Raw genomic sequence first — 57,134 nt, 5'->3', positions numbered from 1 at the left:
GCTTCCTCGTCGCCGAGTTCGACGGCGTCTGGCACTTCCTGGTCCAGGCCAAGACCGAACCGGGCAACGTCAACACCGTCCACCTCGCACCGACCGTCCAGGCCACCCGGTCCAACCTGATGGGCGTCCACCAGGGGCGCGGCCCGCACCACGCCGAGCACTTCGTCGCGCCGCCCGCCGGCCGGGTGCTCGTCGACAGCCTGCAGTCCGAGCGGGGTTCCTGGTTCCTGCGCAAGCGCAACCGGCACATGGTCGTCGTCGCCGACCCGCGTGACGTCGCCGTGCACGAGGACTTCCGCTGGCTCACCCTCGGTCAGATCCGCCGGCTGCTGCGCCGCGACAACCTCGTGTCCATGGAGGCGAGTTCCGTCCTCGCCTGCCTGTCGTACGAGGTGGGGGAGGAGGCCGCCCGGGACGCCTACGGCGCCGCCCTGCTGCGCTCGCTCGCCCCCGCCGCCCCCACCGTGCACGCGACCCCCGCACTCGTCGGCGCGGTCAACGAGATCAAGGCCCGCACCCGTGTCGAGCAGCAGAGCATCCCGCTGGCCGAGGTCGGCGGGGGCTGGCGGCGGGCCGACGGCGCCCTCGGCCGGGCCGACGGGCGGTACTTCGGGATCGTCGGCGCCGAGGTGTGGGCGGCCAGCCGCGAAGTCGGCCACTGGGCGCAGCCGTTGCTGGTCCCGGCGGCGGGCGGCATCTGCGCCCTGCTGACCAGGGTCGTCGACGGCGTGCTCCACGTGCTGCTGCACGCCCGCAGCGAGGCCGGACTGCTCGACGTCGTGGAGCTGTGTCCCACCGTGCAGTGCACCCCCTCCAACCACCGGCACCGGCCCGAGCGCCAACGCCCCCGTTTCCTGCGCGAGGTGCTCGGCGCACCGCCCTCCCGTGTGCGGTACGACGTGATGGTCTCGGAGGAGGGCGCCCGCTTCGACCGGGCCGAGAACCGCTACCTCGTCGTCGAGGCACCGGACGACCTCGATGACGTACCCGACGACTACGTGTGGGTCTCCCTGGCGCAGGCCGGTGAACTCCTCGGCCGCGGCTACTTCCTGAACATGCAGGCGCGCACGCTGCTGGCCGCCCTGCACGCCATCTGGTGACCCCCGGCCCCCGGGCCTGAAGAACCAGCCGACCCGCCGACCCCTCCCCGCGGAAGGACCGACCACCGCCATGCGCGCACTCTTCGTCACCTGGGCCGCTCCCGGGCACCTCTTCCCCATGGTGCCGCTGGCCTGGGCCCTCACGGCCGCGGGCCACGACGTGCGGATCGCGGCGCCCCCCGCCTGCACCGAGGCGATCGTGGCGGCCGGCCTGCCGGCCGTCGCCGTGGGACGGCCCGTCGACCTCAAGTCGGCCGGGAACAGGGACGACTTCAGGGCCTGGTACGAGGGGACCTGGCCGGCCGGCTGGGCGACCCGCCCGGAGCTGCTGAACGACGCCCAGGCGCGCACCCTGCGCGCCGCGACCACCCGGCAGACGCTCGTCGCCGACGCCATGCTGGACGACCTCGTCGCGTTCACCGGCACCTGGCGGCCCGACCTCGTCGTGCACGACCCGCTGTGCCTGGCCGGACCGGTGATCGCCGCGGTGTGCGGGGTGCCGAGCCTCGCCCACGGCTGGGAGGTCGGTACGGTCACCGGCACCGACCGCGACCCGCGCACCGGCGACCAACTCCCCGCGTACCTCGGCCTGTTCGAGAAGTACGGGGCCGAGCCGCGGGCCGCCACCGCCACCCTGATCGACCCCGCGCCGCCCAGCACCTCGCTCGGCGACTCGCTGCCGGTGCGCCGCGTCCCGATCCGCCACGTCCCCTACAACGGGCCCGGCGCCGTACCCCCGGCCCCCGCCGGACCGCGCACCGCACCCCGCATCGTCTTCACCACCGGAGTCGCCCTCGGCCGCACCGACACCGGCGCCGTCACCCGGGCCCTCGCCGACATGCTGGAGACGACCCGCGGCCTGGACGCCGACCTCGTCCTCGCCGTCGGCGCCGGCCAGCGGGAGCTGCTGCCCCCGCTGCCGGAGCGGGTCCGGGTCGCCGAGGCCGTACCGATGCACCTGCTGCTCGCCCGGGCGGACGCGGTCGTGCACCACGGCGGCGCCGGGACCGCCCTGGCCGCCGTGCACGCCGGTATCCCGCAACTGGTGCTGCCGCGCTCACCGATCTACTCCGAGACCGGGCACCGTATCGCCGCGAGCGGCGCGGGCACCGTCCTCGTCGGCGACCACCAGCACCCCGCGACGGCGGCCCCGGCACTGGCCGCGCTGCTCGGCGACGGCCCGCACCGCACCGCGCTCACGGCACTGCGCGCGGAGCTGGACACCCTGCCCAGCCCCGCCGAGGTGGCCCTCCACATCGAGGAGTTGCTGCCCCTCCCCGCCGCCGTATGACGACCCTTCCTCCTCCTCCGCACCGAAAGACAGGTCCCGGCATGACCGCCACCTCGTATCTGATCGCCGCCGCGGGCATCCCCAACTACGGTGACGAGGTCATCGTCGCGGGCTGGCTGCGGCACCTCGCCCGCACCGCCCCCGACCGTGACGTCGTCCTCGACTGCGTGCACCCCGAGCGGGCCCGGCAGACGCTCGGCGGGCTGCACCCGCGGGTGACGTTCACCGACACCCTGTGGCGGCTCTCCCGCGCCCCCGGCCGCCCCGGCCCGGCCGAGGCGGTGGCGCGTGTCGAACGCGCCGTACTCGCCCCCGACGCCGAACAGGACCCGGGGCTCAGGCGGTTGCTCACCGCCGACGTCGTCCATCTGCTCGGCGGCGGCTACGTCAACGGGCTGTGCCCCCAGCACCTCGGGCTCGTCGCCGGCGCCGGCGCGGCCGTACGCCGCTCGGGCGGGCGCGCCGCGCTCACCGGGCTCGGCCTGTGGCCCGCGTTCGACGACGACGGCAGCGCGCTGCGCCGCGCCGTGGAACCGTTCACCGTGCTCGACGTGCGCGACGAGGTGTCCCTGCGGGGCCTGGACCGCCCCGACGCCCGGTGCACCGGCGACGACCTCTTCCTCGACCTCGGGCCGCACCTGTACCGGCCGCGGGAGGAGGAGCTGCCGCCGGTGATGGTCTGCGCGCAGACCGTGGAACTCCTCGACTTCGCCGTCAAGGCCGTGGAGGCGTGGGGCGAGTCCGGCGGTGGCGGCGAACGGATCGGCATCGTCGAGTGCGACCCCGGCGACGACCACGAGGTGTTCGCCGAGGCCGTCCGGCGCTGGCCCGCCGCCCGCGCCTACAGCGCGGAGTCGCTGCTCGCGGACGGGTTCCCGGCCACCGCCGGACAGGCCTGGATCACCTCGCGCTTCCACCCGCACCTGGTCGCCGCCGCGGCCGGCGCCGCCGGCATCGCCCTCGACCACGGGCCCGCCGGGTACTACGCGGTCAAGCACCGCTCCCTCGTCGACGGCGGCTCGGGCTGGCGGATCAGCGGGGGCACGGACCTGCCCGAGAGGCCCGAGGGCACGGGCTTCTCCCGGGCCCGCCAGGAGGAGCTGCGCACCGTCAAGCAGCGCATCGCCGAGGAGATCCACTCGTGACAGCCGTGTCCGACGAGGCTTCGGTGACGGGTACGGCCGACGCGGGGGCCGAGCTGGAGCGGCGGCTCGGGGATCCGTGGGACCCGGCGGGGCCGTACGGGTTCCGGGCGCTGCTGGAGGCGGAGGAGCGGTCGGAACTCCTCCCGGCCGCCGAGGAGGTGCTCAGCGCGTCCGGGTTCGGCGCGCACCTGGTGCCGGCCGCCCTCGGCGGGCGCCTGACCCGGGCCGACGAACTGGCGCGGGCCGTGCGGCCCGTCTTCCGCCGCGACCTGGCGCTCGGATTCGGCTACGGCATCACGTCCCTGTTCGCCGCGTCCGCCGTGTGGGCGGCGGGGTCGCAGGAGCAGCGCGCCCACCTGGCCGGCCTGCTGTGCGGCGGCGGCCGCGTGGCCATCGTGCACCACAACCTGGCCCACGGCAGCGCCGTCCTGCGCGGCGAACTCTCCGCGCGGCGAAGGAGGTCGGGCGGATACGCCCTCAGCGGACGCAAGGACATGGTGATCAACGCCGAGCGGGCCGACGCCCTCGTCGTCTACGCCCGCACCGCCGACGCCCCGGCCCCCGGCCGCGGCACCCACTCCGTGCTCCTCGTCGACCCCGCCGCACTGCCCGAGAGTGCCGCGCGCCGGCTGCCGCGCAAGCTCACGGGGGGCATGCGCGGTTGCCACTTCTCGGGCTTCGACTTCGACGACTGCACCGTCCCGGACGGCGCCCTGGTCGGTGCGGAGGGCGACGGCGTCCGGCTCGCGCTGCGCACCTTCCAGCTCAACCGGGCCCTGATCCCGGCCGCCGCTATCGCCTCCGTCGACACCACGCTGCGCGGCGCCGTACGAGCCCAACTGGGGCGCGGCAACGGCGACTTCGGGCGGCACGGGCCGCTGCTCGCCGGTGTCTTCGCGGACCTGCTGGCCTGCGACGCGCTCGCCTCGGCGGCCCTGCGCTCCCTGCACCTGCTCCCCGGCAGCGCCCACCTGGCCGCCGCCGCGGCCAAGTACCTGGTACCCGAGCTGCTGCGGGACGACGTCGAGGCGCTCACCACCGTGCTCGCCGCCGACAGCGCGGACCCGGCGCTGCCGCTCACCCGGGCGCTCTCCGCCAAGCTGCTGCGGGACCTGCCGGCCGCCGGGCTCGGTCACGCGGGCACCGCTGCCTGCCAGGCCGTCATCGCACCCCAGCTCCCGCTGCTCGCCCGGGCGTCCTGGTTCCGCGCGGCCGAGCCGCCCGACGCCGTCCTGCGGCCCCACGGCGACCTGCCCCCGCTCGACCTCGGCGCGCTCGCCGTGGCCGGCGGCGACGACTTCCTCGCCGCCGCCCTGAACGCCACCGCCGGGCGGCTGCGCGACCGCCGCGACCAGGGGTCGTACGAGCGCGCACTCGCCGCGTACGCGCGCGGCTTCACCGGCGAGCTGTGGGCCCTGCACGACCGCTGCGCCACCCTGCCGCTCGGCGCCCGGCCCGACCTGAGCAGCCCCGAGTGGTGCGCGCTCGTCGACCGGTACGCGCTGCTCTCGGCGGCCGGAGCGGTACTCGCCCTGTGGGAACGCTGCCGTGACGACGGCACGTTCACCGGGGATCCGGCCTGGGTCCTGCTCGCCCTGAGCAGGCTCGCGGCCCGTCTCGGACTCGACCTGCCGGACCCACCGGAAGGTTGCGCGGCCCGGGTGCTGGCGGAGGTGGTGGCGCGGCTCCGTGCGGGGACCGGCTACGACCTGCACCGCACGCCCCTGGCGGAAGGAGAGGACCTGCCATGACCCACACCCTGACCCCCACCATGACGGACCCGGCGACGGACCCGGCGGCCGGCACCGCCCCACCGGCCCTCGCGGTCGGCGAGCCCCTGTACGTCCCCGGCATCGAAGGCCCGTGGGCCCCCGTGCGGCAGGCCCTGCGCTGGCACGGGCACGCGGTGGTGCACGGGCACTGGCAGCGCTGGCTGCCCGCCGCGCTCGCCGACCCCGAGCTGCGCAACCTGCTCGGCGGCCGCGACTGGGAGCGGTTCAGCGGGCTGACCGACCCCACGGCCCGCTCCCGGTTCGCCGCGTCCCGGCTGCTGGTGCGGCACGCGGTCGGCGCGGCGCTGAGCGTCGACCCGGGGTCCGTCGAGCTGAGCTACAAACCGGGCGGCCGGCCCTACATCCGGGGCTGCGGCCAGATCGAGCTGAGCCTGAGCCACACCCGGGACCTGATCGTCGTCGCTCTCAGCGGCCGCGGCCGGATCGGCGTCGACACCGAACTGTCCGACCGGCGCATCCGCTACGCCGCCGTCGAGCGCAGCCTGTGCAGCCCCGCCGAACGCACCCGGCTCGCCCGCCTGGACGAGGCCGCGCGCAACCGGGAACTGCTGCGCATCTGGACCCTCAAGGAGGCCTACACCAAGGCGCTCGGGCAGGGCATGCGGCTCGGCTTCCACCAGTTCGGCTTCGGCGCCGACGGGGAACTGTGCGGTCCCGACGGCCGGCCGTCCAGCCACGGCGAGTGGGGCTTCGGCACGCACTGGCTGCCCGACGGCTATCTGGTCAGCGTGGCCCGCCAGGACGCGGGGCTCGGCGACAGCGGCGGCGTGGACGGTGCCGACACCGGCGTCGCGACGATGCTCGACGAAGGCTTCATGGGCGAGATCGTCGAACTGCTCGGCCCGGCGGGCGACCGGCCGGGCGGCCGGACGGACGGCCGGCGGACCGACCAGGGGGCGGCCCCGGCCCGAGATGGCGGACCGGCGCGCACGCAGGTGCATAATCGGACCTCTGAACGCCGTCCACATGGCCGAGAATGATTGCTCGGTCGTCGCGCGCCGAGTGGGGGACTCGACTTGATCCGCATTCTCATCGCCGAAGACATGCATATGCTGCGCCGCGCCCTGGTCTCGCTCCTCGAACTGGAGGACGACCTGGACGTCGTGGCCGAGCTGGCCTCCGGCGCGGAGATCGTGCCGACGGCGCAGAAGCTGCGGCCGGATGTCGCCGTCCTGGACATCGACCTGCCCGGCACCGACGGCATCACCGCCGCCGAGGCCCTGCACGCGACCGTGCCCGAGTGCAGGGTGCTGATCCTCACCAGCCTGGGCCGCCCGGGCAACCTGCGCCGGGCGCTGTCCGCGCACGCCTCCGGTTTCATGCTCAAGGACGCCGAGCCGGACCAGCTGTGCGAGGCGGTGCGCAAGGTGGCGGCCGGAGAGCGGGTGATCGACCCGCAGCTCGCCCTGTCCGCCCTGGACGCGGGCGTCTCGCCGCTCACCGAGCGGGAGGCCGAGGTGCTGCGGCTCGCCGCCGAGGGCGAGGAGCCCGCGCAGATCGCGCACAAGCTGTACCTGTCGGCGGGCACGGTCCGCAACTACCTGACGACCGTGGTCACCAAGCTGGGTGCCCGCAACCGCGTCGACGCGATCCGCATCGCCCGGGACTCCGGCTGGCTGTGACCTCACGCCGCGACCACCTCCCGGCCGAGGTCCGGGGCCAGGTCGAGGCCGAGGTCGTCGGCGTCGTCCCGGGCGGGTGCGTGCTGCGCGTCGTGCGGCACCCGCGCCGTCAGGGTGAACGTTCCGCCCCGGTGGGCGACCTCCAGGGTGCCGCGGAGCCGGTGCAGCCGGGTGGTCAGGTTGCCGATCCCGGAGCCCGCGTCGTCGGGCCGTGGATCCCCCGTGGCCGCACCGTCGTTGGCCACGCACAGCACGACCGTGCCGGCTCCGGCGTCCACCGTGGAGATCCGGCACTCCTGCGGCTGGCTGTGCCGCAGCGCGTTCGTCAGGGCCTCGCGCAGCACGGTCGCCAGCACCGTGTCGGCGGCGGGGCTGAGCGGGGCCGTGTGGCCGAGGTCGAGGACCGCGCGGATCCCGGCGGCCGTCAGCAGCGACACCGCCGAACAGGCCTCGTCGGCCAGTGACATGGGGCGGTATCCCCGGGCGACCGTCCGTACGTCCGCGAGCGCCTGCCGGCTGGTGGTCAGCACGTCCCCGATCTCCGCGCGCGCCTGCTCCGGGCGGCGCAGGGCGAGCCGCTTCGCCAGTTCGCACTTCAGCGTGATGGTCGACAGGCTGTAGCCCAGCAGGTCGTGCAGATCCCGGGCGAAACGCAGCCGCTCGCTGACCACGGCGAGCCTGGCCTGCTCCGCCCGGGTGCGGTGCGCCTCCTCGACCAGGTCGCGCAGGCGGGAGAGGCCGTAGACGACGAGGCCGGTCATGGCGGTCATGAAGAGCTGGTAGGAGAACTGGGCGATGTCCGTGAGGCCGAGGTGGTAAAGGGCCACCTGGTTGCTGACAACGATTCCCGCGTACGTCAGCCAGGACAGGGGCCGGGGGAGGACCAGCAGGGCGGTGCCCGCGGCCATACCGGAGGAGTCCTCCCAGTCGGCTCCGAGGAAGGCGAGCGGGACGAAGGCGAGCAGCAGTTGGGCGACGAGAACGGCGCGCCGGAGTGTGCTGGCAGGGGGTGCTGTGGAGAAGGTCTGCCAGGCTTGGAACAACACGCCGGCCGTGATGAGAGCGGTGGCGGCCGCGAGGCGACCGCCGGTCACGCCGTTGGAGGATGTGTTGGTAAATCCTTGAAGGAAGTAGGCGGCGAGGATAGCGATGGTCAGGGCCTTGGCAATCCGCACGGCGGGCACGGTGGCGCGAGTTCCGCTCCGGGGACCGGTGTTCACCGGTTGCTCCACGAGATCGGCTTCGGGGACGGCGGGGACGCGGACGACGAGATGGAACCAGTCGTCTCGGCGACGTGTGACGAGGGTGCCGGAGAGACGCTCGACGCGGTCCGCCAGGGAGGCGAGCGCACCGGCGTCGTTGCGGTGATGGTCCGTCTGGTCCCGCACTCCGTCATTGAGGACCTTGAGCGTCACGGTGCCGCCGCCGTCCGACACGGCCAGGGAGACGGTGCAACGTTCCGCGTTGCTGTGCCGCAGCACGTTGGTGAGCCCCTCACGCAGCACCCCGGCCAGCACGGTCTCGGTCGCCGGCGCGAGCCTCGGGAGTTCGGCCAGGCGCAGGGTCGTAGCGATGCCGTCCGCGGTGAGCACCGACCGCGCCGACTCCAGGACCTCGGTCAACGACAGGGGCCGGTAGCTGCGCGCCACGGAACGGACGTCCGCGAGGGCCTTGCGGCTGGTGGCGAGCACCTCGGCGATTTCGTCGCGGGCCTGCTCGGTGCGAGTCGGCAGGAGGCGTGCGGCTAGCTCGGACTTGAGAGTGATCGTGGAAAGGCTGATGCCGAGCAGGTCGTCCAGATCGCGGGCGAAACACAGGCGTTCGGCGGCGACCGCCTGACGGGAGAGTTCGAGGCGGGCGCGATGGACCTCTGAGATGAGATGGGAGTAGCGGGAGAATCCGTACAGAATGGTGACGTTGAGGGCCACTTCCACCAGTCCGTACCAGAAGTCGTAGCCGTCACCCAGGAGGACGGACGCCCCTTCCATGCCGGCGATGGCCACAATGCTCACCGGCCATGCCACGGCGGGCGGCAGTGTCAGCAGGGCCGATGCGGCGAAGAGTTGCGGCATGCCGAGGAACGCCTGACCGAACACGAGCATCGGCGCGAACGAGAGCACGGCCTGCGCGGCCAGCGTCAGGTAGCGAGCTCTGTACGGCAGGGGAAACAGATCGGGGAACGAATGGGACAGTTGGAGGCAGAAGAGCAGGGCGAAACAAGCTCCCGCAAGCAGCAGGTGGCCGGCCGGAGGATGCTCGTCGACCACGAACGCCATGTCGATGGCGCAGAAGCCGAAGGCGATCGCGACGGTACCGGCCATCGAGAGGCGCATCGGCGCGTCCTCGTGCACCGCCCGGATCAGGTTCGCGCCCCTACTGCCCTTGGACACACTCCTCAACGTTCCCCCCGCTTGTGTTCTGCGAGCGGAATGGTCACTCCGCCCAGGCCGTGCCAGCCTAGCTGGGCGCTTTGCTGAGTTGAATTACTCGAATAGGCCTTGACCTGTGGTTTAGTTTCACAAGACAGAAACTTTGCTGCATGCAAATAGGCCACCGCGGCGCGTGCCGCGGCGGAGGTGGGCATGGCGTCGCGGTGGCGGAGCCCGTCGAGTAAGGCCAGGGCACGGGGGCCGTGGAACTGCGCGCGGTAGCGCGACGCCGCCGACTCCAAGGATGCGCCGTAGGAGCGCCTGAGCACTGTGCCGACCAGTCTGAGCACCTGCCCGGGCGCCGGCTCCAGCGGGCGCGGGGCGAGCCTCGCTCCCTGGCGAACGGGAACGAAGGAGAGCAGCGGCCTACCGCCCGCATCGAGAGTGCGCACGGTCAGACCGCCCAATGTCTCCAGATCCTGCACGAGTTGGCGGGCCGTGGCGCCGGGAGCGTCCTCCGGGGTGTCGTACGCCGGGAAGTCGGGCACCACGTTGCGCAGGGTGACCGCGCCGAGCTGCATCCGCCGCACCGCTTCGCGCAGCGGCCTGCTGGGCTCCTCGACGCGCAGACTCCGCCCCGCCCGGCTCAGGACCAGGGGATCGCCTGGACCGGTGCCGAGGTCGACCTCGACGTCCTCCAGCAGGGACCAGTACTCGGCGAGTTGCGGAGCGCCGAGGCTGCTGATGCTCATGGTGACCTCCTTCCCGGGCGCGGGGTGGGCAGTGGACGGGTGCGGGGTTGCGGTCAGAGGAACAAGGATCAGAGGAACAAGGGATACGGGTTGAGGCCGTCGTAGGGGGTCGGCTCGGTGAGCAGCCCGCGGGCCACCGGCGCGTCGAAGAGCCGGCCGGGGGCGAAGCGCGGCCAGTGCGGGCGCAGGCCCGGCACCACCACCTTCACCACCGGCAGGCCCACGTCCGGCCGGGTCTGGTCGAGCACGAGCATCTCCAGGCCCTGGCCGCCGAGCAGGTCGCGCAGCGCCTCCACGTCGTCGAGCAGGTCGGTACGGGAGACGTAGGCGTGGGTGCCGGGGGTGGTGGCCGGGCGGGCCGGATCCGCGGTGACGTAGGGCTGGTTCTCGGTGGTCGCGGTGTGCAGCCAGTCCAGGGTGAGCGGGTCGCGTACGTCGTAGCCGGAGCCGTCGGGAGCGGCGAGGGCCACCGGGGGCAGCAGCTGGTTCAGCTCGGTCAGCGCGCGCCGCAGCGCGACGCGCGGGTCGAGGTGGGCGCCGAAGCCGAACATCAGGTCCTGCGCGGGCTTGTCGGTGCGCCGCGAGACCGCCGCGAACACCGGGACGCCCAGGTCACTGGTCAGATCGAGGGCCCACACCTCGCGGTACAACGAGGCGTGTACAGTGCGCAGTTGCTTCGTCCAGTCGTCCGCGAACGCGTCCAGGTCGACGCCGGGCAGACGCAACCGGTTGTACCACCACTGCGCCACCGCGTCGCGCTCGATCAGCTCCAGCGTGCCCTGGAGCACGGCGTCCTCCAGGGTGCCGCCGGCGGCGGCGCCGTTGGAGGTGCCCATGCAGTAGGCGGCGCCCTCGCGCTGCGGGACGTCGTAGTAGAGGAACGCGGTCGGCAGCAGCTTGTGCCGGTGCTCGGTCAGCGACCACACCGGCGTCCAGTCGATCTCGGCGTCGTCGGGCAGCGGGTCGCAGATCTGGTGCGCGGGGGAGTGGGCCGCGTTCCACTCGGCCCGGCCGGCGAACTGCCGCCGGTCGTAGAGCTGTACGGCGTCCGGGTGGATCGCGTCGGCGGCGAGCGAGCGATAACTGCCGTGCACGGTCGGCTCGTCACCCTGGAAGTAGCCGGAGCAGCGTTCCAGTGCCTCCGCCAGGGCGCCCGTGCGGGCCTGCAGAGCGGTGGTGCCCTTGCCGCCGCAGGTGGCGCGCAGTCCCGTCCGCAGTCCGGCGGCGCCGTTCGGCGAGGCGACCGGGTTGAGGCCCGCGTGGAAGGAGTTGAGGAAGGCGGGGCCGCGCGAGTCCTGCCGTATGTCCCTGACGAGTCCCGTCACCTCGTCCACGAGGTGGCCGTAGCGGGCCTGGAGCTGGTCCGGGGTGAGGGCACGGTGGCCACCGCCCGTCGTGTCCGTCTTCGTACGGCGTCGCAGTCGCAGCGGCGCCTTCACTCGTGCCGCGACCAGGCCGGGGTCGCCGCACGACGCGCACTGCGGACGGCGCGGCACCGGGTGGTGCGCGGACTCCATCGTCAGCGTGTTCAGGACCCACAGCGAGCGCTGCCCGGGATGCCGGTACCCCGCGAGCCACTTGACGGCTTCCAGAGCGGCCAGGCCGAGGCCCGACCGGCTCGCCGCGGGCAGCGCGCAGTGGGGCCGGGGCAGCGGGCCGGTACGACCCAGCGCCCGCTGGATGTGCGCCTCGATCTGCCGGCCGCGCCAGAGCCGGTCCGCGAGACAGGACCAGCAGGCGCGCTCAGATACTCCGAGAAAGGGTCCCACATGGACTTCGGTGCCGTGGGCCAGCACCGGGAGCCAGGGGCGCCCGGCCGCGCGGTGCTCCTCGTCGACGGCGCGCAGCGCCGGATCGAGGTAGTCGTCGCACAGGACGACGCTGAGGTCGGCCTCGACGGCGTCCGAGTCGGTCAGGGTCAGACCCGCGTCCGTGAGAGCCGGACGCAGCGTGCTGCGTGCCTGCTCCGGGCCGGAGGTGCCCACGGCGAGGGCGCGCACGGTGGCCGTGGCGCGTGCGTGCGCGGCCTGTGCGCCGTCCAGGTCGGCCGCTGCCCAGTACGCCAACTCACCGTTGTCGCCATGGGTGTCGGCTGGGACCCGGCTCGTGACGAGGCCGGCCGCGCGGAGCCGGCCGATGACATCCCGGGTCCGTTCGGCGCCGAGGGTGCCGTCTGCCTGGCGGACCAGTTCGGCCATGTTCCGCGTCCCGTCCAGGAGCGGGGCGAGCCGGGCGATGTGCTGCCCGTGCAGCGCCGTAGCCCGTGAGCCGGCGAGGACGTAGACGGCCTCGCCGGGCACGTGTTCCACGTGCAGATGCGGGCGGAAGCCCAGCAGCGCCGTGTCACTTCCCCCTGTTGCCATGATCAGGCGGCCATCGGGCAGTCGGCCTGCAGAGCCGAAGGCAGGGCACTCACCGAGCAGGTCCAGGCGATGTCCATCGTGCCGCCGCCGATTTCCGAGAGCGTTCCGAGCTCCTCTATCAGCAGATCGTCGTAGGCCGAACCCATCGCAGACTGAAACGTGTTCATCGCTGTCCCCCATCGAGTGATGCAGCTGTGTAAGCCAGCGCCGCGTTCCCCGCGGCGACTGACTCGATCCTGTCGACCCGGCCCACCCGGCGGCCAGTGCCGCCGTCACAAGGCGCACATGAAATATTCACGCTTCGAAGCGGGGAAACCTCACCCCCGGTTCGGGATGACCGCACTGTCGAAACGGCGCAGGTCAGGGGAGTCTCGGTGATGCAGTGGCCCCGGACCGAACCGCTCGGTCCGCCCGGCAGCCCGCCGGCCCACTGCGTAACGGGAGGAACCGATGGACATCAAGCTCTTGGGGCCGCTCAGCGCACATCTGGGCGGGGTCTCGATCGTGCCGAGCGCGGGCAAGCCCCGGCAGATCCTCGCGCTGCTCGCCGGCTGCGCGGGCCAGGTGCTGCCGGTGCCCACGCTGATGGAGGAGATCTGGGGCGCCGACATGCCGCGCAGCGCGTCGACCACCCTGCAGACGTACATCCTGCAGCTGCGCCGCAAGCTCACCGAGGCACTCGGCCCCGACGCCGACCGGACGGCCAAGGACATCCTGGCCACCGAGTACGGCGGCTACACCCTGCGCGTCGACCCCGAGTCCGTCGATGTGCACGCCTACGACCAGCTGGTGTCCCGCAGCCGCAGTGCCGCCGACCGGGGTGACGCGGCGGCCGTCGCGGACCTGTGCCAGCGGGCGCTCGCCCTGTGGCGCGGACCCGCCCTGGTCGACGTCAAGGTGGGGCCGATGCTGGAGGTGGAGCTGGTCCGGCTGGAGGAGAGCCGGCTGGCCACGCTGGAGCGGCGCATCGACGCGGAGCTGGCACTCGGCCGGCACAGCGCCCTGGTCGCCGAGCTGCGGGCGCTGATCGCCCGGCACCCGCTGCACGAGGGGCTGCACGCGCAGTGCATGCTCGCGCTGCACCGCTCGGGCCGCCGGGGCCAGGCCCTCGACGTCTTCCAGGCCCTGCGCGGCCACCTCGTCGACGAACTGGGCGTGGACCCCTCGGACCGGCTGCAGCGGTTGCACCGGGCGGTGCTCAACGGAGACCCGGCCCTCGACCTGGCCGACCGGGAGGAGTGGCACGCCCCTTTCCGGGAGCGGCTCGCGGTCTGACCCTGGGCCGGACCCTCCGGGCGGTGTCCGCCGACGGTCGGCGCTCCGGCCGGTGTCGGCTGTTGGCCGGTCCCTCCGCCCGGCGTCGGGCGGAGGTTGCGCGCCCCGGCCGGTCCCGCGCGGCGGCCGGGTGCCCCGGTCGGGGTTCGGTGGTGGCCGGGTGTCTCGGTCGGGTGCGTCGGCCGACGGTCAGGGGGCGGTGTCCAGTGGCGCCGTGGCCGGTCTCGATCACGGATCGAGTGGCCGCGGCGATGGTTGCCCCATCAACGGCAGCGTTCCGCCCCGTCCAGCGGCGGGCGCGCCAACAGGACTGTGTCCGTGGGGAGTTCACTGTGACCGTGACCGTGACAGAAGCAGCGCCATCGGCAGCACCGACAGGTGCGGGAAAGGCGCCCCGGATCATCGACCTGTCCCAGGCGGTCGACGCCGCGGCCTGGGAGCCGGACCCGATCGTGCACGACGTGATGACGCCCGCCGAGGGCGCCCGGCACATGGCCGACGAGATGAAGCTGCACTTCGGCCTCGACTTCGACCCGGCCGACCTGCCCGGCGGTGAGCTGCTCTCCCTGGACACGCTCACCCTCACCAGCCACACCGGGACGCACGTCGACGCCCCCTCGCACTACGGCTCGCGCGGTGACTACGGCACCCCCCGGCACATCGACGCCATGCCGCTCGACTGGTTCCACCGGCCCGGCCTGCTGCTCGACGTGCGGGACGTGGGCACCGGAGTGATCGGCAGGGAGCGCGTCGAGCGCGCCCTCGACGAGGCGGGCCGTACGCCCGACCCGCTCGACATCGTCATCCTGCGCACCGGCGCCGACCGGCACGCGGGCACCGCACGCTACTTCACCGACTTCGCGGGCCTCGACGGCCCCGCCACCGACTACCTGCTCGACCTCGGCGTCCGGGTCATCGGCACCGACGCCTGGAGCCTGGACGCTCCCTTCGGTGACATGATCCGGCGGTTCCAGGAGAGCGGTGACCGCTCCGTCCTGTGGCCCGCCCACTTCGCCGGGCGGCGCCGCGAGTACTGCCAGATAGAGCGGCTGACCAACCTGGACGCCCTGCCGGGGCCGAGCGGGTTCACCGTCACCTGCTTCCCCGTGAAGATCGCGGGCGCCGGGGCCGGCTGGACCCGGGCCGTCGCCCTGGTGGACGCATGACCGGCGAGGCGCGCACCCCCTGGCTGGTCTGCTTCCACCACGCGGGCGCCGGCATCTCCTGCTTCGCCCCCTGGCAGGGTGTCGTCGGCGACGCGGCCGAGGTCGTCCCCGTGCTGCTGCCCGGCCGCGAGGCCCGCATCCGCGAGGCCCGCATCACCGACCCGGTCGAACTCGTCGCCGAACTCGAGGGGTTGCTCGGCCCGCTGCTGGAGGACCGGCCGTATCTGCTGTACGGGCACAGCCTCGGCGGCCTCGTCGCCTACACCTTCGCGCGGTCCAGGGAACGCGCCGGGCTGCCCGGCCCCGCCCTGGTCGCCGTCGGTGCCGTACAGCCGCCGCACCTGCGCTCCCCGGTGCTGCGCTCGGCGGAGCTGTCCGACAGGGAACTGCTGGGTGTCCTCGTGGCCTACGGGACGCTGCCACCGCAGGCCGCCGCGGGCGGCCACGTGTGGGAGCGGCGGGTGCTGCCCGCGCTCCGCGACGACCTGCGGCTGGCCGCCGCGCTGTGCGAGACGGAACAGACCCCCCTACGGGCTCCGTTGCTGGCGCTCGCCGCTCGCAACGACCCGATCTCGCCGCTCGTCGGCATGGCCGAGTGGGCCGACTACGCGCCCGCCGGGTTCGGGCTGCGCACGGTCGCCGGCGACCACTTCTTCGTACGGGGCAAGGAGGCGCCGCGCATGCTGGCGGCGGCTGCGCTCGGCCTGCACCAGGCCGACGGCCCGCACCGGGCGGACGGCACCCGCCAGGCGGACGGCACCCACCAGGCCGACGTCCTCCAAGCAGCCGTCCTCCGGCCCGGGTTGAGCCGGGCGCGAGAGACGGACGGCACAGTCGGGACAGCGGTGAACGGTCCCACCGCGGCCGTCCTGCCCAGACAGCGGACCGAAGAACTCAAGTGGACGAGCGAGAGGTGACAGGGCGATGCAGCTGACCAGGAAGCGTGACCGGGCCGTGCGGTCCGGGGTGCGGCGATGGGCCGGGAGGCAGCGATGACGCGGCGCGTGGTCATCACCGGCATCGGTGTGGTGGCGCCCGGCGGGGTGGGCACCAAGGAGTTCTGGTCCCTGCTGACCGAGGGCCGTACCGCGACCCGGGCCATCTCCCTGTTCGACGCCGCGCAGTTCCGGTCCAGGATCGCCGCCGAGGCCGACTTCGACCCGTGGGCGGCCGGGCTGAGCGCCCGGGAGATCCGCCGCATGGACCGGGCCGCCCAGTTCGCGGTGGTCAGTGCCCGCGAGGCGCTCGCCGACAGCGGCATCGACCTGTCCGGCGCCGACCCGGTGCGCACCGGTGTCACCATCGGCAGCGCGGTCGGCGCCACGACGGGCCTGGACACCGAGTACCGCGTCGTCAGCGGCGACGGCGCCGACTGGCAGGTCGACCACCGGTACGCCGTCCCGCACCTGTTCGACTACTACGTCCCGGCGTCCTTCGCCAAGGAGGTCGCCTGGACCGCCGGCGCCCAGGGACCCACCGCCGTCGTCTCCACCGGCTGCACCTCCGGCCTCGACGCCGTCGGGCACGCCGTGGAACTCATTCGCGAGGGCAGCGCCGACACGATGATCGCGGGCGCCACCGAGGCCCCGATCTCCCCGATCTCCGTCGCCTGCTTCGACGCCATCAAGGCGACCTCGCCGCGCAACGACGACCCGGAGCACGCCTCCCGCCCCTTCGACGCCAGCCGCAACGGCTTCGTCCTCGGCGAGGGCAGTGCCGTCTTCGTCCTGGAGGAGCGCGAGCAGGCCCTCGCCCGCGGCGCCCACATCTACGCGGAGATCTCCGGGTTCGCCTCGCGCAGCAACGCCTACCACATGACAGGGCTGCGCCCCGACGGCAAGGAGATGGCGGAGGCGATCCGCGTCGCCCTCGACGAGGCCCGCCTGGACGCCACCGCCGTCGACTACATCAACGCGCACGGCTCCGGCACCAAGCAGAACGACCGGCACGAGACCGCCGCGTTCAAGCGCAGCCTCGGCGAGCACGCCTATCGCACGCCGGTCAGCTCCATCAAGTCGATGATCGGGCACTCGCTCGGCGCCATCGGCTCCCTGGAGATCGCGGCCTGCGCCCTCGCCATCGAGCACGGCGTGCTGCCGCCCACCGCCAACCTGCACGACCCCGACCCCGAGTGCGACCTGGACTACATCCCGCTGACCGCCCGCGAGCAGCGCACCGACACCGTGCTGACGGTGGGCAGCGGCTTCGGCGGCTTCCAGAGCGCGATGGTGCTCACCAGCCCGGAACGGAAGGCAGCATGAGTACGTCAACGGACCTCCTGGAGCGGCCCGTCGAGGCCCCGGTCACCGGCTCCGTGTTCACCGGCATCGGTGTCGTCGCCCCCAACGGGCTCGGAACCGAGGCCTGGTGGGCGGCCACCCTCGCCGGGCAGAGCGGCATCGGGCCGGTCACCCGGTTCGACGCCTCCGGCTACCCCGCGACCCTGGCCGGCGAGGTGCCCGGCTTCGAGGCCGCCGAGCACATCCCGTCCCGGCTGATGCCGCAGACCGACCACATGACACGGCTCGCCCTGACCGCCGCGCAGGAGGCCATCGACGACGCCGGCATCACCCCGGAGGAACTCCCCGAGTTCGCCGCGGGCGTGGTCACCGCCAGCTCGGCGGGCGGCTTCGAGTTCGGGCAGCGCGAGCTGGAGGCGCTGTGGAGCAAGGGCGGCAAGTACGTCTCCGCCTACCAGTCCTTCGCCTGGTTCTACGCCGTCAACAGCGGCCAGATCTCCATCCGGCACGGCATGCGCGGCCCGAGCGGCGTCCTCGTCACCGAACAGGCCGGTGGCCTCGACGCCATCGGCCAGGCGCGGCGGCAGATCCGCAAGGGCAGCGGCCTCATCGTCACCGGCGGCGTCGACGGCGCGATCTGCCCCTGGGGCTGGACCGCCCAGCTGGCCGGCGGCCGGCTCAGCACCGGCACCGACCCCGCCGACGCCTACGTCCCCTTCGACGAGCGGGCCGGCGGCCACGTACCCGGTGAGGGAGGCGCCCTGCTCGTCCTGGAGGAGGAGCGCGCGGCCCGCGAGCGCGGCACCCGGGTGTACGGGCGGCTCGCCGGATACGCCGCCACGTTCGACCCGGCACCCGGCAGCGGTGCCCCGTCCACCCTGCGCCGCGCCATCGAACTCGCCCTCGCCGACGCCGGACTGGCGCCCGAGGACATCGACGTCGTGTTCGCCGACGCGGCCGGGGTGCCCGAGCTGGACCGTGCGGAGGCCGAGGCGCTCGGCGCCGTCTTCTGCTCCGAGGCGGTACCGGTCACCGCGCCCAAGACCATGACGGGCCGGCTCGCCGCGGGCGGCGCCTCGCTCGACGTGGCCGCCGCGCTGCTCGCCCTGCGTGACGGCGTGATCCCGCCCACCGTGGGCACGACCCGTACGGCCGACGGCATCCGCCTCGACCTGGTCACCGAGGCCAGGCACCAGCCCCTGCGCAACGCCCTGGTGGTGGCGCGCGGGCAGGGCGGGTTCAACGCGGCGCTGGTCGTCTCGGCCGCCTGACGCCCGCCGCGCCTCCCGCAGCCCATGTCACCGACCCCACGCCCGCCCCACGACCCCACGCCCCCACGCCCCTCACGACCCCACGAGAACGCGAAGAAAGGCACTGCCATGACGCTGAACGAACTGACCGCCCTGCTCCGCGAGTGCGCCGGCGAGGCCGAGGGCGTCGACCTCGACGGCGACGTCCTCGACGTCCCCCTCGCGGTACTCGGCTACGACTCGCTCGCCGTGCTCCAGACCACCGGTCACATCGAGCGCGAGTACGACATACAGCTCTCCGACGACACCCTCGCCGAGGCGGACACCCCGCGTCTGCTGCTGGAGTACATCAACGAGAGCCTGGCCGGCAGTCGCGCGCAGATCGCCGCCTGACGCCCGCGACGACCGGCCCCCCACACGGCGCCCCGGCACGACAGCCTCCCCCGCTGACCGTGCCGGGGCGCCGTCCCCCTTTTCCAGTTCGCCCCCCTTTTCCGTTCGTCACCCTTTTCCCTCCCTACGACAGACTTCGGAGACGGAGCCCGCATGCGCGTCCTGCTCGTGGTGACCCCCGTGAACAGTCATCTGCTGCCCATCGTGCCGCTGGCCTGGGCGCTGTCCGCCGCGGGCCACCAGGTCCTGCTGTGCGGCGAGCCCGTCGCCGTGGCGACCGCGCGGGCGGCCGGCCTGCACGCCGTCGAGGTCGACGCCCCGGCGCCCGCCCCGGCGCCCGCCCCCGCGCCGCCCCGGCCCGCCCCGGCGCCCGGACCGGCGGCCGCCCCGGCTCCCACGCCCGGTGCCGGCTGGCAGCCGGACTGGGACAAGCTGGCGGCGAACTGGCAGCGCCGGGTGGGCCGTGTCATCGACGGCTACCTGGCGCTGGCCCGCGACTTCCGGCCCGACGTGGTGGTGTCCGACCCCCTGGAGTTCTCCGGGCCGATCGTCGCGGGCGCGCTCGGTGTGCCGTGCGTGGTGCACCGCTGGGGCCCCGACCTGCTGACGACCCAGGCCCGTGAGCCTGCCCGCCGGGCGCTGAAGTCCCTGGCGGAGCAGGCGGGTTCACTCGGCGGGCTGCCCGACCCCGCCCTGTTGCTCGACCCCTGCCCGCCGAGCCTTCTCGCCCCCGGCACGGACCCCGGCCGGCCGGTGCGCTTCGTGCCGTACAACGGGCCCGGCGGCTACCCCGGCCGACGGGCCACCGGGGCCGAGCGCACCGTCTGCGTCTCCTACAGCACCCGGACGGTCGAGGAGTGCGGACTCGACGGGATCGCCGCACTCGCCGAGGCGTTCGACGGGCTCGACGACGTGCGTGCCCTCCTCACCCTGGCACCCGAGCACGCGGCCGCCCTCGGTCCGGTACCCGCGAACGTGGAGGTCGTGGATCCGGCTCCGCTGTCCCTGCTCCTCGACGGCTGCACGGCCCTGGTCCACCACGGCGGCGCCGGCACCGGCCTCACCGCCCTCGTACGGGGCCTGCCCCAGCTGGTCCTGCCGCAGGCCCTGCCCGCCCTCGACGTCTACGGGGAGAGGCTCGCCGCGCGCGGGGCGGGGGTACGGGTCGCCCTGGACGGACAGTCGGACCCCGGCTTGCTGCGGGAAGCGGTGGTGGCCCTGCTGGGTGATCCGGGGTTCGCGTCGGCCGCGCGGGAGGTGTCGGCCGAGATCGCGTCGATGCCGTTGCCGGCACACGTCGTTTCCCGGATCGAGGAGGTGGCGTCGGGCTGAGCCCACGCCCCCGTACGGGGCGGGCACGTGTGGGACGTACCCGGGGTCGGATGCCGCCCTGCCCGCCCCGCCGCCCCGCTCCACCGCCCAAGGCGGCGGTGCGGGGGTCCGTCATGGCGAGAGGGCCACCGGAGTGGATCCGGTGGCCCTCTCGCGGGGACGCGGTGGCGCTACGCCAGGTCGTCCCGGGAGATCAGGCGGTGGCGGACCAGCCAGCGGCCGTCCTCGCGGACCAGCTCGTCCTCGCAGGTCGTGGAGGCCTTGATGAACGGGGCCTGGCCCCGGGGCGTCTCGATGACGAGCGCGTAGGAGCGGGCCCGCACCGTGTCGCCGCGCGCCTCGTCGACCGCGACCATGCCCATCCAGTGCCGGCGCTGGATGCCGTCACGCTCGTACTGGGCGACGACCTGGCCGGCGACGGCGGCGATCGTGTCCCGGCCGACGGTCGGCTCCGGCTTGGCGTTGGCGGCGAAGACACCGTCCTCGGTGAACGTCGCCGCCCACTCCTCGACCCGCCCGGAGTCGAGCAGCTGCATCTGCTGCGCGTAGAACTGCTGCACCTGCTGGTACAGCTCGGCGAAGCCGGCGCCCTGCGCATACTCCGTCTCCGTCACGGTCATGGCGGTCCCTCCTGATGGGCCTCGGGTGTCACCACCGACTCTGGGCCGCTGACCTCGCGCCCCGCTCGACACGGGGCGGAGCACCACCGCTCGCCGCGCCTTCCAGTGCCGCTCCATCACATCCCGAGTACGGCCCTGCACCGTGACGCCGTCCGGTCCGGACCGGCACCAGCCACACCACCAGCGTTAGGGGAGCGCCCGAGATGGCGAACAACCAGCAGAAAGTCGCCCTGGTCACCGGGGCCACCAGCGGAATCGGCCTGGCGGCCGCCCGGGCGCTCGGCGCCGCGGGGCACGCGGTGTTCGTGTGCGCGCGCACCGCGGAGAGCGTCGAGCTGACGGTCAAGGAACTGCGCGCCGAGGGCTACGAGGCGAACGGCACCGCCACCGACGTACGCGACCCCGAGTCCGTGCGGGCGCTGGTGGCCGCGGCGGTCGGGACGTACGGGCGGATCGACGTCCTCGTCAACAACGCCGGCCGCTCGGGCGGCGGCGTCACCGCCGACCTCGACGACGAGCTGTGGGACGACGTGATCGCCACCAACCTCACCTCCGTCTTCCTGGTGACCCGCGCGTTCCTGCGCGAGAGCGGCGTGCGCGAGCGCGGCTGGGGCCGCGTCATCAACGTCGCCTCCACCGCCGGCAAGCAGGGCGTCGTCCTCGGCGCCCCGTACTCCGCCTCCAAGCACGGCGTCGTCGGCTTCACCAAGGCGCTCGGCAACGAGCTGGCGCCGACCGGCATCACCGTCAACGCGGTCTGCCCCGGCTACGTCGAGACGCCGATGGCCCAGCGCGTCCGCCAGGGCTACGCGGCCGCCTACGACACCAGCGAGGACGCGATCCTGCAGAAGTTCCAGGCGAAGATCCCGCTCGGCCGCTACTCCACCCCGGAGGAGGTCGCGGGGCTGATCGGCTACCTCGCCACCGACACCGCCGCCTCCATCACCGCGCAGGCCCTCAACGTCTGCGGCGGCCTCGGCAACTTCTGACCCCCGCTCTCCTCCCACCCGTAACCCGATCCACGCTTTGGAGGCGTTCGCCATGGCAGTCCCGGTCCAGCAGCCGGTGAGGTACGAGACCACGCACGCGGTAGAGGTGGCCGCCGACGCGGAGGCGGTGTACGCGGTCGTCGCCGATGCCCGCTCCTGGCCCCTGCGGTTCCTCCCCAACGTCCACGTGGAGCACCTGGAGGAGTCCGAGGGCTTCGAGCGCATCCGCATCTGGGCCACCGCCAACGGCGCGGTGAAGTCCTGGACCTCGGTGCGCACCCTCGACCCGGAGGCGTTGCGCGTCACCTTCCGCCAGGAGGTGTCCACGCCGCCGGTGGCCGCGATGGGCGGCGAGTGGATCGTCACCCCCCTCGGCCCCGGGCGCTCGCACCTGGAGCTCAAGCACGACTTCAGCGCCGTCGACGACGCCCCCGGACACGTCGAGTGGATACGCACCGCCCTCGACCGCAACAGCGGCCACGAACTGGACAACATCCGCCAGGTCGCCGAACTCGGCGAACAGCTCGGTGAGCTGGAGTTCTCCTTCACCGACACCGTGCACGTCGAGGGCGACGGCGCCGACGTCTTCGACTTCCTGAACCGCGCCGACCTGTGGCCGGAGCGCCTGCCGCACGTCGCCGCCCTCGACCTCACCGAGGACGAGCCGGGCGTGCAGGTGATGCGCATGGACACCAGCACCAAGGACGGCTCCGTGCACACCACCGAGTCGATCCGGGTCTGCTTCGCCGCCGACCGCATCGTCTACAAGCAGACCACCGTGCCGCTGCTGATGACCGCCCACACCGGAGCCTGGACGATCAAGGAGTCCGGCACCGGCGTCGACGTCTCCTCGCGGCACGACGTGCGGCTGCGCACCGACACCATCGAGCGGATCCTCGGCGCGGGCGCCACCGTCGCGGACGCCCGCGCCTACGTCCACAAGGCGCTCAGCACCAACAGCACCGCCACCATGAACCTCGCCCGCGCCCATGCGGAGGCACGCCGTGGCTGAGCCGGAACTCACCGTGCCCACCCGGGTCGACGGGCTGCTCGCCGAGAGCGCCCGGCAGTACCCCGAGCGGACCGCGCTGATCGCCGAGGGCACCGCGACCACGTTCGGCGCCCTGGAAGAGCGCACCGGGGCCGTCGCCGCCGCGCTGCGCGAGCTGCTGCCGCGGCCCGGCGAGCGGATCGCCGTCGCCGCCGCCCTGCACCCGGACTTCCCGGTCGCCTACTACGCGACGATGCGCGCCGGTCATGTGGCGGCCGTCGTCAACCCGCTGCTGCGCGAGGAGGGCCTCCTCCACGTGCTCGGCATGTGCGAGGCGCGGGTGGCGTTCGTCGACGCCGCGCTGTACGGGCGGATCGGTGCCCTCCGCGACCGCCTGCCGCACCTGGAGCGCGTCGTCCTCATCGGCGACGCGTCCCCCACCGACCCGGCCGACACCACCCTGGAGGCGCTGGCCGCCGCGGGGCGCGCCGCCACCGCGCCCGCCGGCACCCCGTACGAGGGCGGCGGCGACGACATCGCCTGCCTGCACTTCACCAGCGGCACCACCGGACTGCCCAAGGCGGTTCAGCTCACCCACCGCAACCTGACGGTGAACGCCGCGCAGATCGCGTACGCGCACCGGCTCGACGCGGCCTCGGTCACCCTCAACCACCTGCCGACGTACCACCCGATGCACCTCAACTCGGCCGTCCACGCGGGCGCCCCGCAGATCCTCTTCGCGGGCCCCGACCCGGCCGGGGCACTGGCCGCCGCCGACCGCCACGGCGCCACCCACTACTACAGCCTCCCCGTCCGCCTGGCCCGGCTCGCGGACGCCGCCGAGCCCGCCGTGCGCGTCCCGCGGTCCCTGCGCCACGTCGCCTCCGGCGGCTCCGCGCTGCCCCCGCACGCGGCGGCCCGGCTCAGTGAACGGCTCGGTGTGCCCGTCTTCCAGGGCTACGGCCTCGCCGAGACCTCCCCGCTCACCCACAGCGACGACGCCTTCGCCCCGGTGCACGGCAGCGTCGGCCGCCCCGTCCCCGGCACCGAGTGCCGGATCGTCGACGTCGAGACGCGCGCCGTCCTGGCGCCCGGCGAGGCCGGCGAGGTGGAGGTGCGCGGACCGCAGGTGATGGCCGGCTACCTGGGCGGCGGCGGGGTGGGCGCGGACGGCTGGTTCGCCACCGGCGACGTCGGCCGCGTCGACACCGACGGACGGCTGTTCCTCGTCGACCGCCTCAAGGACGTCTTCAAGTGCGACAACTTCCTCGTCGCACCCTCCGACGTGGAACGCGCCCTGCTCGACCACCCCGCGGTCGCCGAGGCCGTCGTCGTCGACCTGCCGCACCCGTACTCCTCGGCGGTCGCGGGCGCGCTGCTCGTGCTGGCCGACCCGGCGGCGACGCCCGAGGCCGTCCTCGCCGACGTCAACCCCCGGCTCCCGTACTACCAGCGGGTGCAGGACGCCGTCGCCGTCCCCGCGATCCCACGCAACGGCAACGGCAAGATCCAGCGCCGCGACCTGCGCGCCCGGCTCCTCGACCTGACGCGGGGCACGGCCGAGCAGGCTCCCCGGTCCACCTCCCACGGAAAGGCTCCCGCCATGGCCCCCGAGTTCACCGTCGTCAACACCTTCACCCTCAAGGACCCCGCCGACGCGGCCCACTTCGAGGAGCACTTCGGCTCCCACGTCCAGTGGATGCGCGCCCAGGGCGGCTTCCGCTCCCACCAGGCCGTGCGCGACCAGGACACCCCGGGCACCTACGTCAACGTCGGCTGGTGGGCGACCCCGGAGGACTTCAAGGCCGTACTCGGCTCGGAGACCTTCCAGGCGCACGCCGCCGAGTTCCACCGGATCGTCGACGTCGAGGCCGACCCCTCCATGGGTGTCCTCCGGGTCGCCGAGGCCGAGGGCGGCCAGGCCCTGTACGTCACCGTCGCCGACGTCACCGGCGACGCCGGCGCCTTCGAGGCCGCCTACCGCGCCTTCGCCGAAGCCGCCCGCGCCCTCGACGGCTTCGCCTGGCTCGACCTGGCCCGCTCCCTGCCCCGTCCCGGCCGCTACACCGCCATCGGCAGCTGGCGCGACGCGGACGCCGCCCGGCGCGCCCACGAGCTGCCCGAGTACACGGCCCTGGCCGCGCTCGCCACCTCGCACACGGTGACGGCCGCCCCCGTCATCGGCACCCGATGAACACGTCCGAGGCGGCCGGGACGGGCGGGGCCGCCGCCGACACGCCGGACACCGACGTCTGCGTCGTCGGCGGCGGCCCCGCCGGGCTGGTCCTCACCCTGCTGCTGCTCGCATCGGGGGCGCGGGTCACCCTGGTCGAGCGTTCCCGCGCGCACCACCGGGAGTTCCGCGGCGAGATCCTCCAGCCGGGCGCCATGCGCCTGCTCGACGACCTCGGCGTGCTCGCCGGGGCGCGGGCCCGCGGCTGCCACGAGCACGACCGGTTCCGGCTCCTTGAGGGCGAACGTGTCCTGCTCGACATCGACTACCGCACCCTGCCCGCCCCCTACGACCACCTTCTGAGCATCCCGCAGCCGCACCTCCTGGACGAACTCGTCCTGCACTGCGCCAAGTTCGACACCTTCACCCACCTTGAAGGGCACCGGGCGAGCGCCCTGCGGCACGGCCCCGGCGGCGAGATCACCGGGGTGTTCGCCGACGGCCCCGAGGGGCGGCGCGAGATACGCGCGCACGTCACCGTCGCCGCCGACGGCCGGTTCTCCAAGCTGCGCCGGCTCGCCGGCATCGAGGCCGGCCGCAGCGACGTGTTCGACCTGGACGTGCTGTGGTTCAAACTGTCCGTCCCGGACCGTGCGTCCGGCCGCCGGGACGTCCGCGTCTTCCGGCACGGCGCGAGCCCCGTCCTCGCCTACGACTCCTACCCGGACAAGGTGCAGATCGGCTGGACCCTCCCGCACGGCGGCTACGCCGACCTCGCGGCCCGGGGCGTCGAGCACCTCAAGGAACAACTGGCCGCCGCGGCACCGCCGTACGCGGAAGCGATCCGCGAACAGATCACCTCCTTCAAGGACGTGAGCCTGCTCGACGTGTTCTCCGGTCGCGCCGACCGGTGGGCGGTCGACGGCCTCGTCTGCATCGGCGACGCCGCCCACACCCACAGCCCCATCGGCGCCCAGGGCATCAACCTGGCCGTGCAGGACGCCGTCGCCCTGCACCCGCTGCTGATCACCTCCCTGGCCGAGGGTGACGCGAGCGCCGCGCTCCTCGGCACCTTCGAGGAGCGCCGGGCCCCCGACATCGCGGCCGTCATGCGCACCCAGCGCCTGCAGAGCGCGGCCATGCTCGGCCGGGGCGTCGTCGCCACCCGCGTGCGCCCCGCGCTCGCCGCCCTCCTGCGCCGCACCCCCCTGTACGGGAAGGTCCTGCGCCACATCGCGTACGGCAACCCGCACATCCGGGTGGCGAAGGAACTGTTCACGGACGTCTGAGCGCGACACGGCGAAGGGCCGGACCCCCCTCGGGGTCCGGCCCTTCGCCGTGTGCGTCACACGAGCCGGGCGAGGTCCCGGGCCACCTGGCCGGGCGACGGCATCGCGGCGATGGCGCCGGCGAGTTCCGCGGCGGCCGCACCATGGGACGGGTCGTCGAGCAGCCTGCGTACGGCGGCGGCCACCTGGGCCGGGTCGTCCTGGTCGGCGGCCTCGGGCAGGGACAGGCCCGCGCCCGCCGAGACCAGCGCGTCGGCGTGCGGGAACTGGTCCATGATCTGCGGCAGCACCAGCTGCGGCAGGCCCGCGTCGGTCGCCGTGAACAGGGTGCCGGCGCCACCGTGGTGGACGACGGCCGCGCAGTTGTCGAGGAGCGGGCGCAGCGGCACCGGCTCGATGAGCCGCACGTTCGGCGGCAGCCCGGTGAGCGACGGCTGCAGCCGGGAGGGCACGGTGGCCAGGGCCTCGGTGTCCGGGAGGTCGGCGAAGGCGCGCAGGACGTGGGTGAGGAGCGGCAGGCCGCCGAGGTCGAGGGTGCTGGTGCCCAGCGAGACGACGACCCGGCGGCGCGGCCCGTCCGCGCCGTCGTACAACCAGTCCGGCAGGACCGCCGGGCCGTTGGAGGGAACGTACCGGATGGGTGTGCCCGGCGCGGTGTCCGGCAGGCGCAGGGCGGCGGGGGAGGGGTCGAGCACCACGTCCGGGTCGGGCAGGCCGGGCAGGCCCAGGCGCCGGCACAGCGGGCCCAGGGTGGCGCGGGCGGCGGCCCGGGCGCCCGTCGTGAACGGGTCGAGCCCCCAGCGGTGGTGGACGACCGGGACGCCGAGCACCCCGCCGACGATCAGCGACGAGTACTCCATCATGTCGGCGACGATCAGATCGGGGCGGTAGCGGCGGGCGAACGCCAGGTGCTCCTCCACCAGGTACTTGGCGTGCATCTGCCACACCTTCGCGCCGCCGGCGAGCCCGGCCGCGTCCGGCCGTGGGCGCACCTCGCGGGGCCGCTTGCCCGGCGGGAGACCGCCGGACAGCAGGTCCTCCACGTGGTAGGGGTCGCCGACCGGCACGGTGTGCAGGCCCGCCGTCAGCGCGGTGTCGACCACATCGGGCTGTACGGCGGCGACCACGTCGTGGCCCTCGCCGCGCAGCGCCCAGGCGAGCGGCAGGAGCGGGGAGAAGTGGGTGGGCACCGGGGTGTTGAGCATGAGGACGCGCATGGGGCCTCCAGTCGGCCGGGGTCGGATACAGGGCGCGGACACGGGCGACGCCCCGCGCGGGAGGTGACCGGGCGGGGCGTCGCGGCTGGTGGTGCGGCATCAGGCCGCTTGGACGGCCGGTTCCGTACGGTCGTGCGGTTCGGCCGGCCCGTCGGAGCCCTCGGGGCCGTCGGAGGCGTCGAAGGCGACGTCCGGCATCGCCAGGGCGAGCAGCAGGCCGAGCACCATCACGCCGGCCGCGACCAGGAACGTGGTGGACGTGGCCGACGCGTACACCTGGTCGCGGGCCGGGCCCGGTCCCGGCATGCCCTTCGGGGACAGCGCGGTGAGCCGGTGCGAGAGCACCTCGCCGAGCAGGGCCGTGCCGAAGGCGCTGCCCAGCGTCATGAAGAAGCGGGTGCCGGAGGTGACCACGCCGAGCCGGTCCTCCGGCGCCGCGGCCTGCGCCGTCTGCAGCACCACCTGGACCACGCCGCCGAGGCCGAAGCCGAGCGGGATCAGCAGCAGACCCACCGTCAGGCTCGAGGTGTCCGCGCGGATCAGCCCGAACAGGGCGAGGGCGCCCACCGCCACGCAGGCGTTGACGACGAGCACCGGCTTGAACCGGCCGAACCGGGGGATCAGCCGGCCCGACACCGCCATCACCACGAGCACCCCGATCGCCATCGGGGCCAGCCGGATACCGGAGGCCTGCGCGCTCACACCGCGGGCGACCTGGAGGTAGGTGACCACGAACACCGGCACGGCCAAGACCGTGAACCCGCCGACGAACTGCAGCGGCGCCGCCACCCGGAACACCGGGTCGGTGAACAGGGACATCGGCAGGATCGGGTCGGCGGCCCGGGTCTGCCACCAGCAGAACACCACGACGAGCAGTACCGCGGCCGCGCCGAGCGTGAGGATCACCGGTGACGTCCAGGCGTAGGTGCCGCCGCCCCAGCGCGCCAGCAGCAGCAGTGCCGTCGCCCCGGCCGTGACCAGGGCGGCGCCGAGCACGTCGACCCGGTGCTCACCGCGCTCGCGCGCGGGCATCCGCAGGCCGAACACCGTGCCCACGATCGTCAGCAGGCCGAGCGGCAGATTGACGTAGAAGATCCAGCGCCACGACAGGTGCTGGCACAGGAACCCGCCGAGCAGCGGTCCGGCGACGATGCCCAGGGCGACCAGGCCGCCGCCCAGGCCGGCGCCCGAGGTGCGGCTGCGGGCGGGCAGCAGCGTGGCGATGATGATCAGCGTGACCGACATCAGGCCGCCGCCGCCCAGCCCCTGCACCGCGCGGAACGCGATCAACTGCCCCATGGACTGGGCCAGTCCGCAGGCCGCGCTGCCGAGCAGGAAGACACAGACGGCGAACAGGTACACCGGCTTGGGCCCGTACAGGTCGCAGAACCTGCCGTACAGCGGCTGGCTCGCGGTGGCCGCGAGGACGTACGCGGTGACGAGCCACGGCAGCCGGTCGAGACCGTGGGCGGGATCGAGGTGCCGGGTGATCTGCCAGGCGGCGCTCGTGACGATGTTCTCGTCGAGGAACGACAGCAGCATGGCGGCGAGGGCGCCCGCGACGAACAGGCGGATCTGCTTGCCGTTCATACCGGGCCGCCCGGCGGGCAGGCGGGGTGGGTCCAGGTCATGTGGGGGTCCTCCGTGGGGTGTGCTGCGTGGCCAGCCGCTCCAGGACGGCGACGAGACGGTCGGGCTCCTCGTCGGCGGGCAGCAGCCGCGGCACGGGCAGGGCGCTCAGCCCGGCCCGCCGGCACAGGCCGCCGAGGAAGAACGCGGCGACGCCGCGGAGGGAGTCGCCGAGCCCGTCCGCGGCTGGATCGGGATCGCGGTGATGGGCGACGGGGATGCCGAGCGCCCCCGCCACGACGAGCGACGCGTACTCCAGACGGGACCCGACGATCACGTCGGGACGCCAGGAGCGGGCCGTCTCCAGGTAGCGGGGGGTCAGATAACGGGCGTGTCCCACCAGGGGCTTGGGATCGGTGGCCAGGTCGGGATGGTCCTCGGGATGGAACCGGCTGCCGACGCGGACCAGTTCCAGACCCGCCGCCCCGGCCACCTCCCGCACGTCCGGCTGCCCGGCCACCAGGACCTGGTGGCCGGCGTCCCGCAGGGCCCGCGCGAGGGGCACCATCGGCGCCAGGTGCGCGGGCACCGGTGTGGTGGTCATCAGGACACGCATGACGGCTACCGCTTGTTGCGGCGTGCGAGCTTGACGGCGCCCGCGATGACGAAGACGACGACGAGGGCGATGCCGGTGTGCACGAAGTTGATGTCCATGGGGTCTCTCCTGTGGGGGTGTAGGCCGGTCGGTGGTGCCGGACGGAGCGGTCGGGTGGGTCAGGCGTGGGCCGGGGTGGCGCCGTACCGGGCGAAGGTCTCCCAGAGGGCGGCCGGGGTCGCGAAGGTGGCGCTGTTCAGGGCCGCCTCGGGCAGCTCGACGCCGTACTCCTCCTCCAGCGAGACGAGCAGCTCGACGGTGGCGAGGGAGTCCAGGCCGGCCTTCTTCAGGTCGAGGCCGGGGGCGAGCCGGGTGTCGCGCGCCGTGGCGGGGAGCACGGCGGCCAGCAGCCGTTCGAAGCGGACGTCCCACGTCGGTGCGGCAGTTGTGATCATGACGTCTCCTGGTCGGTCGGTTCGGGTGCCGCCGCGCGGGCGCGCAGCAGCTGCCGGTCGGTCTTGCCGTTGGGGGTCAGCGGGAGGGCGGGGAGCACCCGGCACTCGCCGGGCACCTTGGCGTCCTCCAGGCGCTCGGCCAGCCGCTCCGCCAGCTCGGCGGGGGCCAGCCGGGTCACGGCGAACAGCGTCAGGTCGAAGCCGTCGCCGGGCGGGACCGCGCAGGCCGCCTCGACGCCCGGCACGTCCAGGGCGGCGCTCTCGATCTCCAGGACGCTCATCCGGTTGCCGCGCCGCTTGAACAGGTCGTCGCGGCGGCCCTGGAAGTAGAGGTGCCCGTCGGTGTCGAGGTGCCCGTAGTCGCCGGTGTGCAGGGTGACCTCGCCGGTCACCGGGTCGGGGCGGAAGCGCTGTGCGGTGATCTCGGGGGCCTGCCAGTAGCCGGCCATGACGTGCGGTCCGCGCACCGCGATCTCGCCGACCTCGCCGGCCGGCAGCGCCCGCCCGTCCTCGTCGAGGATCAGCACCTCGGTGCCGGGCAGGGCGGGGCCCACCGAACCGGGCTTGGCGAGATCGCCGTCCGGTTCCAGGACCGTGATCCGCTTGCACTCCGTGGTGCCGAACATCGGCGACACCCGGGCGTGCGGGAAGGTGCGGCGCAGGGCGGCGATGACCGGCTGGGTCAGCGCGGCACCGGTGTTGGTGAACAGCCGCACCGGCAGCGGGCCGGCGCTCTTGTCGCGCCCGGCGAGCCGCAGCAGCATCTCGGCGAGCGAGGGCACCACCGGTACGACGGTCACGCCGTGCTCGCGCAGGGTGCCCAGCAGCTTCAACTGGCGCTGCGGGGAGGCCAGGACGACCTGGGCGCGGGCCAGCACGGACAGGAAGATCTGGTAGAGGCCGTAGTCGAAGGAGAGCGGGATCGCCACCAGCACCACGTCGTCGGCGCGGTAGCGCAGCACCTCGGCGATGGCGCGGGCCGCGAACACGCACGGTGCGTGCGGGCTGACCACGGCCTTGGGCGCGGACGTCGAGCCGGAGGTGTAGATCAGCAGGGCGAGGTCGTCGGGGGAGGGGGACGCCTCCCGGCCGGACGGCAGCCCGTGCACGGGGGCGGCGGCCGGGTCCAGGCCGGCCTGGACGGCCTCCAGGTCGTGCACCGGGCGGTCGGTGAGCTCCGCGAGCAGCGCCCTGTCCTCGCCCTGCCCGAGCAGCAGGACCGGGGCGCTGTCGGCGACCACCGACTTCAGGTGGAACCGCTTCATCGCCGGGTTCACCGGCACGCACACCGCGCCGTGCCGCAGGATGCCGAACAGGGCCGCCACGAACGCGCGGGTGTTGCCCGCCCGCACCAGAACCCGCTCTCCGCGCCGCACCCCGCGCTCCTCCAACCAGGCGGCGAACGACCGGCTGTGCGCGTCGAGTTCGGCATACGTCCAGCCGCCGGTCTCGTCCCGGACGGCGGGCGCCGACGGGCACTCGGCGACAGCCGCGGCGAGCAGCCCCGGCAGCGTGCCGGACGCCTCCTCCGCGACTGCGGTGGTCTGCGGCTGCAGGGCGGTCACCACTGCGGCACCTCCGTGATCTCCAGGACGGCCGCCGTGCAGGTGTAGCCCGCGCCGCCGCCGAACAACATGACGTGGTCGCCGGGCGCGACCGCCCGGGTGTCGATCAGATGGGCCAGCCCCGCGGCCCAGTCGCCGCCGCCGACATGGCCGGTGGTACGCCCGTACGACCAGGTGGTCTGCTCCTCGGTGACGCCGAGCAGGTGGTGCACCTGGTGGTCGCCCTTGCGCCGGCCGGTCGCCGGGGTGACGACCTTGGCCAGGTCGGCGGTGGTCAGACCCGCGTCGGCGAGCACCTCCTTCTTCGCCCGCAGCATGGTCCGGGCGATCCGCATGGTCAGCTCGTCCTTGTCGTGCCGGGCGGCGTACGCGGCGGAGCGGGTCGTCAGGTCGATCGGCACGGCGGCCGCCGGGGACGCCGTACGGAACGGTTCGTCGCCCCGCGTCAGGCCCTCCAGCGCGTTGTCCGCGGCGGTGGCCGTGGCGAGCAGCCGGGCGAAGCCGCCTCGCCGGGAGACGACGACCGCGGTGCCGCCGTCGCCGTACGCGCTCATCTCGTGCATGCCCCAGCGGTTGACCGCGGGCCCGGTGAACCGGTCGGCGGTGGTCAGCATCACCGCGCTGCCGCCGCGCAGCCCCGCCGTGAGGTGGGCGGCGGCCAGCTCGATGCCGCTCACCCCGACGTTGCAGCGCTGCTGCACATCCATGGCCGGCACGTGGCGGCCCACGGTGCGCTGCGCGATGTAACTGGCCGCCGGCCAGATGTCCAGGCCCTGGAACCACAGGCTGCCGTGCAGCAGCAGACTGAACTCCGACGGATCGATGCCCGACCGCCTCAGCGCGCTCTGCGCGGCGAACACGGCCATGTCGGGCGGCGCCACGTCGTCGCTGCGCAGCACGGACGCGTAGTCGAAGGTCTCGTACCGCTCCTTCGTGTACCGGCCCTCGCGCACCGCGTCCGCCGCACTGACGGGCTGGGGCAGCCAGGTGCCCACCGCGGCGACATGCATGTCGTCCCAGCGCATGAACTCTCCTCCCGTTGGCCGTCGGCTGTCCCGCAGGACTGGATGCAGTGTCGGGGCCCCCACTCGAACGGCCCTTGAGGCGAGGTACACGGGGCGCGGCCCCATCTGCGGTCCAGCGGCTGTCGAGGTGACGGCGCCACGGTGGGCGCATCCGTTCCACGGGCCACCGGCGGCCCTTCCAGAGGGAGGCATTCAGTGAACGCGAGCCACCGGCGCCCCGGCGGGCCGCTCGACTTCGGCGTGTTCTTCTTCGCCGCGCTCGGCGACCGGGTGCGCGAGACCTACGACCTCATGCTCGACTGCGCCCGCCGCGCCGACGCACTCGGACTCGGGTTCGTCTCCACGCCCGAGCGCCACTTCCACCGCTTCGGCGGCGCCTTCCCGAACCCCGCGGTGACCTCAGCGGCGATCGCCGCGGTCACCGAGCGCGTGCAGATCAGGGCGGGCAGCGTCGTCACCCCGCTGCACCCCACGGCCCGGGTCGCGGAGGACTTCGCGATGGTCGACGGCCTGTCCGGCGGACGCGCCGCGATCTCGGTCGGCTCCGGCTGGAACGTCAACGACTTCGTGCTCGCCCCGCAGGAGTACCACGGCCGGCGCGCCCGCATGATCAGTGATGTGCACGCGCTGCGTGAGGCCTGGCGCACCGGCGTCTGGCACGGCACCGACCCGTTCGGCAAGGACGTCGACCTCGACATCTACCCGAGGCCCGTCCAGCGCGAGCTGGAGATCTGGGTCACCGCCTCCCGCAGCGAGGACACGTTCAAGGAGGCGGGCCGACTCGGCTGCAACGTGCTGACCCACCTGGAGAACCAGGACCCGGAGTCCCTCGCCGGCAACGTCGCCCTGTACCGGGAGGCGCGCGCCGCCTCGCCGGTCCCCGGGCGCGGCAAGGTCACCGTGATGATGCACACCTACCTCGACGACGATGCCGAGGAGGCCCGTCGCACCGGCGGGGCCTGGCTGCGCGACTACCTGCTCACCGCGATCGACCTGGAATCCCGCGCGGTCAGCGCCGGCGGTCGGATGAGCGGCGGCAAGCAGGGACGCGCGGTGCTCGCCGCCGACGCCGCCCAGCGCAAGCTGGCCGACCTCGGGGTCAACCGGTACCTCGACGGCAACGCGCTGATCGGTTCCGTCGAGGAGGCCGCGGTCACCGCGGAGCGGGTGCGGGCGGCCGGCGCCGACGAGATCGCCTGCCTGGTCGACTTCGTCGGGGAGCCGTCCCGGGTGCTGGCCTCGCTGGAGCATGTCGGCGCGTTGCAGGCGCGGTTCGCCGCGGCGCCGGCCCGGGCCGCCTGACGCGCCAGGGGTGCCCGGTTCCGCCGTCCCGCGGCTGCCGCCGTGTCGCGGCCGGTCGCGCCCCCGCGGCGGCAGCCGCACACCGACACAGCCCCGCGCCCCCGCCGGGGCACCCCCCTCAGCCCTGCTCACCCGCTACGAAGGGAAGTTGGCCGTGCCCACGATCCTTGCCGTGTCCGGTAGTCCGTCGTCCGGGTCGTTCACCCATGAGGTTCTCGGGCTCGCCGCCGACCGGCTGCTCGCGGCCGGCTGCCGGGTGGACACCCTCGTCGTACGGGAGTTGCCGGCCGCCGCGCTGCTCGGCGGGGACACCGGTCACCCGGAGCTGCGGGACGCGCTGCGCCGGGTCGACACCGCCGATGCCGTGATCGTGGCGACCCCCGTGTACAAGGCCGCGTACGCCGGTCTGCTGAAGGCGTTCCTGGACGTGCTGCCGCAGTACGCGCTGCGGGGCAAGCCGGTGCTGCCGCTGGCGTCCGGCGGGTCGATGGCCCACGCCCTCGCCCTGGACTACGGCCTGCGCCCGGTCCTCGCCTCCATGCGGCCCGCCGCGATCACCGACGCCGTGTTCGTGCCGGCCGACACCGCGCACACCGACCCGGTGACCGGCGCCCGCCGACCCGGCCCCGCCGCACTGGAACGCCTCGACGAGGCCGTGGCCCAGCTGACCGCGCTGCTCGCCGCACCCGCCCCGCGCGTCCCGCTGACGGTGGCCGCCTGACCCCCACACCCCCGCACTGACACCCACCCACTCCCCTCAAGAGGAGCCCCGATGAAAGCACTTGTGCTGGCCGGCGGAACGGGCACCCGGTTGCGCCCCTTCAGCCACTCGATGCCCAAGCAGCTCATCCCCATCGCCAACAAGCCGGTCCTGGAGCACGTCCTGTCCGGCATCAAGGACCTCGGTGTCACCGAGATCGGCCTGATCGTCGGCGACCGCGAGCCCGACATCGTCGCCGCCCTCGGCGACGGCGCCGCCCTCGGCCTGTCCCTGACCTACCTGCGGCAGGACGCGCCCCGCGGCCTCGCCCACGCGGTGCAGGTCGCCCGCGGCTTCCTCGGCGACGACGACTTCGTGATGTACCTGGGCGACAACATGCTGCCCGACGGCGTCGTCGAGGCCGCCGACCGGTTCCGCGCGGACCGGCCCGCCGCGCAGGTCGTCGTGCAGAAGGTCGCCGACCCGCGTGCCTTCGGCGTCGCCGAACTCGACACCGACGGGCGGGTGACCCGGCTCGTCGAGAAGCCGCAGGAACCGCGCAGCGACCTCGCCATGATCGGCGTCTACTTCTTCACCTCCGCCATCCACGAGGCCGTGGACTCCATCCAGCCCAGCGCCCGCGGCGAACTGGAGATCACCGACGCCGTGCAGTGGCTGGTCGCCCGCGGCGCGGAGGTGCGCGCCACCGAGTACACCGGCTACTGGAAGGACACCGGCCGCGTCGAGGACGTCCTGGACTGCAACCGGCAGCTCCTGGACCAGCTCGTGCGCAGCGTCGACGGCGAGGTCGACGAGGAGAGCGTCCTGATCGGCCCGGTGTCGGTCGCGCCCGGCGCCCGCGTGGTGCGCTCCTTCATCGAGGGGCCCGCGGTCATCGGGCCGGGCAGCGTCATCGAGGACAGCAACGTCGGCCCGCACACCTCCATCGGCAACGACGTCACCCTCAGCTCCACCCACATCTCCTACTCCATCGCCCTCGACGGCGCCTCGGTCAGCGGGGTGCACGCCGTGCACGGCTCGGTCATCGGCCGCTCGGCCGCCGTCAGCAGCGGCGACCTTGTCACGCGCCGGCACCGCCTGGTCGTCGGCGACCACACCCGGATAGAGGTTGCGGCATGAAGATCCTCGTCACCGGCGGCGCCGGTTTCATCGGCTCGCACTACGTGCGCACACTCCTGAACGGCGGCTACGACGACGGCACGCCCGACGCGTACGCCGGCGCCGACATCACGGTCCTCGACAAACTGACCTACGCGGGCAACCGCGAGAACCTGCCCGCCGCGCACCCCCGCCTCACCTTCGTCCGCGGCGACATCTGCGACGGGCGGCTCCTCGACGAGCTGCTGCCCGGCCACGACGCCGTCGTGCACTTCGCGGCCGAGTCCCATGTCGACCGGTCCGTCGCCTCCGGCGCCGAGTTCGTCCGGACCAACGTGCTGGGCACCCAGACCCTGCTGGAGGCCTCCCTGCGGGCCGGCGTCCAGCGGTTCGTGCACGTCTCCACGGACGAGGTGTACGGCTCCATCGACGAGGGCTCCTGGACCGAGACCTGGCCGCTGGCCCCCAACTCGCCCTACGCCGCCTCGAAGGCGTCCTCCGACCTGGTGGCCCGCGCCTACTGGCGGACCCACGGCCTGAACGTCTCCATCACCCGCTGCTCCAACAACTACGGCCCCTACCAGCACCCCGAGAAGCTCATCCCGCTGTTCGTCACCAACCTCCTCGAGGGCAGGAGCGTCCCGCTGTACGGGGAGGGCGCCAACATCCGGGAGTGGCTGCACGTGGACGACCACTGCCGCGCCATCCACCTCGTCCTGAACCGGGGCCGGGCCGGCGAGATCTACAACGTCGGCGGCGGCAACGAGCGCACCAACCGGCAGATCACCGAGCAGCTGCTCGAACTGACGGGCAGCGACTGGTCCAGCGTCCGCCGTGTCGCCGACCGCAAGGGCCACGACCTGCGCTACTCCCTCGACGAGTCGAAGATCCGCGACGAGTTGGGCTACGCCCCCCGCATCCCCTTCGAGCAGGGCATCGCCGAGACCGTCGCCTGGTACCGGGACAACCCGGGCTGGTGGAAGGCCGTCAAGTCGGCTTCGGAACAGGACACCTACGGCGCCGAGCGGGAACAGGAGCAGGTGGCATGAGCGAACGGGACACCGAGACCCCCCTGGACGTCCTCGTCGTCGGAGCCGGCCCGGTAGGCCTCACCGCCGCCCACGAACTGGCCCGCCACGGCCTCACCGTCCGGCTGGTCGACGCCGCGCACGGTCCGGCCGTCACCTCCCGGGCGCTCGCCACGCACGCCCGCACCCTGGAGACGTACGACCAGATGGGCGTGATCGACGAACTGCTGCCACGAGGCCGTCGCGTCGAGCACTTCACGCTGCACCAGCACGGCCGCCGGCTGATCCGCTTCGACACCGACTACAGCCGGCTGCCCACCCGCTTCCCGTACACCCTCATGGTCGACCAGGCCGTCACCGAGGACGTCCTGCGCAGGGCGGCCGCGCGCCGCGGGGTGCCGGTCGAGTGGAACACCCGGCTGACGGAGTTCGAGGACACCGGCGACGGCGTGACGGCCACGCTCCGGCACGCGGACGGCGGGACGGAGACCGTCCGGGCCGGCTGGCTGCTCGGCACCGACGGCGGCCACTCCACCGTGCGCAAGCGGCTCGGTCTGCAACTGGTCGGCGACTCCAGCGAGACCTGGCTGATCGCCGACGCCGTCGTCCACACCGATCTGCCGGCCGACAGCATCCACTGGATGCGCACCCGGGAGGGAACGGTGATGATGGTGCCGTTCCCCGACGAGGGCAAGTGGCGCCTGCTCGACACCCGGGACGCCTCCTACGACGGCGATGACGAGGCCGTCGCCCGCCGGTTCGCGCGGAAGATCGCCGCCGGCACCGGCGGCGAGGTCACCGTCGAACCGCCCACCTGGGTCTCGGTGTTCACGATCCAGCAGCGCATGATCCCGACCATGCGCTCCGGACGCTGCTTCGTCGCCGGCGACGCCGCCCACGTGCACAGCCCCGCCTCCGGGCAGGGCATGAACACCGGTGTGCAGGACGCCTACAACCTCGCCTGGAAGCTCGCCCTGGTGCACCGCGGCGGGGCCGACCCGAAGCTGCTGGACTCCTACAGCGCCGAGCGGGTCCCGGTCGGCGCGGGCCTGCTCGCCTCCACCCGGTTCGCCACGATCCTCGTCCAGCTCAGGAACCGCTACGCGGCGGCCGCGCTGCGCGCCCTGTTCACCGTCGTGCGCACGGTCCGCCCCCTCAAGTCGAGGATCGAACGCAAGATCATGGGCGGCATGTCGGCCCTCGACCTGCGCTACGACGACGGCCCGCTCACCACCCCGGACCCGGCCGGGACCACCGCGCTCCCGGCGGGGTCACGCGCCTCCCGGGTCACGGCCGGGCGGCACGACGGCTCGGCGGCCTGGCGCGCCTTCCTCGCGGAGCTGCGCACCCCCGAACCCACCCTGCTGTGCGCCGCCCGCCCCGGCGACGAACCGGCCCTGCGTGCTCTCCAAGCCACCTACGGCCCCGTCCTGAACGTCCGCACGACAGCGGAACTGTTCGACCACAAGGGTGAGTTGACGGCTGACCTGGGCCTCGCGGACGGCGCCTGGCTGCTGCTGCGCCCGGACGGCTACGTGGCCGCTGCCGGCGACGACGTCACGGGCACCGCCCCGCGTGGGGCCCTGCACCGCCTGGGGCTGAGGACGGCGGGCGACGCCACGGACTCCGGCCCGGGCGGGCGGGCCGAGACGGCACCCGGCGCCGACGCCGCCGTGCACGCCGTGGACGCCGCGGAACCGGTCGCCGGACCCGCCGCGGACCCCGTCGCCGCGCTCGCCATGCTCGCCGCCGGGGCGGCCGCCTGCGCCGACGTGGCCACGGCGGCGGCCGTCACGATGGCCGTGCGGGCACTGCACCCGCCGGCCGGCAGGTCCGTGACGATCCCCGCCCCGCGGGCCGCCCGGGCCACCACCTGAGCCCGCCCCCGCCCTCCGCCGCCCCGTGACCACCGTCTCCTCGCAGATCAGGACCGCGCCATGCACATCGTGGGAAACGGGTTCCTCGCCCGCAACCTCGCCCCCCTGGCCGCACGGCATTCCGACACCGTCGTCCTGGCGGCCGGGGTGTCCTGGGCCGCCGGAACCTCGGACGCCGACTTCCGGCGCGAGCTCGACCTCGTCCTCACCTGGGCCCGCAGATGCGCGGCGGACGGACGCCGCCTGGTGTTCTTCTCCACCGCGTCCACCGGCATGTACGGGCGGGTGACGGGCCCCGGCCGCGAGGACGTCCCCGTCGAGCCCTGCACACCGTACGGCCGGCACAAACTCCACCTGGAGGAGCGGCTCGCCGCTTCCGGGGCGGACTGTCTCGTGCTGCGTCTCGGCCACCTGGTCGGCCCCGGCCAGCCCGCCCACCAACTGCTTCCGATGCTGGCCCGGCAGGTCGCCGAGGGCCGGGTGCGGATCCACCGGGGCGCCGGCCGCGACCTGATCGCGGTGGCCGACGCGGTGACCGTCGTCGACCGGCTCCTCGCGAGCGGCCTGCGGCGCGAGACGGTCAACGTGGCCTCCGGCAACGCGGTGCCCGTCGAGCGGATCGTGGACTGGCTGGAGCAGCGCCTGGGCGTGCGGGCTCACCGCGAACTGCACGACGCGGGCGGGCAGCACACCATCTCCACCGACAAGCTGCGCCGCCTGGTACCGGAGGTCGCCGGCCTCGGTTTCGGCACCGACGGCTACCACCTGCGTGCCCTGGAGTCGTTCCCGCTTCAGGTGCCCCCGGCGGACGGCCGCCCGGACTCAAGCGCGACTCAAGTACCGGTGGGGACCCTTGGCCCTACGACATGAAGGAGAGCCCTGACATGACCCCCCACCCCGGCCCGCAAGCGAGTCCTCCGTTGAATTCTTCCGCCACCCCGCAGCCGAGCGCCCCCCAGCCGAGCGCCCCGGGCTCCGCACTGCGCCCCCTGCTCATCGACGTGGCCGTCCCGCTCATCCTCTACTACGTCCTGAACAAGGGCGCCCACCTGAGCACCGTGAACTCCCTCGTGCTCAGTGGCGCCGTGCCCGCCGTGCGCACGGTGTACGGCCTCCTCCGCGACCGCCGGGTCAACGGCCTGGCCCTGCTCATGCTGGTGGTCACCCTCGTCGGCGCCGCGATCAGCCTGATCAGCGGTGACGCGCGGCTGATGCTGGCCAAGGAGTCCCTGGGCACCGGCCTGATCGGCGTGTCCATCCTGGCGTCGGCGTTCACCTCGCAGCCGCTGATGGCGAGCGCGATGCGCCCGTTCATGACGAAGGGCAAGCCGGAGCGCGAGGCCGCCTGGGAGCACCTGCGCGAGACCGAGCCGCGGTTCCGCGCCGGCATCACCCGCACCACCCAGCTGTGGGGCGCGGGCCTCCTCGCCGACTGCGTGCTGCGGGTCGTCGGCGCCTACACCCTCCCGGTGCACACCATGGTGTGGGGCTCGACGGTCATCCTGGTCGGCGCGATCGCCGTGCTGATGCTCGGCACGGGCAAGACCTCCGACGAGGCCGAGAAGCTCCTGGAGGCCGAGGTCGCCCGGCGGCAGGACACGGCATGACGCGTCCCGCGCGGGGCGCGGGTCCGGTGGTGGTGCTCGGCGGCACGGGGTTCGCCGGGCGCCACTGTCGTACCGCCCTGGAGGCGAGCGGCGTCCCCACCGTGGACGTCTCCCGCTCCACTCCCGGCCGACACCGCCTGGACCTCGCCGACGTCACCCCCGCCACGCTCGCCGAGCTGCTGCACGAAACCGGCGCCGCCGCAGTCGTCAACGCGGCCGGCGCCGTCTGGCGCAGCACCGACGACGCGATGCACGCCCTGAACGCCCGCCTGCCCGCGGTGCTTGCCGACGCCCTCACCCGGCTGCCCACCGGACGACGGCCCGCCGTCGTCCAGTTGGGCACGGTGTACGAATACGGTCCCGCGCCCGACGGCACACCCGAGCAGACCGAGGACACGCCCTGCCACCCCTCCGGCACCTACGGCGTCACCAAGCTGCTCGGCACCCGCGCCCTGCTCGACGCGGCGGACGCCGCCGGAGCCACGGGCGGCCCCGGGGCCGTCGTCCTGCGCGTGTCCAACATGCTCGGACCCGGCGCCCCCACCGCCAGCCTCCCCGGTCTCGTCGCCGGCCGTCTCGCCGCCGCGGCCCGTGAGCCGGGCGAGGGCGCCCCGCTGCGCCTGACCGCCCTCACCGCCCACCGCGACTACGTCGACGTACGCGACGTGGCCGACGCGGTCCTCGCCGCCCTCGACCACGCCCGGCGCCACCCCGGCGGCCGGGTGTTCAACATCGGCAGCGGCACCACCGTCCCCGTCCGCCGGCTCGTACGGCGCCTGGTCGAACGCTCCGGTGTGCCCGTGGAACTGATCGAGGAGGGCGCGGCCGCGCCGGCCCGCGGCGACGCCGGCCGCCAGCAGGTGTCCGTGCGGGCCGCCGCCCGCGACCTGCGCTGGCGCGCCCGGCGCAGCCTCGACGAGGGCATCGACGACCTGTTGCGCCAGGCGTCCGGTGGCGCGCTCCCGCGGCCCCCGATCGCGGATCGAGGAGCGTTCGAGCAGGGCCGAGCAGGATCCGACGTGACGACGGGCGCGGAATCCGTGCCGAACCGATCACGGAGGTGACGGAGAGATGAGCGACCAGCGACGGCTCGTGCTCGACGCGGTGCGCAAGTACCACCAGGACCAGCAGGAGGCGCGTCCGTTCGTGCCCGGCACCACCGAGATCTGGCCCTCGGGCGCGGTCCTCGACGAGGACGACCGGGTGGCGCTGGTGTCCGCCGCGCTCGACCTGCGGATCGCGGCCGGCACCAGCTCCCGCAAGTTCGAGTCGCAGTTCGCCCGCCGCCTCAAGCGGCGCAAGGCGCACCTGACGAACTCGGGCTCGTCGGCCAACCTGCTGGCCCTGACCGCCCTGACCTCGCCGCACCTGGAGGAGCGGCGGCTGCGCCCCGGCGACGAGGTCATCACCGTGGCGGCCGGATTCCCGACCACGGTCAACCCGATCCTGCAGAACGGCCTCGTGCCCGTCTTCGTCGACGTCGACCTGAAGACGTACAACACGACCGCCGACCGGGTCGCCGCCGCCATCGGCCCGAAGACGAAGGCGATCATCATCGCCCACGCGCTCGGCAACCCCTTCCCGGTCGCCGAGATCGCCCGACTCGCCGAGGAGCACGACCTGTTCCTCATCGAGGACAACTGCGACGCCGTCGGCTCCCTCTACAACGGGCAGCTCACCGGCACCTTCGGCGACCTGGCCACCGTGAGCTTCTACCCGGCGCACCACCTGACCATGGGCGAGGGCGGCTGCGTGCTCACCTCGAACCTGGCGCTCGCCCGGATCGTGGAGTCGCTGCGGGACTGGGGCCGGGACTGCTGGTGCGAGCCGGGCGAGTCCAACAAGTGCCTCAAGCGGTTCCGGTACCAGATGGGCACGCTGCCGGCCGGCTACGACCACAAGTACATCTTCTCGCACGTCGGGTACAACCTGAAGGCCACCGACCTGCAGGCCGCGCTCGGACTGACCCAGCTCGCCAAACTGGACTGGTTCATCGAGGCCCGCAAGAGCAATTGGCAGCGGCTGCGCGACGGCCTGGTGGACGTGCCGCACCTGATCCTGCCCGAGGCCACCCCGGGCAGCGACCCGAGCTGGTTCGGCTTCGTGCTCACCGTCGAACCCGACGCCCCCTTCAGCCGCGCCGAGCTGGTCGCCTTCCTGGAGGACCGCAAGATCGGCACCCGCCGCCTGTTCGCCGGGAACCTCACCCGCCAGCCGGCCTACGTCGACCAGCCGCACCGTGTGGTCGGCTCCCTCACCAACAGCGACATCATCACGGAGCACACGTTCTGGGTCGGCATCTACCCCGGGCTCACCGAGGAGATGGTCGACTACATCGCCGCCTCCGTGCGCGAGTTCGTCGCCTCCCGTGGCTGACCGGCCCCCCGTCCCCGCCCCCGCCCCCGCCCCTGCCCCGTCCCGTCCCGTTCCGGAAGGACCCCCTGTCACATGGACCTCGGACTGAGCGGCCGCACCGTCCTGGTCACCGGCGCCACCGGAGGCATCGGCCGTGCCACGGCCCGTGCCTTCGCCCGGGAGGGCGCCCGTGTCGCCGTCGCCCACCACACCGACCGGGAGGGCGCGGAGAAACTCGCCGCCGAACTGGGCGCCCACGCCGACCGGGCGTTCGCGCTGCCCTACGACCTGGCCGACCCCGATGCGCCGCGCGCCGCGACCACCGCCGTCGAGCAGCGCTGGGGCACACTCGACGTCCTCGTCGTCAACGCGGTCCGCTACGGCGCCCGCCGCGCCCCCGGCACCCGCTTCGAGGACGTCCCCGAGGACGAGTGGCGGCCGGTCGTCGAGGGCAACCTGACACCCGCGCTGCGGACCGTGCAGCACGCGGTGGCCGGCATGCGGCGGCGCGGCTTCGGCCGTATCGTCCTGATGTCCTCGCACAACGCCCTAGGCGGCAACCGCGGCCAGGAGTTCTACGGCGCCGCCAAGGCCGCCCTGCACGGCCTCGCCCGCAGCCTGATGTGGGACCTGGCGGACAGCGGTGTCCTGGTGAACGTCGTCTGCCCCGGGCTGACCGCCACCGACCGCGTGCTGGCCGCTCTCCCCGAGGCGGTCCGCGAGCGCGAGCGCACCGCGACCCCCACCGGCCGCCTGACCACCCCCGAGGAAGTGGCGGACACCGTCGTGTTCCTGGGTTCACCGGCCAACGGCAACATCACCGGCGAGGCCCTCACCGTGGGAGGCGGCCGATGACCGCGACCACCGTCTCCCGTGCCGACCGGGACCTCCCGGCCCGCTTCGCCCGCTCGGCCGCCACCGCCGAAGGCGCCCACCTGGCCACCGCCGACGTGCCGCACTGGATCCGGCAGCGCGAACGCGAGGGGAGGTTCAGCGTCGAACGCGTACCCCTCGACGCGCTCGACGGCTGGTCGTTCGCCCCGGACAGCGGCGAACTGGTGCACCGCAGCGGACGTTTCTTCTCCGTCACCGGCGTGCACGCCACCGCCGCCTGTGGCCCCTACCGCAGTTGGCACCAGCCGCTCATCGACCAGCCCGAGGTCGGCGTACTCGGCATCCTCGTCAAGGAGTTCGACGGCGTCCTGCACTTCCTGATGCAGGCCAAGATGGAACCCGGCAACCCCGCCTCCCACCTCGTCCAGCTCTCGCCGACCGTGCAGGCCACCCGCTCCAACTACACCCAGGCCCACCAGGGCCGGAGCGTCCGCTACATCGAGTACTTCCTGGACCCCGCGCGCGGCCGCGTCCTCACCGACGTCCTGCAATCCGAACACGGCTCCTGGTTCTGGCGCAAGACCAACCGCAACATGATCGTCGAGGCCGTCGGCGACGTCGAACTCCACGACGACTTCTGCTGGCTCACCCTCGGCCAGCTGGCCCGGCTGCTGCACCTCGACAACGTCCTGAACATGGACGCCCGCACCGTCCTCGCCACCGCCCCCAGCCCGTACGCACACGACCGCGCCCTGCACTCCGACACCGAACTGGTCTCCTGGTTCACCGAGCGGCGCGCCCGCCGTGACCTGACCACCCGCCGAGTCCCCCTCGACACGCTGCCCGGCTGGCGGCGCACCGCCGACCGGGTCGGACGCGACGACGGGCGGTTCTTCGACGTCGTCGGCGTACGGGTGCGCGCGGCCAGCCGCGAGGTGGCCCAGTGGACCCAGCCCCTGATCGCGCCCGCCGGGCGCGGTGTCTGCGCCTTCCTCACCCGCACCGTCGACGGCGTACCGCACGTCCTGGTCAGCGCCCGCGCCGAGGCCGGCCTGTGCGACACCGTCGAACTGGGACCGACCGTGCAGTGCACCCCCGGCAACCACGACGAGCCGCCGCCGTTCCTCACCGAGGTGCTGACCGCGCCGCCCGAGAGGGTCCGGTACGCCGCCGTGCACGCCGAGGAGGGCGGCCGCTTCCTCGCGGCCGAGGCCCGCTACCTCCTGGTGGAGACCGACGACCCGCTGACCCCCGAGCCGGACGGCTTCCTGTGGGCCGGCCCCGCCCAGCTCAGTGACCTCGTCCGGCACGGGCACTATCTCAACGTGCAGGCCCGCACCCTGTTGGCCTGCCTCAACGCCCTGGCCGCCGTGCCCCGGGAGAACGCCCTGGCCACCGTGCCGCGAGAAGGAGGGCACGACCGTGCCGCATGACACCGACGACCACCCGGTGCGCTTCGGGGTGCTCGGCACCGCCGACATCGCCCGCCGCCGCATGCTCCCGGCGTTCGCCGCGGGTGCCGGCTCCGCCCTCACCGCGGTCGCCAGCCGTGACCACGCCCGCGCCCGCGAGTGCGCCGCGCCCTACCCGGGCTGCACCGCCGTCGACGGCTACGAGGCGCTGCTCGCCCGCGACGACGTCGACGCCGTCTACGTACCGCTGCCGCTGGCCCTGCACGCCCGGTGGGCCGAGGCGGCCCTGCGCGCCGGCAAGCACGTCCTCGCCGAGAAGCCGCTGGCCGCCGACCCGGCCACCGCGCGCCGGCTGATGGCGCTGGCGGCCGAGCGGGGCCTGGTGCTGATGGAGAACGTCATGTTCGTCCACCACCCCCAGCACGCCGCCGTCCGCAAACTGGTCGCCGACGGCGAGATCGGCACCCTGCGCTCCCTCAGCGCCTCCTTCGCCATCCCCGAACTGCCCCGCGACGACATCCGCTACCGCGCCGACCTCGGCGGCGGCGCCCTGCACGAGGTCGGCCTCTACCCGGTGCGGGCCGCCCTGCACCTGCTCGGCGGCGACCTGCGCGTCGCCGGCGCGGCCCTGCACCGCGACGCGGGACACGAGGTGGAGACCTCCGGCGCCGCCCTGCTCCAGGCACCCGACGGAGTGATCGCCGAAGTCACCTTCGGCATAGGGCACGCCTACCGCTCCGCCTACGAACTGTGGGGCAGCCGCGGCCGCATCCGCGTCGAGAACGCCTTCACCCCGCCCGCCGACCACCACCCGGTGCTGCTCGTCGAGCACGCCACCGGCACCGCACCCGTCGTCCTCGACGCGCACGACCAGGTCGCCGCGGCCATCGCCGACTTCGTCACGGCCGTGCGCACCCACGCGGGCCCCGTCGACGCCGACGCGGTCCTGGAACAGGCCGAACTCCTCGCCGCGATCAAGGAGTTCGCCCCCGTACCGGAAGGAAGCTGAACAGGTCCATGAGCATCGTCGACGACCGCCCCCGCACCGCACCCGCCTTCCTCGCGCCCCCGACCCCTCCCACGCCCCCCACCCCACCGAGCCCGCCGGCCCGCCCGGCACCCCCCAGCCCGCCCCGCGCCCCCGGCATCCACGAACTGACCGAGCAGCTCCAGGAGTTGCGGGAGAAGGTGCGCAGCGGTCCCAGTGACAAGAGCACCGCCGCCCAGCACGCCAAGGGCAAGCTCACCGCCCGCGAGCGCCTTGCCCTCCTCTTCGACGAGGGCACCTTCACCGAACTCGAAGCACTGCGCCGGCACCGGGCCACCGGATTCGGCCTGGAGGCGAAGAAGCCCCACACCGACGGTGTCGTGATCGGCTGGGGCAAGGTCGAGGGCCGTACCGTCTTCGCGTACGCGCACGACTTCCGCATCTTCGGCGGTGCCCTCGGAGAGGCCCACGCCGCCAAGATCCACAAGGTGATGGACCTCGCCGAGGCGGCCGGCGCCCCCGTGGTGGGCCTGTGCGACGGCGCCGGTGCCCGCATCCAGGAGGGCGTCACCGCGCTCGCCGGTTACGGCGGCATCTTCCAGCGCAACGTCCGCAACTCCGGTGTCATCCCGCAGATCTCCGTCATGCTGGGCCCCTGCGCGGGGGGCGCCGCCTACTCGCCGGCGCTCACCGACTTCGTGTTCATGGTGCGCGGCACCTCGCAGATGTTCATCACCGGCCCCGACGTCGTCCAGGCGGTCACCGGCGAGCAGATCAGCCACGAGGGCCTGGGCGGCGCCGACACCCACGCCGGCACCACGGGCGTGGCCGCCTTCGCGTACGACACCGAGGAGGACTGCCTCGCCGACGTACGCCACCTGCTGTCCCTGCTGCCGTCCAACAACCGGGAACTGCCGCCCCGGGCCCCGGCCGACGACCCGGCCGACCGGCGCGGCGAGGCCCTGCTCGATCTCGTCCCCGCCGACGGCAACCGCTCCTACGACATGCGCCGGGTCATCGAGGAGGTCGTCGACGACGGCGACTACTTCGAGGTCCACGAGCAGTGGGCGCCCAACCTGGTGTGCGCCCTGGCCCGGCTCGACGGCCACGTCGTCGGCATCGTCGCCAACCAGCCCGCCTCGATGGCCGGCGTCCTCGACATCCACGCCTCGGAGAAGGGCGCGCGGTTCGTCCAGTTCTGCGACTCCTTCAACATCCCGCTGGTCACCCTGGTCGACGTGCCCGGCTTCCTGCCCGGAGTCTCCCAGGAGCACGGCGGCGTCATCCGGCACGGCGCGAAACTCCTCTACGCCTACTGCAACGCCACCGTTCCCCGGGTGCAGGTCATCGTGCGCAAGGCCTACGGCGGCGCGTACATCGTCATGGACTCCCGCTCCATCGGCTGCGACGTGTCCTTCGCCTGGCCGACCAACGAGATCGCAGTGATGGGTGCGGAGGGCGCCGCGAACGTCGTCTTCCGCCGGGAGATCGCCGCGTCCGACGACCCCGAGCGCACCCGTGCCGAGCGCATCGCCGAGTACCGCCGCGAGCTGATGCACCCGTACTACGCCGCCGAGCGCGGCCTCGTCGACGACGTCATCGACCCGGCCGAGACCCGCCCCCGGCTCATCGCGGCCCTGGAGATGCTGCGCGCCAAGCACGCCCCGATCCCCAGCCGCAAGCACGGGAACCAGCCCGCATGATCAGGATCCTGAGAGGAAACCCGGACGCGGCGGAGCTGGCCGCCCTCACCGTGGTCCTGACCCGGCTGGCGGCGGCCGCCGGGACCGCACCGGAACCACAGCCCGGCATCACCCCGCGCTGGCCCACCACCGGCCGCGCCCCGTCCGGCGCGGGCACCTGGCCGACGACCGCGTCCCCCCGCTGGCGCGACGCGGCCTGACGGCGACGGCACCAGGGTCCACACGGAGGCCGCTGCCGCCGCCGGCTGCGAACCGAGCCGGATACCGCAGGCCGCTGGTCTTCTTGATGAGCGTCGCCGCCCCGCCCGGTGACATGCCGAGCTGCGTGCGCGGACTGTCGTCACCGGGTCAACAGGCCCGTCCGGAGGTCACGGGGGCCGAAGGGCCGGGCCCGGGGTCGTGGGGGCCGGCGTCCGTCCCGGCCGCCGGTTGCCCCGCGAGCAGCCGCTCGCCCTCGATGTCGAGGCCGGGCAGCAGTCGGTCGAGCCACTTCGGCAGCCACCAGCCGGCCCGGCCGACGAGGGCCAGGACCGCGGGGACGAGGGTCATGCGGACCAGGAAGGCGTCGATGAGGACGCCGACGGCGAGGGCGAAGGCGATCGGCTTGAGCATGGTGCTGCCGCCGGGGACGAAGCTCGCGAACACCGCGAACATGATGAGGGCCGCGGCGGTGACCACGCGCGAGGCGTGGCGGGAGCCGGCCAGCACGGCGTCGCGGGGTCCGGCGCCGTGAGCGTACGCCTCACGCATCCGGCTGACCATGAACACCTCGTAGTCCATGGCGAGTCCGAAGAGCACCGCCATCACGAGGATGGGCAGGATGCTGACCACCGGCCCGGTCTCGGCGACACCGAGCGCGCCCGCGAACCAGCCCCACTGGAAGACGGCCACGACCGCGCCGAAGGTGGCGGCCACCGACAGCAGGAAGCCGAGGCCCGCCTTCAACGGCACGACCACGGACCGGAAGACGAGGAGCAACAGCAGCAGCGACAGGCCGACGACGACCAGCGCGAAGGGGAGCAGCGCGCCGGCGAGCCGGTCGGACACGTCGATGTTCACGGCCGTCGTGCCCGTGACCGAGACCTCGGCCCCGCTCTGCTTCCGCCAGGCGGGTGCCTCGTCGCGGATGTGCTCGACCAGGTCCTTCGTCCGCTGGTCCGACGGGCCGGTCATCGGCACCACCTGGATGACGGCCGCGTCCCCGTCCCGGATGAGCTGGGGCTCGCCGACCGAGGCGACGCCGCCGGCGGCCTTCAGGTCCTCGACGAGCGTGGCCGTGGCCTGCTGCGGGCTGCCGGTGCGGGAGGTGTCGGCGAGGACCAGCAGCGGGCCGTCGAAGCCGGGTCCGAACGTGGCGGCGACGGTGTCGTACGCCTGCCGCTGGCTGCTGCCCGCCGGGGCGGAACCGTTGTCGGGCAGGGCGAGTCGGAGGTCCCGGGCGGGGACGGCGACCGCGAGCAGGCCGACCAGGACGGCGAGCAGGGTGAGCAGCGGACGGCGGATCGCGATCCGTCCCCAGCGCTCACCCATCGCCCTGTGCCCGGCACCGTGCCCGACGCCGCGCCCCTCGCCGTGCCCGGCACCCTGCCCAGCACTGTGTCCGGTGCCGCGCCCATCGCCGTGCCCAGCACTGTTCCCGGCACCGCGCCCCTCACCGTGCCCGGCACCGTGTCCAAGGCCGCGTCCATCACCGTGCCCGGCGCCGATCGCGGCCTGCTCCCGGCGGGCGGCGCGCGAGTCCCGCTTCGGGCGCAGTCGCTCCCCGGCGAAGCCCATCAGGGCCGGCAGCAGGGTGGTGGAGACGCCGACGGCGATCAGCACGGCGGCGGCGCCGCCGACGCCCATGACGGTGAGGAACGGGATGCGGACGACGGCCAGCCCGCACAGCGCGATGATCACGGTCAGGCCGGCGAAGACGACCGCGCTGCCCGCGGTGGCGGTGGCCCGGGCCGCCGACTCCTCGGTGCCCATGCCCGTGGCCAGTTGGGAGCGGTGGCGGGAGAGGATGAACAGCGCGTAGTCGATGCCGACCGCGAGACCCAGCATCGACGCCAGCGAGGGTGCGGTGCTGGAGATGGTCAGCACGCCGGTCAGCGCCGACAGGCCGAGCAGGGTGACGGCGACACCGGTGATCGCGGCCAGCAGGGGCATCCCGGCCGCGACCAGCGAGCCGAAGGTGATCGTGAGGACGACGAGGGCGACGGCCACGCCCAGCAGTTCCTTGGTGTGCCCGGTGCTCCTGCTGCCGCCGTACGCCGAACCGCCGATCTCGACCGTGAGCCCGGCGTCCTTAGCGGGCCGGGTGGTCCTCTCCAGTGCGGTGAGGCTGTCGTCGTGCAGGCCCGCGCGGGTGACCTGGTAGCGGACCTGGCCCAGCGCGGCCGTGCGGTCCGGCGATATGACCTTGCTGCGCACCGGGTCGGTGACGCCGACGACCTGCGGGGCCCTGCCGGCGTTCGCCATGGTGGCGCTGACCGCCCGGGCGTACTGCGGCTCGGTGATCCGGTGGCCCTCGGGCGCCACGAAGACGATCTGGGCGCTGGTGCCGGCCGCCGAGGGAAGCTCGGTCCTGAGGGTGTCCATCGCGGTCTGGGCCGGTGAACCGGGGACCGTGAACTCGTCGTCGGTCGTGCCGCCGAACGTGATCACACAGGCGACCGCCGCGGTCAGCACCAGCAGCCAGGCGGCCAGCACCGCCCGGCGATGCCGGAAGGCATTTCGGCCGAGCCGGTAGAGCAGGGAAGCCATGGAAACGTGCTCCTTGAGGGTGGTGTACGGGTCTGAGCGGCACGTTCGGGGAGCGGTCCGGGGCCTCGGGAGCGGTCCCGAGCCGTACCGGAAAGTGTCATGACTGACACGATACACAAACTGTCAGTGCTGACATTTTCCGGTGAGGCGCCGGCCCGGGACGACCGGTCGGCGTGACAGGATGAGCGCGTGGCGGAACAGGACGTGCGGGACGTGCGGGAGATGGGCAGGCGGGACCGGAAGAAGGCCGCCACACGCCGGAGCCTGCTGCGCACGGCCACCCGGATGTTCGCGGAGCGCGGCTACCAGGAGACGACGGTCAAGGACATCGCCGCCGCGGCCGGCGTGACCGAACGCACCTTCTTCCGCTACTTCCCGTCGAAGGAGGACCTGGTCTTCGCCGAGATCCTCGACTTCCTGCCGCCGCTCGTGCGGGAGATCGCCGGCCGCCCGGCGAGCGAGCCGCCCTACACCGCCGTCCACCACGGTCTGCTCGCCGCCGCCGCGGACCTCGACGGCGGCCTGGGCATCCTCTTCGTCGGCGCCCCGCCCCGCGCCCTGTCCACCGGCGCGCGGCGCAGCGGGGTGCTCGCCGGCTTCGAGGACGGCATCGCCGAAGCCCTCGCCGACCGCCTCGCACGTCAGTCGCCGGGCGAGCCGGCCCAGGCGCGCGCCCTGCGCGCCTCCGTGCTGGCCCGCGCCTCGGTGGCCGCCGTACGCGGCGCCCTGATCGCCTTCGGCACGCGCGACGACCCGCAGGCCGAGCCGCCCTCGGCCGAGGACTTCGCGCTCCTGCTGCACGAGGCGTTCGCGGTCCTGCGCAGCGGCGGGGCGTAAGGCCGGTCCGCCCGGGCCCTCTCTTTCGATTCCTGCCGGCGTCGCGGGCCCTGGCACGCCCATCCGCGGCGTTGCCACGAGGCCCGGCGCTCCCAGCCGAGGTGTCATCGCCCGCTCGCGGTGTCGGGTGCCTGTCGGGGCGGTGTCGGGTGCTGTCGGCCGCCTGTCGGTGGGGGACCGGAGTCTTGCCGAGGACGAGCCGGGGGCTTCCTCCGGCACGGCTACGACAGACGCAGGGCTACGACAGACAAGGACACCCCATGACCACGCACGTCACCATCGTCGGTGCCGGGCTCGGCGGCCTGACGCTCGCCCGGGTTCTGCACGTCCACGGCATTCCGGCCACGGTCTACGAGGCGGAGACCTCGCCGGCGGAGCGTTCGCAGGGCGGGATGCTCGACATCCACGACTACAACGGCCAACCGGCGCTCCGGGCAGCCGGGTTGATGGACGAGTTCCGCGGGATCGTCCTGGACGGCCGGCAGAGCCTGCGGATCCTCGACCGGGAGGGGAACGTGCACGTCGACCGCGGCGACGACGGTACGGGCGGCCGCCCCGAGGTGATGCGCGGGGAGCTGCGCCGGATCCTGCTCGACTCGCTGCCCGTCGGCACCGTCCGGTGGGGGTGCAAGGTGAGCGGGGTCCGCGCGCTCGGCGGGGGACGGCACGAGGTGGCGTTCGCCGACGGCACCACCGTCGCCACCGGCCTGCTGGTCGGCGCGGACGGCGCCTGGTCACGGGTCCGGCCGCTGCTCTCCACCGCCACACCCGAGTACATCGGCAAGTCGGTCGTGGAGACCTACCTGTTCGATGCCGACACCCGGCACCCCGCCGCCGCGAAGGCCGTCGGCGGCGGGTCGATGATCGCGGTCACCGAGGGCAGGGAGATGTTCGCGCACCGGGAGGCGGGCGACACCCTGCACGCCTACCTCGGGCTGTCCGAGCCGCGGGACTGGTTCGCCGCCCTCGACTTCACCGATCCCGCCGCGGTCACCGCCCGGCTCGCGCGGGAGTTCGACGGCTGGGCGCCGGAGCTCACGTCTCTGATCACCGACGCCGACACCGCGCCGGTCCTGCGCCCCCTCTTCGCGCTGCCGGCCGCGCACCGGTGGGACCGGGTGCCGGGGGTGACCCTGCTCGGCGACGCCGCCCATCTCTCGGCCCCGAACGGCGAGGGCGCCAACCTGGCCATGCTCGACGGCGCCGAACTGGGCGAGGCCCTCGCCGCGCACCCCGACGACATCGAGGCCGCGCTGGCCGCGTACGAGCAGGCGCTGTTCCCGCGCAGTGCCGCCGTCAACGAGGCCGAGGGCCGGCCCGCGCTGGAGGACCTGCCGGGCCTCTTCGCCGGGGAGCAGTAGACCGAGCGGGGTGGTGCCTCCTACTCCTCGAAGGGCGCGGCGAGCAGGAGGTCCTCCACGGTGGGCACCGGGAAGTCCGGCAGGTGGCGGCGGCCGACCTCGGCGAAGGGGTGCATGAGCACCGACATCGGCTTGGTGCGGCACAGCGAGAGAATGGTGTCGAGGGCGTCCTGCTTGAAACCGGCCCTGGGAAAAGCGGCCAGGATTTCGGCGGCGATGTCGGACGGGATCTGCTGGAGGCCGTTACCGGTGAAATCGAGGCCGGAGCCGACGGCCACGATGCCGATTTCCGGCCTTTTCCGGGTCGCGATTCCCGCGTTGGTGTGCAGGGCGATGGCATCCCAGACGACATCCACCCGCTCGGCCGGAACACGCCGTTCCCGCAGGAAGTTCCGGGCGGCGTCGGCGCCGTCGACCTCGAAGCGCTCACTCGGGGTCCGGTAGGCCTTCACCAGTCCGAGGTCGTGCAAGACCGCTGCGACGAAGGCGAGTTCACGGTCGTAGCGGATGCCGCGCCGGTCGAACAGCAGCGAGCCGTACAGGTAGGTGCGCATGACGTGGTGGAAGAGCGTCTCGGAGGAGGCCTTCCTCGCGAACGCCGTTGCGGCCCGGGCCAGTTCGCTGTCGGGGATGCGCACCCCGGCCACCGATGCCGGCATCGGTGGCGCTCCGGGAACCGCGGCGGCGGGCGGGCTCGACAGTGCGGTGGCGAGTGCGGCGGCCGCGCCGACGGCAGCGACACCGGCACCTCGCTCCAGTGCCGTGCGCCGGGTGATGTTCCTCGCTTTACTGACCCGTTCGGACACGAGGGTTCGCCTTTCTTCGGGGGTGAATTCCGAAAGCGTAGAAAGGGCGGTGCTTTTCCGGCAGTAGCGGTACTGCCGGAAATCCACGGATTCTCGCCAGGGCGGTGCGTGCCGTCCGGGCGGCGGCCAGAGCGCCTGCGCCCGTGCGTCCGTACGGCCGCCGGAGCGGACGACGTGGCGAGGCCGGCCCGGAAGCGCGGCGGTGGCTGCGGCCTTGGGCCGCTCTTGGGGAAAACGCAGGACTGGGAAGCCGCCGCACGGCAAGGAGCGTGGGGTGACACGTATTGCGATCGTGGTGCTGACCCTCGTCGCCGGCGCGCTGGCGCTCGTGGCGGCGGTCGGCATCTCCCCGTACTGGTGGTTCGCCGCCGTGCCGCTCGTCGGTGCGGGTCTGCTGGGCGCCTGGGACCTGGTGCAGCGCCGGCACTCGGTGCTGCGCAACTATCCCGTGCTGGGGCATGCCCGCTTCCTGCTGGAGCGCATCCGTCCGGAACTCCAGCAGTACTTCGTCGAGCGCAACTTCGACGGCCGGCCCTTCGACAGGGACGTACGCACCATCGTCTACGAGCGGGCCAAGGGCACCGACGCCGAGCAGCCGTACGGCACCGAACGGGACGTGTACCTGCCCGGCTACGAGTTCCTCGTGCCGTCGATGGCCCCCTGCCCGGTGCCCAGGACCCCGCCACGGGTGCGGGTGGGCGGCCCGGACTGCAGCAGGCCGTACGACATGGCGCTGCTGAACGTGTCGGCGATGAGCTTCGGCTCGCTGTCGGCCAACGCGGTCCTCGCGCTCAACGCGGGCGCGAAGGCCGGGGGCTTCGCCCACGACACCGGCGAGGGCGGCCTGTCGGAATACCACCTGCGGCCGGGCGGCGACCTGATCTGGGAGATCGGCACCGGATACTTCGGCTGCCGTACCCGGGACGGCGACTTCGACCCCGCCGAGTTCGCCGACAAGGCCGCGCACGAGCACGTCAAGTGTGTGTCGCTGAAGCTCTCGCAGGGCGCCAAGCCGGGGATCGGCGGGGTGCTGCCGGGCGCGAAGGTGAACGCCGAGATCGCGCGGGTACGCGATGTGCCGGAGGGGCGGACGGTGATCTCACCGCCGTACCACCGGGTCTTCGACACCCCGCGGGAACTGGTGCGGTTCATCGCGCGGATGCGGGAGCTGGCGGGCGGCAAGCCGACCGGCTTCAAGCTGTGCGTCGGCTCGCGCCGGCAGTTCCTCGCCGTGTGCAAGGCGATGCTGGAGGAGGGTACGGCGCCCGACTTCATCGTGGTGGACGGCGGCGAGGGCGGGACGGGCGCGGCACCCCTGGAGTTCGCCGACCACGTCGGCGCCCCGCTCACCGACGGCCTGCTCACCGTGCACAACGCCCTCGTCGGCACCGGCCTGCGCGACCGGGTCAGGATCGGCGCGAGCGGCAAGATCGCCACCGGTACCGACCTGGTCAAACGCATGGTCCAGGGCGCGGACTACGGCAACGCGGCGCGGGCGATGATGTTCGCCGTCGGCTGCATCCAGGCCCAGCGGTGCCATACGAACACCTGCCCCACCGGGGTCACCACCCAGGACCCCCGGCGGGCGCGCGCCCTGGACGTCCGTGACAAGGCGCCGCGCGTACAGCGCTTCCAGGAGGCGACCGTGGCCAGCGCACTGCAGATCATGGCGTCCATGGGCGTCACCGATCCCGCCGACCTGCGCCCGCACATGCTCCGCCAGCGCCTGGACCCCTTCACCGAGCGCTCCTACGAGGAGTTGTACGAGTGGCTGGAGCCGGGGCAGCTGCTCGCCGAGCCACCTGCCTCCTGGGCGGCCGACTGGGCGGCCGCCGACCCCGACCGCTTCGGCGTGTGAACCGCGCGAACCGCGCCCCCACGCGCCGCACCGCGCGGACCGTGCCACCGCGCGGACCCCGGTGAACCGCACGATCATGTGAAGCGCGCCACCGCGCGGGCGGCGCGCACCGGCCGACGTACCACCCATGTGACTTGGAGGACTGAAAGTGCCCCGTACCGTTGCCCGTGTCATCGTGGACGCGCTGGGCGAACTCGGCGTGCGCCAGGTGTTCGGTGTCGTCGGAGACGCGCTCAACCCCCTGACCGACGCCATCCGCACCACCGAGGGCCTGGAGTGGGTGGGCTGCCGGCACGAGGAGGCGGCCGCGTTCGCCGCCAGCGCCCAGTCGCAGCTCACCGGAAACCTCGGCGTGTGCATGGGCACGGTCGGACCCGGTTCCGTCCACCTCCTCAACGGGCTCTACGACGCCGCCAAGAGCCACGCCCCGGTCCTGGCCATCGCCGGCCAGGTACCGCTCGCCGAAGTGGGCAGCGACTACTTCCAGGAGGTCGACAACGACGCCCTCTTCAGCGACGTGGCCGTCTTCCGCGCGACCGTCACCTCGCCGGACCAGCTGCCGCAGATGCTGGAGACGGCGGTCCGCCACGCGCTGGGCCGCAAGGGTGTCGCCGTCCTCACCGTGCCGGGTGACCTCGGCGAGCGGGAACTGACCGCCGACCGCCCGGCCCGGTTCTCCCTGAACCCCCCGGTGAGCCGGCCGGAGGAGCCGGCGGTCCGGCGCGCGGCGGAACTCCTCGACCGCTCCGAGCGCGTCACCCTGCTCGTCGGGGAGGGCGCCCGCGCCGCCCGCGAGGACGTGCTCGCCCTCGCCGACCGGCTGGCCGCGCCGATGGTCCTCACCCTGAAGGCCAAGGCCGGCTTCGAGGGCGAGGCCAACCGCTTCCAGGTCGGCCAGACGGGCCTGATCGGCAACCCCGCCGCCGCCTCGGCCCTCCAGGACGCGGACACCCTCCTGCTGCTCGGCACCGACTTCCCGTACCGGGACTGGTATCCCGAGGGCCGCAAGGTGATCCAGGTCGACACCGAGGCCACCCACATCGGGCGCCGGGTACCGGTCGACGTCGGGCTGGTGGGGGACACCGGCGCCACCGTACGCGACCTCCTGGACCACCTCGCCGCCCCGCCCGCCGGGACGGACGGCGCGCGCGACCGCTCCCACCTGGAGAAGGCGCGCGAACGGTTCGACCAGTGGCGCACCGGTCAGGCCCGGCTCGCCGACCCCGCGCACGACAAGGGCGTCCTGGGCCGCATCCGCTCCGCGCTGGACAACCGCACGCACGACATCCGCCCCGAGTCGCTGGCAGCGGCCGTGGACCGGGTCGCCGCCGACGACGCCGTCTTCACCTCGGACACGGGCATGGCCACGGTGTGGCTCTCGCGGTTCGTCGAGATGCGCGGCGAGCGCCGGCTGATCGGCTCCTACAACCTCGGCTCGATGGCCAACGCCATGCCCCAGGCGCTGGGCGCGCAGGTCCTCGACCGGGAACGCCAGGTCGTGGCCTTCTGCGGCGACGGCGGCCTGAGCATGCTCCTGGGCGATCTGATGACCCTGAAGACGTACCGCCTGCCCGTCAAGCTCGTCGTCTTCGACAACCGCCGGCTCGGCATGGTGAAACTCGAGCAGGAGCAGGCCGGTCTGCCCGAGTTCGGCACGGTCCTCGACAATCCCGACTTCGCCGCCGTGGCCGAGGCCATGGGCATCACCGGCATCCGCGTGACCGATCCGGACGAGGTGGAGAGCGCCGTACGACGGGCCTTCCGCACCCCGGGCCCGGTCCTGCTCGACGTCCTCACCAACCCCGACGAGATCGCCGTACCGGCCAAGCCGACCGTCGAACAGGGCTGGGGTTTCGCGGTGGCCAAGGTGAAGGAGATCGTCCGCAGCCACGGGGAGCCGGACGGGAACTGAGAAACCGGGGGGTGTGGTGTGGGGTGGTCGGGGTAGACGCGGGTTGCCGGACCAGGTGCCGGTGTGAGCGGGATCGATCGACTGGGAGGGGCTCATGATGGCGACGGC

The 57,134-nt window shown here is 73.7% G+C and carries 48 protein-coding genes (1 of these 48 running past the window's edge); 35 read left to right on the top strand and 13 right to left on the bottom strand.

From position 1 onward, the window contains the following. From ACZ3ZD_RS24325 to ACZ3ZD_RS24300, 6 genes are all read left to right on the top strand, one after another. On the top strand, positions 1-1,100 hold the 3' portion of the coding sequence (locus tag ACZ3ZD_RS24325) for an NDP-hexose 2,3-dehydratase family protein (protein WP_467400994.1). 439 nt of this gene lie to the left of the window's left edge; the window shows 1,100 of its 1,539 coding nt (coding positions 440-1,539); its start codon lies off the left edge, out of view; it ends in the stop codon at positions 1,098-1,100. Between the two features lie 70 nt (positions 1,101-1,170). Further along, positions 1,171-2,391, top strand: coding sequence for a nucleotide disphospho-sugar-binding domain-containing protein (locus tag ACZ3ZD_RS24320; protein ID WP_467400991.1), 1,221 nt, complete (start codon positions 1,171-1,173; stop codon positions 2,389-2,391). A gap of 41 nt (positions 2,392-2,432) precedes the next feature. Then, positions 2,433-3,536 (top strand): polysaccharide pyruvyl transferase family protein, encoded by a 1,104-nt coding sequence (locus ACZ3ZD_RS24315; protein WP_467400988.1) that lies wholly within the window; start codon positions 2,433-2,435, stop codon positions 3,534-3,536. After that, on the top strand, positions 3,533-5,287 hold the full coding sequence (locus ACZ3ZD_RS24310; protein ID WP_467400986.1) for an acyl-CoA dehydrogenase: 1,755 nt from the start codon (positions 3,533-3,535) through the stop codon (positions 5,285-5,287). Before ACZ3ZD_RS24315 ends, ACZ3ZD_RS24310 begins: the two co-directional genes overlap by 4 nt. Beyond that, the gene (locus ACZ3ZD_RS24305; RefSeq protein ID WP_467400984.1) at positions 5,284-6,309 is read left to right on the top strand and encodes a 4'-phosphopantetheinyl transferase family protein; all 1,026 of its coding nucleotides are present in this window, start codon (positions 5,284-5,286) and stop codon (positions 6,307-6,309) included. Before ACZ3ZD_RS24310 ends, ACZ3ZD_RS24305 begins: the two co-directional genes overlap by 4 nt. A 36-nt stretch (positions 6,310-6,345) precedes the next feature. Further along, entirely contained in the window at positions 6,346-6,951 is a 606-nt protein-coding gene (locus ACZ3ZD_RS24300) for a response regulator transcription factor (protein WP_467400981.1), read from the top strand. A gap of 2 nt (positions 6,952-6,953) precedes the next feature. On the opposite strand, the gene ACZ3ZD_RS24295 is transcribed toward ACZ3ZD_RS24300, so the two are convergent. The 4 genes from ACZ3ZD_RS24295 to ACZ3ZD_RS24280 form a co-directional block, all read right to left on the bottom strand. Continuing rightward, positions 6,954-9,341: a sensor histidine kinase gene (locus ACZ3ZD_RS24295; protein WP_467400979.1), complete on the bottom strand. Its 2,388-nt coding sequence runs from the start codon at positions 9,339-9,341 to the stop codon at positions 6,954-6,956. A 5-nt stretch (positions 9,342-9,346) separates the two neighbouring features. Next, positions 9,347-10,072, bottom strand: coding sequence for a hypothetical protein (locus ACZ3ZD_RS24290; RefSeq protein ID WP_467400976.1), 726 nt, complete (start codon positions 10,070-10,072; stop codon positions 9,347-9,349). A gap of 68 nt (positions 10,073-10,140) precedes the next feature. Next, entirely contained in the window at positions 10,141-12,435 is a 2,295-nt protein-coding gene (locus ACZ3ZD_RS24285; protein WP_467400974.1) for a TOMM precursor leader peptide-binding protein, read from the bottom strand. Positions 12,436-12,437: 2 nt separating this feature from the next. Next, positions 12,438-12,602, bottom strand: a complete 165-nt coding sequence (locus ACZ3ZD_RS24280) for a hypothetical protein (protein ID WP_467400972.1) — start codon at positions 12,600-12,602, stop codon at positions 12,438-12,440. A 283-nt stretch (positions 12,603-12,885) separates the two neighbouring features. Between ACZ3ZD_RS24280 and ACZ3ZD_RS24275 the strand changes: the two genes are divergently transcribed. The 7 genes from ACZ3ZD_RS24275 to ACZ3ZD_RS24245 all read left to right on the top strand — a co-directional run bounded on the left by ACZ3ZD_RS24275 (position 12,886) and on the right by ACZ3ZD_RS24245 (position 20,091). After that, the gene (locus ACZ3ZD_RS24275; protein ID WP_467400969.1) at positions 12,886-13,710 is read left to right on the top strand and encodes an AfsR/SARP family transcriptional regulator; all 825 of its coding nucleotides are present in this window, start codon (positions 12,886-12,888) and stop codon (positions 13,708-13,710) included. Positions 13,711-14,048: 338 nt separating this feature from the next. Then, positions 14,049-14,876, top strand: coding sequence for a cyclase family protein (locus ACZ3ZD_RS24270; protein WP_467400966.1), 828 nt, complete (start codon positions 14,049-14,051; stop codon positions 14,874-14,876). After that, positions 14,873-15,793 carry a thioesterase II family protein gene (locus ACZ3ZD_RS24265; protein WP_467400964.1) on the top strand — a complete coding sequence of 307 codons (921 nt, stop codon included), beginning with the start codon at positions 14,873-14,875 and terminating at the stop codon, positions 15,791-15,793. The genes ACZ3ZD_RS24270 and ACZ3ZD_RS24265 overlap by 4 nt, the downstream gene beginning before the upstream one ends. Before the next feature lie 75 nt (positions 15,794-15,868). Beyond that, a complete protein-coding gene (locus ACZ3ZD_RS24260; RefSeq protein ID WP_467400961.1) occupies positions 15,869-17,137 on the top strand; it encodes a beta-ketoacyl-[acyl-carrier-protein] synthase family protein in 1,269 nt (422 codons plus the stop codon). Further along, a complete protein-coding gene (locus tag ACZ3ZD_RS24255; protein ID WP_467400959.1) occupies positions 17,134-18,387 on the top strand; it encodes a ketosynthase chain-length factor in 1,254 nt (417 codons plus the stop codon). The genes ACZ3ZD_RS24260 and ACZ3ZD_RS24255 overlap by 4 nt, the downstream gene beginning before the upstream one ends. 108 nt (positions 18,388-18,495) lie before the next feature. Beyond that, positions 18,496-18,759, top strand: coding sequence for an acyl carrier protein (locus ACZ3ZD_RS24250; RefSeq protein ID WP_467400955.1), 264 nt, complete (start codon positions 18,496-18,498; stop codon positions 18,757-18,759). Between the two features lie 153 nt (positions 18,760-18,912). Continuing rightward, the gene (locus tag ACZ3ZD_RS24245; protein ID WP_467400952.1) at positions 18,913-20,091 is read left to right on the top strand and encodes a nucleotide disphospho-sugar-binding domain-containing protein; all 1,179 of its coding nucleotides are present in this window, start codon (positions 18,913-18,915) and stop codon (positions 20,089-20,091) included. 170 nt (positions 20,092-20,261) lie between these two features. Here ACZ3ZD_RS24245 and ACZ3ZD_RS24240 read toward each other — a convergent pair whose 3' ends face one another. Continuing rightward, entirely contained in the window at positions 20,262-20,711 is a 450-nt protein-coding gene (locus ACZ3ZD_RS24240) for a nuclear transport factor 2 family protein (RefSeq protein WP_467400949.1), read from the bottom strand. 203 nt (positions 20,712-20,914) lie between these two features. Between ACZ3ZD_RS24240 and fabG the strand changes: the two genes are divergently transcribed. From fabG to ACZ3ZD_RS24220, 4 genes are read left to right on the top strand one after another with little or no spacing between them, the layout of a single operon-like run. After that, entirely contained in the window at positions 20,915-21,700 is a 786-nt protein-coding gene (gene fabG / locus ACZ3ZD_RS24235; RefSeq protein ID WP_467400944.1) for a 3-oxoacyl-ACP reductase FabG, read from the top strand. A gap of 52 nt (positions 21,701-21,752) precedes the next feature. Beyond that, positions 21,753-22,712 carry an aromatase/cyclase gene (locus ACZ3ZD_RS24230; protein ID WP_467400941.1) on the top strand — a complete coding sequence of 320 codons (960 nt, stop codon included), beginning with the start codon at positions 21,753-21,755 and terminating at the stop codon, positions 22,710-22,712. Continuing rightward, positions 22,705-24,885, top strand: a complete 2,181-nt coding sequence (locus ACZ3ZD_RS24225) for an AMP-binding protein (protein WP_467400937.1) — start codon at positions 22,705-22,707, stop codon at positions 24,883-24,885. The genes ACZ3ZD_RS24230 and ACZ3ZD_RS24225 overlap by 8 nt, the downstream gene beginning before the upstream one ends. After that, a complete protein-coding gene (locus ACZ3ZD_RS24220; RefSeq protein ID WP_467400935.1) occupies positions 24,882-26,153 on the top strand; it encodes an FAD-dependent monooxygenase in 1,272 nt (423 codons plus the stop codon). Before ACZ3ZD_RS24225 ends, ACZ3ZD_RS24220 begins: the two co-directional genes overlap by 4 nt. A gap of 56 nt (positions 26,154-26,209) precedes the next feature. Here ACZ3ZD_RS24220 and ACZ3ZD_RS24215 read toward each other — a convergent pair whose 3' ends face one another. The 6 genes from ACZ3ZD_RS24215 to ACZ3ZD_RS24190 form a co-directional block, all read right to left on the bottom strand. Further along, positions 26,210-27,370, bottom strand: a complete 1,161-nt coding sequence (locus tag ACZ3ZD_RS24215) for a nucleotide disphospho-sugar-binding domain-containing protein (RefSeq protein ID WP_467400933.1) — start codon at positions 27,368-27,370, stop codon at positions 26,210-26,212. A gap of 99 nt (positions 27,371-27,469) precedes the next feature. Further along, complete coding sequence (locus ACZ3ZD_RS24210; RefSeq protein WP_467400930.1) at positions 27,470-28,960, bottom strand: MFS transporter; 1,491 nt, start codon at positions 28,958-28,960, stop codon at positions 27,470-27,472. Between the two features lie 37 nt (positions 28,961-28,997). Beyond that, positions 28,998-29,543, bottom strand: coding sequence for a glycosyltransferase (locus ACZ3ZD_RS24205; RefSeq protein ID WP_467400926.1), 546 nt, complete (start codon positions 29,541-29,543; stop codon positions 28,998-29,000). 170 nt (positions 29,544-29,713) lie between these two features. After that, the gene (locus ACZ3ZD_RS24200; RefSeq protein WP_467400923.1) at positions 29,714-29,989 is read right to left on the bottom strand and encodes a phosphopantetheine-binding protein; all 276 of its coding nucleotides are present in this window, start codon (positions 29,987-29,989) and stop codon (positions 29,714-29,716) included. Then, on the bottom strand, positions 29,986-31,554 hold the full coding sequence (locus ACZ3ZD_RS24195; RefSeq protein ID WP_467400920.1) for a class I adenylate-forming enzyme family protein: 1,569 nt from the start codon (positions 31,552-31,554) through the stop codon (positions 29,986-29,988). Before ACZ3ZD_RS24195 ends, ACZ3ZD_RS24200 begins: the two co-directional genes overlap by 4 nt. Further along, entirely contained in the window at positions 31,551-32,579 is a 1,029-nt protein-coding gene (locus ACZ3ZD_RS24190; protein ID WP_467400918.1) for a ketoacyl-ACP synthase III family protein, read from the bottom strand. The genes ACZ3ZD_RS24195 and ACZ3ZD_RS24190 overlap by 4 nt, the downstream gene beginning before the upstream one ends. A gap of 195 nt (positions 32,580-32,774) precedes the next feature. Between ACZ3ZD_RS24190 and ACZ3ZD_RS24185 the strand changes: the two genes are divergently transcribed. The 14 genes from ACZ3ZD_RS24185 (at position 32,775) to ACZ3ZD_RS24120 (ending at position 47,704) form a co-directional block, all read left to right on the top strand. Then, positions 32,775-33,881 (top strand): MupA/Atu3671 family FMN-dependent luciferase-like monooxygenase, encoded by a 1,107-nt coding sequence (locus ACZ3ZD_RS24185; RefSeq protein WP_467400915.1) that lies wholly within the window; start codon positions 32,775-32,777, stop codon positions 33,879-33,881. A gap of 172 nt (positions 33,882-34,053) precedes the next feature. Continuing rightward, the gene (gene ssuE / locus ACZ3ZD_RS24180; protein ID WP_467400913.1) at positions 34,054-34,602 is read left to right on the top strand and encodes an NADPH-dependent FMN reductase; all 549 of its coding nucleotides are present in this window, start codon (positions 34,054-34,056) and stop codon (positions 34,600-34,602) included. A 51-nt stretch (positions 34,603-34,653) separates the two neighbouring features. After that, complete coding sequence (locus ACZ3ZD_RS24175; protein ID WP_467400910.1) at positions 34,654-35,721, top strand: glucose-1-phosphate thymidylyltransferase; 1,068 nt, start codon at positions 34,654-34,656, stop codon at positions 35,719-35,721. Beyond that, the gene (gene rfbB / locus ACZ3ZD_RS24170; protein WP_467400909.1) at positions 35,718-36,749 is read left to right on the top strand and encodes a dTDP-glucose 4,6-dehydratase; all 1,032 of its coding nucleotides are present in this window, start codon (positions 35,718-35,720) and stop codon (positions 36,747-36,749) included. Before ACZ3ZD_RS24175 ends, rfbB begins: the two co-directional genes overlap by 4 nt. Beyond that, positions 36,746-38,605: an FAD-dependent oxidoreductase gene (locus ACZ3ZD_RS24165; protein WP_467400906.1), complete on the top strand. Its 1,860-nt coding sequence runs from the start codon at positions 36,746-36,748 to the stop codon at positions 38,603-38,605. Before rfbB ends, ACZ3ZD_RS24165 begins: the two co-directional genes overlap by 4 nt. A gap of 60 nt (positions 38,606-38,665) precedes the next feature. Continuing rightward, complete coding sequence (locus tag ACZ3ZD_RS24160) at positions 38,666-39,475, top strand: NAD-dependent epimerase/dehydratase family protein (protein WP_467400903.1); 810 nt, start codon at positions 38,666-38,668, stop codon at positions 39,473-39,475. A gap of 14 nt (positions 39,476-39,489) precedes the next feature. Beyond that, positions 39,490-40,212 carry a VC0807 family protein gene (locus ACZ3ZD_RS24155; protein WP_467400901.1) on the top strand — a complete coding sequence of 241 codons (723 nt, stop codon included), beginning with the start codon at positions 39,490-39,492 and terminating at the stop codon, positions 40,210-40,212. Continuing rightward, positions 40,209-41,276 carry an NAD-dependent epimerase/dehydratase family protein gene (locus ACZ3ZD_RS24150; protein WP_467400899.1) on the top strand — a complete coding sequence of 356 codons (1,068 nt, stop codon included), beginning with the start codon at positions 40,209-40,211 and terminating at the stop codon, positions 41,274-41,276. The genes ACZ3ZD_RS24155 and ACZ3ZD_RS24150 overlap by 4 nt, the downstream gene beginning before the upstream one ends. A 7-nt stretch (positions 41,277-41,283) precedes the next feature. Then, positions 41,284-42,588, top strand: a complete 1,305-nt coding sequence (gene rfbH, locus ACZ3ZD_RS24145) for a lipopolysaccharide biosynthesis protein RfbH (protein ID WP_467400896.1) — start codon at positions 41,284-41,286, stop codon at positions 42,586-42,588. A gap of 72 nt (positions 42,589-42,660) precedes the next feature. Continuing rightward, entirely contained in the window at positions 42,661-43,422 is a 762-nt protein-coding gene (locus ACZ3ZD_RS24140) for an SDR family NAD(P)-dependent oxidoreductase (protein WP_467400894.1), read from the top strand. Then, entirely contained in the window at positions 43,419-44,834 is a 1,416-nt protein-coding gene (locus ACZ3ZD_RS24135; protein WP_467400893.1) for an NDP-hexose 2,3-dehydratase family protein, read from the top strand. The genes ACZ3ZD_RS24140 and ACZ3ZD_RS24135 overlap by 4 nt, the downstream gene beginning before the upstream one ends. Then, a complete protein-coding gene (locus ACZ3ZD_RS24130; RefSeq protein ID WP_467400890.1) occupies positions 44,824-45,822 on the top strand; it encodes a Gfo/Idh/MocA family protein in 999 nt (332 codons plus the stop codon). Before ACZ3ZD_RS24135 ends, ACZ3ZD_RS24130 begins: the two co-directional genes overlap by 11 nt. 8 nt (positions 45,823-45,830) lie before the next feature. Further along, complete coding sequence (locus ACZ3ZD_RS24125; RefSeq protein ID WP_467400888.1) at positions 45,831-47,504, top strand: acyl-CoA carboxylase subunit beta; 1,674 nt, start codon at positions 45,831-45,833, stop codon at positions 47,502-47,504. Further along, the gene (locus ACZ3ZD_RS24120) at positions 47,501-47,704 is read left to right on the top strand and encodes an acyl-CoA carboxylase subunit epsilon (RefSeq protein WP_467400886.1); all 204 of its coding nucleotides are present in this window, start codon (positions 47,501-47,503) and stop codon (positions 47,702-47,704) included. The genes ACZ3ZD_RS24125 and ACZ3ZD_RS24120 overlap by 4 nt, the downstream gene beginning before the upstream one ends. A gap of 148 nt (positions 47,705-47,852) precedes the next feature. Here the strand turns inward: ACZ3ZD_RS24120 and ACZ3ZD_RS24115 are convergent, their stop codons facing one another. After that, positions 47,853-50,252: an MMPL family transporter gene (locus tag ACZ3ZD_RS24115; protein ID WP_467400884.1), complete on the bottom strand. Its 2,400-nt coding sequence runs from the start codon at positions 50,250-50,252 to the stop codon at positions 47,853-47,855. 189 nt (positions 50,253-50,441) lie between these two features. Here ACZ3ZD_RS24115 and ACZ3ZD_RS24110 point away from each other — a divergent pair, with 189 nt between their 5' ends. Together ACZ3ZD_RS24110 and ACZ3ZD_RS24105 are read left to right on the top strand one after the other, a co-directional pair. After that, positions 50,442-51,089: a TetR family transcriptional regulator gene (locus ACZ3ZD_RS24110; protein ID WP_467400881.1), complete on the top strand. Its 648-nt coding sequence runs from the start codon at positions 50,442-50,444 to the stop codon at positions 51,087-51,089. A 260-nt stretch (positions 51,090-51,349) separates the two neighbouring features. Further along, positions 51,350-52,450 (top strand): FAD-dependent oxidoreductase, encoded by a 1,101-nt coding sequence (locus ACZ3ZD_RS24105; protein WP_467400879.1) that lies wholly within the window; start codon positions 51,350-51,352, stop codon positions 52,448-52,450. 20 nt (positions 52,451-52,470) lie between these two features. On the opposite strand, the gene ACZ3ZD_RS24100 is transcribed toward ACZ3ZD_RS24105, so the two are convergent. Further along, positions 52,471-53,343, bottom strand: coding sequence for an HD domain-containing protein (locus tag ACZ3ZD_RS24100; RefSeq protein ID WP_467400876.1), 873 nt, complete (start codon positions 53,341-53,343; stop codon positions 52,471-52,473). 187 nt (positions 53,344-53,530) lie between these two features. On the opposite strand from ACZ3ZD_RS24100, the gene ACZ3ZD_RS24095 reads away from it, so the two are divergent. Next, the gene (locus ACZ3ZD_RS24095; protein ID WP_467400873.1) at positions 53,531-55,114 is read left to right on the top strand and encodes an FMN-binding glutamate synthase family protein; all 1,584 of its coding nucleotides are present in this window, start codon (positions 53,531-53,533) and stop codon (positions 55,112-55,114) included. A 148-nt stretch (positions 55,115-55,262) separates the two neighbouring features. Further along, positions 55,263-57,026 (top strand): thiamine pyrophosphate-dependent enzyme, encoded by a 1,764-nt coding sequence (locus ACZ3ZD_RS24090; protein ID WP_467400870.1) that lies wholly within the window; start codon positions 55,263-55,265, stop codon positions 57,024-57,026. Positions 57,027-57,134 lie beyond the last annotated feature (108 nt).

The sequence above is a fragment of the Streptomyces sp. NPDC023481 genome (genome assembly GCF_055560195.1).
This window is presented reverse-complemented; position numbering and strand designations above follow the sequence as displayed.

What these genes read in the sequence shown, in the direction of transcription:
- ACZ3ZD_RS24320 (WP_467400991.1), top strand. Translation starts at nt 1,171, where the DNA reads ATGCGCGCACTCTTCGTCACCTGGGCCGCTCCCGGGCACCTCTTCCCC.
- ACZ3ZD_RS24315 (WP_467400988.1), top strand. Translation starts at nt 2,433, where the DNA reads ATGACCGCCACCTCGTATCTGATCGCCGCCGCGGGCATCCCCAACTAC.
- ACZ3ZD_RS24305 (WP_467400984.1), top strand. Translation starts at nt 5,284, where the DNA reads ATGACCCACACCCTGACCCCCACCATGACGGACCCGGCGACGGACCCG.
- ACZ3ZD_RS24290 (WP_467400976.1), bottom strand. Translation starts at nt 10,072, where the DNA reads ATGAGCATCAGCAGCCTCGGCGCTCCGCAACTCGCCGAGTACTGGTCC.
- ACZ3ZD_RS24285 (WP_467400974.1), bottom strand. Translation starts at nt 12,435, where the DNA reads ATGGCAACAGGGGGAAGTGACACGGCGCTGCTGGGCTTCCGCCCGCAT.
- ACZ3ZD_RS24280 (WP_467400972.1), bottom strand. Translation starts at nt 12,602, where the DNA reads ATGAACACGTTTCAGTCTGCGATGGGTTCGGCCTACGACGATCTGCTG.
- ACZ3ZD_RS24275 (WP_467400969.1), top strand. Translation starts at nt 12,886, where the DNA reads ATGGACATCAAGCTCTTGGGGCCGCTCAGCGCACATCTGGGCGGGGTC.
- ACZ3ZD_RS24265 (WP_467400964.1), top strand. Translation starts at nt 14,873, where the DNA reads ATGACCGGCGAGGCGCGCACCCCCTGGCTGGTCTGCTTCCACCACGCG.
- ACZ3ZD_RS24260 (WP_467400961.1), top strand. Translation starts at nt 15,869, where the DNA reads ATGACGCGGCGCGTGGTCATCACCGGCATCGGTGTGGTGGCGCCCGGC.
- ACZ3ZD_RS24255 (WP_467400959.1), top strand. Translation starts at nt 17,134, where the DNA reads ATGAGTACGTCAACGGACCTCCTGGAGCGGCCCGTCGAGGCCCCGGTC.
- ACZ3ZD_RS24250 (WP_467400955.1), top strand. Translation starts at nt 18,496, where the DNA reads ATGACGCTGAACGAACTGACCGCCCTGCTCCGCGAGTGCGCCGGCGAG.
- ACZ3ZD_RS24245 (WP_467400952.1), top strand. Translation starts at nt 18,913, where the DNA reads ATGCGCGTCCTGCTCGTGGTGACCCCCGTGAACAGTCATCTGCTGCCC.
- ACZ3ZD_RS24240 (WP_467400949.1), bottom strand. Translation starts at nt 20,711, where the DNA reads ATGACCGTGACGGAGACGGAGTATGCGCAGGGCGCCGGCTTCGCCGAG.
- fabG (WP_467400944.1), top strand. Translation starts at nt 20,915, where the DNA reads ATGGCGAACAACCAGCAGAAAGTCGCCCTGGTCACCGGGGCCACCAGC.
- ACZ3ZD_RS24230 (WP_467400941.1), top strand. Translation starts at nt 21,753, where the DNA reads ATGGCAGTCCCGGTCCAGCAGCCGGTGAGGTACGAGACCACGCACGCG.
- ACZ3ZD_RS24220 (WP_467400935.1), top strand. Translation starts at nt 24,882, where the DNA reads ATGAACACGTCCGAGGCGGCCGGGACGGGCGGGGCCGCCGCCGACACG.
- ACZ3ZD_RS24215 (WP_467400933.1), bottom strand. Translation starts at nt 27,370, where the DNA reads ATGCGCGTCCTCATGCTCAACACCCCGGTGCCCACCCACTTCTCCCCG.
- ACZ3ZD_RS24210 (WP_467400930.1), bottom strand. Translation starts at nt 28,960, where the DNA reads ATGAACGGCAAGCAGATCCGCCTGTTCGTCGCGGGCGCCCTCGCCGCC.
- ACZ3ZD_RS24205 (WP_467400926.1), bottom strand. Translation starts at nt 29,543, where the DNA reads ATGACCACCACACCGGTGCCCGCGCACCTGGCGCCGATGGTGCCCCTC.
- ACZ3ZD_RS24200 (WP_467400923.1), bottom strand. Translation starts at nt 29,989, where the DNA reads ATGATCACAACTGCCGCACCGACGTGGGACGTCCGCTTCGAACGGCTG.
- ACZ3ZD_RS24190 (WP_467400918.1), bottom strand. Translation starts at nt 32,579, where the DNA reads ATGCGCTGGGACGACATGCATGTCGCCGCGGTGGGCACCTGGCTGCCC.
- ACZ3ZD_RS24175 (WP_467400910.1), top strand. Translation starts at nt 34,654, where the DNA reads ATGAAAGCACTTGTGCTGGCCGGCGGAACGGGCACCCGGTTGCGCCCC.
- rfbB (WP_467400909.1), top strand. Translation starts at nt 35,718, where the DNA reads ATGAAGATCCTCGTCACCGGCGGCGCCGGTTTCATCGGCTCGCACTAC.
- ACZ3ZD_RS24165 (WP_467400906.1), top strand. Translation starts at nt 36,746, where the DNA reads ATGAGCGAACGGGACACCGAGACCCCCCTGGACGTCCTCGTCGTCGGA.
- ACZ3ZD_RS24160 (WP_467400903.1), top strand. Translation starts at nt 38,666, where the DNA reads ATGCACATCGTGGGAAACGGGTTCCTCGCCCGCAACCTCGCCCCCCTG.
- ACZ3ZD_RS24155 (WP_467400901.1), top strand. Translation starts at nt 39,490, where the DNA reads ATGACCCCCCACCCCGGCCCGCAAGCGAGTCCTCCGTTGAATTCTTCC.
- ACZ3ZD_RS24150 (WP_467400899.1), top strand. Translation starts at nt 40,209, where the DNA reads ATGACGCGTCCCGCGCGGGGCGCGGGTCCGGTGGTGGTGCTCGGCGGC.
- rfbH (WP_467400896.1), top strand. Translation starts at nt 41,284, where the DNA reads ATGAGCGACCAGCGACGGCTCGTGCTCGACGCGGTGCGCAAGTACCAC.
- ACZ3ZD_RS24140 (WP_467400894.1), top strand. Translation starts at nt 42,661, where the DNA reads ATGGACCTCGGACTGAGCGGCCGCACCGTCCTGGTCACCGGCGCCACC.
- ACZ3ZD_RS24135 (WP_467400893.1), top strand. Translation starts at nt 43,419, where the DNA reads ATGACCGCGACCACCGTCTCCCGTGCCGACCGGGACCTCCCGGCCCGC.
- ACZ3ZD_RS24125 (WP_467400888.1), top strand. Translation starts at nt 45,831, where the DNA reads ATGAGCATCGTCGACGACCGCCCCCGCACCGCACCCGCCTTCCTCGCG.
- ACZ3ZD_RS24120 (WP_467400886.1), top strand. Translation starts at nt 47,501, where the DNA reads ATGATCAGGATCCTGAGAGGAAACCCGGACGCGGCGGAGCTGGCCGCC.
- ACZ3ZD_RS24115 (WP_467400884.1), bottom strand. Translation starts at nt 50,252, where the DNA reads ATGGCTTCCCTGCTCTACCGGCTCGGCCGAAATGCCTTCCGGCATCGC.
- ACZ3ZD_RS24105 (WP_467400879.1), top strand. Translation starts at nt 51,350, where the DNA reads ATGACCACGCACGTCACCATCGTCGGTGCCGGGCTCGGCGGCCTGACG.